This is a genomic window from Bradyrhizobium sp. CSS354, assembly GCF_029051725.1.
GTDB lineage: Bacteria > Pseudomonadota > Alphaproteobacteria > Rhizobiales > Xanthobacteraceae > Bradyrhizobium.
The window spans coordinates 1-57671 of record NZ_JAACFU010000026.1 but is presented as its reverse complement, the minus strand read 5'-3'; the positions used below and the strand labels follow the sequence as shown (position 1 = coordinate 57671).

Annotated in this window: 50 protein-coding genes and 1 tRNA gene; 26 read left to right on the top strand and 25 right to left on the bottom strand. The window is 64.4% G+C overall.

Going from position 1 to position 57671, the window contains the following annotated elements:
* Window positions 1-62 precede the first annotated feature (62 nt).
* The 3 genes from acnA (at window position 63) to GWG67_RS35115 (ending at window position 4694) form a co-directional block, all read left to right on the top strand.
* Window positions 63-2783 carry an aconitate hydratase AcnA gene (gene acnA / locus GWG67_RS35125; protein WP_275174206.1) on the top strand — a complete coding sequence of 907 codons (2721 nt, stop codon included), beginning with the start codon at window positions 63-65 and terminating at the stop codon, window positions 2781-2783.
* A gap of 234 nt (window positions 2784-3017) precedes the next feature.
* The gene (locus GWG67_RS35120) at window positions 3018-3794 is read left to right on the top strand and encodes a thioredoxin family protein (protein ID WP_275174204.1); all 777 of its coding nucleotides are present in this window, start codon (window positions 3018-3020) and stop codon (window positions 3792-3794) included.
* Window positions 3795-4325: 531 nt separating this feature from the next.
* On the top strand, window positions 4326-4694 hold the full coding sequence (locus GWG67_RS35115) for a DUF2794 domain-containing protein (RefSeq protein ID WP_275174203.1): 369 nt from the start codon (window positions 4326-4328) through the stop codon (window positions 4692-4694).
* Between the two features lie 116 nt (window positions 4695-4810).
* Here the strand turns inward: GWG67_RS35115 and GWG67_RS35110 are convergent, their stop codons facing one another.
* From GWG67_RS35110 to GWG67_RS35095, 4 genes are all read right to left on the bottom strand, one after another.
* Complete coding sequence (locus GWG67_RS35110) at window positions 4811-5341, bottom strand: GNAT family N-acetyltransferase (protein ID WP_275174202.1); 531 nt, start codon at window positions 5339-5341, stop codon at window positions 4811-4813.
* Between the two features lie 224 nt (window positions 5342-5565).
* A complete protein-coding gene (locus GWG67_RS35105; protein WP_007604312.1) occupies window positions 5566-6357 on the bottom strand; it encodes a Bax inhibitor-1/YccA family protein in 792 nt (263 codons plus the stop codon).
* Window positions 6358-6627: 270 nt separating this feature from the next.
* Complete coding sequence (locus tag GWG67_RS35100) at window positions 6628-9198, bottom strand: ABC transporter permease (RefSeq protein WP_275174201.1); 2571 nt, start codon at window positions 9196-9198, stop codon at window positions 6628-6630.
* Window positions 9195-9917 (bottom strand): ABC transporter ATP-binding protein, encoded by a 723-nt coding sequence (locus GWG67_RS35095; RefSeq protein WP_275174199.1) that lies wholly within the window; start codon window positions 9915-9917, stop codon window positions 9195-9197. Before GWG67_RS35095 ends, GWG67_RS35100 begins: the two co-directional genes overlap by 4 nt.
* A gap of 55 nt (window positions 9918-9972) precedes the next feature.
* On the opposite strand from GWG67_RS35095, the gene GWG67_RS35090 reads away from it, so the two are divergent.
* Together GWG67_RS35090 and thpR are read left to right on the top strand one after the other, a co-directional pair.
* Window positions 9973-10620, top strand: a complete 648-nt coding sequence (locus GWG67_RS35090; RefSeq protein ID WP_275174228.1) for an arylesterase — start codon at window positions 9973-9975, stop codon at window positions 10618-10620.
* A 173-nt stretch (window positions 10621-10793) separates the two neighbouring features.
* The gene (gene thpR / locus GWG67_RS35085) at window positions 10794-11330 is read left to right on the top strand and encodes an RNA 2',3'-cyclic phosphodiesterase (protein WP_007598862.1); all 537 of its coding nucleotides are present in this window, start codon (window positions 10794-10796) and stop codon (window positions 11328-11330) included.
* 53 nt (window positions 11331-11383) lie between these two features.
* On the opposite strand, the gene GWG67_RS35080 is transcribed toward thpR, so the two are convergent.
* Window positions 11384-11638 carry a type II toxin-antitoxin system VapB family antitoxin gene (locus tag GWG67_RS35080; RefSeq protein ID WP_275174198.1) on the bottom strand — a complete coding sequence of 85 codons (255 nt, stop codon included), beginning with the start codon at window positions 11636-11638 and terminating at the stop codon, window positions 11384-11386.
* Between the two features lie 139 nt (window positions 11639-11777).
* Here GWG67_RS35080 and zapE point away from each other — a divergent pair, with 139 nt between their 5' ends.
* The 10 genes from zapE to GWG67_RS35030 all read left to right on the top strand — a co-directional run bounded on the left by zapE (window position 11778) and on the right by GWG67_RS35030 (window position 24382).
* Entirely contained in the window at window positions 11778-12962 is a 1185-nt protein-coding gene (gene zapE, locus GWG67_RS35075) for a cell division protein ZapE (protein ID WP_275174197.1), read from the top strand.
* Between the two features lie 262 nt (window positions 12963-13224).
* Window positions 13225-14193, top strand: a complete 969-nt coding sequence (mdh, locus tag GWG67_RS35070) for a malate dehydrogenase (RefSeq protein ID WP_007598869.1) — start codon at window positions 13225-13227, stop codon at window positions 14191-14193.
* A 219-nt stretch (window positions 14194-14412) separates the two neighbouring features.
* Window positions 14413-15609, top strand: coding sequence for an ADP-forming succinate--CoA ligase subunit beta (gene sucC / locus GWG67_RS35065; protein WP_027566399.1), 1197 nt, complete (start codon window positions 14413-14415; stop codon window positions 15607-15609).
* A gap of 4 nt (window positions 15610-15613) precedes the next feature.
* Window positions 15614-16093 (top strand): DUF1579 family protein, encoded by a 480-nt coding sequence (locus tag GWG67_RS35060; RefSeq protein ID WP_275174195.1) that lies wholly within the window; start codon window positions 15614-15616, stop codon window positions 16091-16093.
* A gap of 34 nt (window positions 16094-16127) precedes the next feature.
* Entirely contained in the window at window positions 16128-17012 is an 885-nt protein-coding gene (sucD, locus tag GWG67_RS35055; protein WP_275174194.1) for a succinate--CoA ligase subunit alpha, read from the top strand.
* 137 nt (window positions 17013-17149) lie between these two features.
* Window positions 17150-20119 (top strand): 2-oxoglutarate dehydrogenase E1 component, encoded by a 2970-nt coding sequence (locus GWG67_RS35050; protein WP_275174193.1) that lies wholly within the window; start codon window positions 17150-17152, stop codon window positions 20117-20119.
* Window positions 20120-20302: 183 nt separating this feature from the next.
* Window positions 20303-21547 (top strand): 2-oxoglutarate dehydrogenase complex dihydrolipoyllysine-residue succinyltransferase, encoded by a 1245-nt coding sequence (gene odhB / locus GWG67_RS35045; protein ID WP_275174192.1) that lies wholly within the window; start codon window positions 20303-20305, stop codon window positions 21545-21547.
* Window positions 21548-21611: 64 nt separating this feature from the next.
* Entirely contained in the window at window positions 21612-22361 is a 750-nt protein-coding gene (locus GWG67_RS35040; protein ID WP_275174190.1) for an SDR family oxidoreductase, read from the top strand.
* Window positions 22362-22417: 56 nt separating this feature from the next.
* Window positions 22418-23818, top strand: a complete 1401-nt coding sequence (gene lpdA / locus GWG67_RS35035; protein ID WP_275174189.1) for a dihydrolipoyl dehydrogenase — start codon at window positions 22418-22420, stop codon at window positions 23816-23818.
* Window positions 23819-23851: 33 nt separating this feature from the next.
* The gene (locus GWG67_RS35030) at window positions 23852-24382 is read left to right on the top strand and encodes a hypothetical protein (protein ID WP_275174187.1); all 531 of its coding nucleotides are present in this window, start codon (window positions 23852-23854) and stop codon (window positions 24380-24382) included.
* Between the two features lie 159 nt (window positions 24383-24541).
* Here GWG67_RS35030 and GWG67_RS35025 read toward each other — a convergent pair whose 3' ends face one another.
* Both GWG67_RS35025 and GWG67_RS35020 read right to left on the bottom strand, forming a co-directional pair.
* Window positions 24542-25132 (bottom strand): DUF4337 domain-containing protein, encoded by a 591-nt coding sequence (locus tag GWG67_RS35025; RefSeq protein WP_275174185.1) that lies wholly within the window; start codon window positions 25130-25132, stop codon window positions 24542-24544.
* A gap of 100 nt (window positions 25133-25232) precedes the next feature.
* Complete coding sequence (locus tag GWG67_RS35020; protein ID WP_275174184.1) at window positions 25233-26198, bottom strand: tyrosine recombinase XerC; 966 nt, start codon at window positions 26196-26198, stop codon at window positions 25233-25235.
* A gap of 110 nt (window positions 26199-26308) precedes the next feature.
* Between GWG67_RS35020 and GWG67_RS35015 the strand changes: the two genes are divergently transcribed.
* Window positions 26309-28519 carry a primosomal protein N' gene (locus GWG67_RS35015; RefSeq protein ID WP_275174183.1) on the top strand — a complete coding sequence of 737 codons (2211 nt, stop codon included), beginning with the start codon at window positions 26309-26311 and terminating at the stop codon, window positions 28517-28519.
* Between the two features lie 161 nt (window positions 28520-28680).
* Here the strand turns inward: GWG67_RS35015 and GWG67_RS35010 are convergent, their stop codons facing one another.
* Entirely contained in the window at window positions 28681-29190 is a 510-nt protein-coding gene (locus tag GWG67_RS35010; RefSeq protein ID WP_275174182.1) for a septal ring lytic transglycosylase RlpA family protein, read from the bottom strand.
* A 646-nt stretch (window positions 29191-29836) separates the two neighbouring features.
* On the opposite strand from GWG67_RS35010, the gene GWG67_RS35005 reads away from it, so the two are divergent.
* From GWG67_RS35005 to GWG67_RS34985, 5 genes are all read left to right on the top strand, one after another.
* A complete protein-coding gene (locus GWG67_RS35005) occupies window positions 29837-30397 on the top strand; it encodes a F0F1 ATP synthase subunit delta (protein WP_007604340.1) in 561 nt (186 codons plus the stop codon).
* Entirely contained in the window at window positions 30397-31926 is a 1530-nt protein-coding gene (gene atpA / locus GWG67_RS35000) for a F0F1 ATP synthase subunit alpha (RefSeq protein WP_106945574.1), read from the top strand. The genes GWG67_RS35005 and atpA overlap by 1 nt, the downstream gene beginning before the upstream one ends.
* Window positions 31927-32077: 151 nt before the next feature.
* A complete protein-coding gene (locus GWG67_RS34995; RefSeq protein WP_275174180.1) occupies window positions 32078-32953 on the top strand; it encodes a F0F1 ATP synthase subunit gamma in 876 nt (291 codons plus the stop codon).
* Window positions 32954-33005: 52 nt separating this feature from the next.
* Entirely contained in the window at window positions 33006-34448 is a 1443-nt protein-coding gene (gene atpD, locus GWG67_RS34990) for a F0F1 ATP synthase subunit beta (protein WP_275174178.1), read from the top strand.
* Between the two features lie 86 nt (window positions 34449-34534).
* Window positions 34535-34942, top strand: coding sequence for a F0F1 ATP synthase subunit epsilon (locus tag GWG67_RS34985; protein WP_247358164.1), 408 nt, complete (start codon window positions 34535-34537; stop codon window positions 34940-34942).
* 189 nt (window positions 34943-35131) lie between these two features.
* Here the strand turns inward: GWG67_RS34985 and GWG67_RS34980 are convergent, their stop codons facing one another.
* The 10 genes from GWG67_RS34980 to proB form a co-directional block, all read right to left on the bottom strand.
* Window positions 35132-35632 carry an RNA pyrophosphohydrolase gene (locus GWG67_RS34980; RefSeq protein ID WP_275174176.1) on the bottom strand — a complete coding sequence of 167 codons (501 nt, stop codon included), beginning with the start codon at window positions 35630-35632 and terminating at the stop codon, window positions 35132-35134.
* 166 nt (window positions 35633-35798) lie between these two features.
* Window positions 35799-36302, bottom strand: coding sequence for an RNA pyrophosphohydrolase (locus tag GWG67_RS34975; RefSeq protein WP_007604352.1), 504 nt, complete (start codon window positions 36300-36302; stop codon window positions 35799-35801).
* Window positions 36303-36377: 75 nt separating this feature from the next.
* Window positions 36378-37610, bottom strand: a complete 1233-nt coding sequence (locus tag GWG67_RS34970; RefSeq protein ID WP_275174174.1) for a divergent polysaccharide deacetylase family protein — start codon at window positions 37608-37610, stop codon at window positions 36378-36380.
* A gap of 143 nt (window positions 37611-37753) precedes the next feature.
* A complete protein-coding gene (locus tag GWG67_RS34965; RefSeq protein ID WP_018459850.1) occupies window positions 37754-39109 on the bottom strand; it encodes a S41 family peptidase in 1356 nt (451 codons plus the stop codon).
* Window positions 39106-40452 carry a murein hydrolase activator EnvC gene (locus tag GWG67_RS34960; RefSeq protein ID WP_275174226.1) on the bottom strand — a complete coding sequence of 449 codons (1347 nt, stop codon included), beginning with the start codon at window positions 40450-40452 and terminating at the stop codon, window positions 39106-39108. Before GWG67_RS34960 ends, GWG67_RS34965 begins: the two co-directional genes overlap by 4 nt.
* A 33-nt stretch (window positions 40453-40485) precedes the next feature.
* Window positions 40486-40968: a 23S rRNA (pseudouridine(1915)-N(3))-methyltransferase RlmH gene (gene rlmH, locus GWG67_RS34955; RefSeq protein ID WP_007598905.1), complete on the bottom strand. Its 483-nt coding sequence runs from the start codon at window positions 40966-40968 to the stop codon at window positions 40486-40488.
* Between the two features lie 95 nt (window positions 40969-41063).
* Window positions 41064-41420 (bottom strand): ribosome silencing factor, encoded by a 357-nt coding sequence (rsfS, locus tag GWG67_RS34950; RefSeq protein ID WP_007604366.1) that lies wholly within the window; start codon window positions 41418-41420, stop codon window positions 41064-41066.
* A 238-nt stretch (window positions 41421-41658) separates the two neighbouring features.
* Window positions 41659-42303 carry a nicotinate-nucleotide adenylyltransferase gene (locus GWG67_RS34945; RefSeq protein WP_275174172.1) on the bottom strand — a complete coding sequence of 215 codons (645 nt, stop codon included), beginning with the start codon at window positions 42301-42303 and terminating at the stop codon, window positions 41659-41661.
* A 20-nt stretch (window positions 42304-42323) separates the two neighbouring features.
* Window positions 42324-43619 carry a glutamate-5-semialdehyde dehydrogenase gene (locus tag GWG67_RS34940; protein ID WP_275174171.1) on the bottom strand — a complete coding sequence of 432 codons (1296 nt, stop codon included), beginning with the start codon at window positions 43617-43619 and terminating at the stop codon, window positions 42324-42326.
* 265 nt (window positions 43620-43884) lie between these two features.
* Complete coding sequence (gene proB, locus GWG67_RS34935; protein WP_275174170.1) at window positions 43885-45006, bottom strand: glutamate 5-kinase; 1122 nt, start codon at window positions 45004-45006, stop codon at window positions 43885-43887.
* Window positions 45007-45172: 166 nt separating this feature from the next.
* Between proB and GWG67_RS34930 the strand changes: the two genes are divergently transcribed.
* Window positions 45173-46138, top strand: coding sequence for a Bug family tripartite tricarboxylate transporter substrate binding protein (locus GWG67_RS34930; protein ID WP_275174168.1), 966 nt, complete (start codon window positions 45173-45175; stop codon window positions 46136-46138).
* 137 nt (window positions 46139-46275) lie between these two features.
* Here GWG67_RS34930 and GWG67_RS34925 read toward each other — a convergent pair whose 3' ends face one another.
* The 3 genes from GWG67_RS34925 to GWG67_RS34915 all read right to left on the bottom strand — a co-directional run bounded on the left by GWG67_RS34925 (window position 46276) and on the right by GWG67_RS34915 (window position 49766).
* Window positions 46276-47910 carry an alkaline phosphatase family protein gene (locus GWG67_RS34925; RefSeq protein ID WP_275174166.1) on the bottom strand — a complete coding sequence of 545 codons (1635 nt, stop codon included), beginning with the start codon at window positions 47908-47910 and terminating at the stop codon, window positions 46276-46278.
* 234 nt (window positions 47911-48144) lie between these two features.
* Window positions 48145-49185 (bottom strand): GTPase ObgE, encoded by a 1041-nt coding sequence (gene obgE / locus GWG67_RS34920; protein WP_027515026.1) that lies wholly within the window; start codon window positions 49183-49185, stop codon window positions 48145-48147.
* Window positions 49186-49286: 101 nt separating this feature from the next.
* Window positions 49287-49766, bottom strand: coding sequence for a MaoC family dehydratase (locus GWG67_RS34915; RefSeq protein ID WP_275174164.1), 480 nt, complete (start codon window positions 49764-49766; stop codon window positions 49287-49289).
* 273 nt (window positions 49767-50039) lie between these two features.
* On the opposite strand from GWG67_RS34915, the gene GWG67_RS34910 reads away from it, so the two are divergent.
* Window positions 50040-50954 carry a DMT family transporter gene (locus GWG67_RS34910; protein WP_275174163.1) on the top strand — a complete coding sequence of 305 codons (915 nt, stop codon included), beginning with the start codon at window positions 50040-50042 and terminating at the stop codon, window positions 50952-50954.
* Between the two features lie 159 nt (window positions 50955-51113).
* Here the strand turns inward: GWG67_RS34910 and GWG67_RS34905 are convergent, their stop codons facing one another.
* From GWG67_RS34905 to rplU, 3 genes are all read right to left on the bottom strand, one after another.
* Window positions 51114-51707 carry a GNAT family N-acetyltransferase gene (locus tag GWG67_RS34905; RefSeq protein ID WP_275174161.1) on the bottom strand — a complete coding sequence of 198 codons (594 nt, stop codon included), beginning with the start codon at window positions 51705-51707 and terminating at the stop codon, window positions 51114-51116.
* 154 nt (window positions 51708-51861) lie between these two features.
* Complete coding sequence (gene rpmA, locus GWG67_RS34900; RefSeq protein WP_007598923.1) at window positions 51862-52131, bottom strand: 50S ribosomal protein L27; 270 nt, start codon at window positions 52129-52131, stop codon at window positions 51862-51864.
* Window positions 52132-52228: 97 nt separating this feature from the next.
* The gene (rplU, locus tag GWG67_RS34895; protein WP_027566432.1) at window positions 52229-52621 is read right to left on the bottom strand and encodes a 50S ribosomal protein L21; all 393 of its coding nucleotides are present in this window, start codon (window positions 52619-52621) and stop codon (window positions 52229-52231) included.
* A gap of 334 nt (window positions 52622-52955) precedes the next feature.
* Here rplU and GWG67_RS34890 point away from each other — a divergent pair, with 334 nt between their 5' ends.
* The 3 genes from GWG67_RS34890 (at window position 52956) to GWG67_RS34880 (ending at window position 56372) form a co-directional block, all read left to right on the top strand.
* Window positions 52956-54083, top strand: a complete 1128-nt coding sequence (locus tag GWG67_RS34890; protein WP_275174160.1) for an ROK family protein — start codon at window positions 52956-52958, stop codon at window positions 54081-54083.
* Window positions 54084-54608: 525 nt separating this feature from the next.
* Window positions 54609-54698, top strand: a tRNA-Ser gene (locus GWG67_RS34885).
* Window positions 54699-54800: 102 nt separating this feature from the next.
* The gene (locus GWG67_RS34880) at window positions 54801-56372 is read left to right on the top strand and encodes a site-specific integrase (RefSeq protein ID WP_342761075.1); all 1572 of its coding nucleotides are present in this window, start codon (window positions 54801-54803) and stop codon (window positions 56370-56372) included.
* Window positions 56373-56419: 47 nt separating this feature from the next.
* Here the strand turns inward: GWG67_RS34880 and GWG67_RS34875 are convergent, their stop codons facing one another.
* Window positions 56420-56842, bottom strand: a complete 423-nt coding sequence (locus GWG67_RS34875) for a hypothetical protein (RefSeq protein ID WP_275174157.1) — start codon at window positions 56840-56842, stop codon at window positions 56420-56422.
* Window positions 56843-57671 lie beyond the last annotated feature (829 nt).

Here is a 57671-nt window from a genome sequence, read left to right as displayed (position 1 = left end):
TGCTCCGCTGACGGTGTTAAAATACCCCTTGCCGGGTATAACTAACAATTGGGATTTCCTACATGACCTCGCTCGACAGCTTCAAATGCAAAAAGACCCTCAAGGTCGGCGCCAAGACCTATGTTTATTACAGCCTGCCCACGGCCGAGAAGAATGGTCTGAAGGGAATTTCGAAACTCCCCTACTCAATGAAGGTTTTGCTCGAGAACCTGCTCCGCAACGAGGACGGCCGCTCGGTCAAGAAGGCAGACATCGTCGCGGTGTCGAAGTGGCTGCGCAAGAAGTCGCTGGAGCATGAGATTGCCTTCCGCCCGGCGCGCGTGCTGATGCAGGACTTCACCGGCGTGCCCGCCGTGGTCGATCTCGCCGCGATGCGCAACGCGATGCAGAAGCTCGGCGGCGACGCCGAGAAGATCAATCCGCTGGTGCCGGTCGACCTCGTCATCGACCACTCCGTGATCGTGAACTTCTTCGGCGACAACAAGGCCTTCGGCAAGAACGTCACCGAGGAATACAAGCAGAACCAGGAGCGCTACGAGTTCCTGAAATGGGGCCAGAAGGCGTTCTCGAACTTCTCCGTCGTGCCGCCCGGCACCGGCATCTGCCACCAGGTCAATCTCGAATATCTCTCCCAGACGGTCTGGACCAAGAAGGAGAAGATGACGGTCGGCAAGAAGACCGGCACCTTCGAGGTCGCCTATCCCGACTCGCTGGTCGGCACCGATTCCCACACCACCATGGTCAACGGTCTCGCCGTGCTCGGCTGGGGCGTCGGCGGCATCGAGGCGGAAGCCTGCATGCTCGGCCAGCCGCTGTCGATGCTGCTGCCCAACGTCGTCGGCTTCAAGCTGAAGGGCGCGATGAAGGAAGGGGTCACTGCGACCGACCTCGTGCTGACGGTCACGCAGATGCTGCGCAAGCTCGGCGTCGTCGGCAAGTTCGTCGAATTCTTCGGCCCCGGGCTCGACCATCTCTCGGTCGCCGACAAGGCGACCATCGCCAACATGGCGCCCGAATATGGCGCGACCTGCGGCTTCTTCCCGGTCGATGCCGCCGCACTCGATTATCTCAAGACCTCCGGCCGCGCCTCGGCGCGCGTCGCGCTGGTGCAGGCCTATGCGAAAGCGCAAGGGCTGTTCCGCACCGCCAAGTCGCCCGATCCGGTGTTCACGGAGACGCTGACGCTCGACCTCGGCGACGTCGTGCCGTCGATGGCCGGTCCGAAGCGGCCCGAAGGCCGCATTGCGCTGCCGTCCGTGGCCGAGGGCTTCTCGCTCGCCCTCGCCAGCGAATACAAGAAGGCCGAGGAGCCGGCGAAGCGCTTCCCGGTCGAAGGCAAGAAGTTCGACATCGGCCATGGCGACGTCGTCATCGCCGCGATCACCTCCTGCACCAACACCTCGAACCCGAGCGTGCTGATCGGTGCCGGTCTGCTGGCGCGCAACGCCGCGGCGAAGGGCCTCAAGGCCAAGCCGTGGGTGAAGACCTCGCTCGCCCCGGGCAGCCAGGTGGTGGCGGCCTATCTCGCCGATTCCGGTCTGCAGGCCGATCTCGACAAGGTCGGCTTCAACCTGGTCGGCTTCGGCTGCACCACCTGCATCGGTAATTCCGGTCCGCTGCCCGAGGAGATCTCGAAGTCGATCAACGACAACGGCATCGTCGCGGCTGCCGTGCTCTCCGGTAACCGCAACTTCGAAGGCCGCGTCTCGCCAGACGTGCAGGCGAACTATCTGGCCTCGCCGCCGCTCGTGGTCGCCCACGCGCTCGCAGGCAGCGTCACCAAGAATCTCGCGGTCGAACCGCTCGGTGAAGGCAAGGACGGCAAGCCGGTCTACCTGAAGGACATCTGGCCGACGACGAAGGAGATCAACGCCTTCATGAAGAAGTTCGTGACCGCGGCGATCTTCAAGAAGAAATATGCCGACGTGTTCAAGGGCGACACCAACTGGCGCAAGATCAAGACGGTCGAAAGCGAGACCTATCGCTGGAACATGAGCTCGACCTATGTGCAGAACCCGCCCTATTTCGAAGGCATGAAGAAGGAGCCGGAGCCGGTCACCGACATCGTCGAGGCCCGCATCCTCGCCATGTTCGGCGACAAGATCACCACCGACCACATCTCGCCGGCCGGTTCGATCAAGCTCACCTCGCCCGCGGGCAAATATCTCAGCGAGCACCAGGTGCGTCCGGCCGACTTCAACCAGTACGGCACGCGGCGCGGCAACCACGAAGTCATGATGCGCGGCACCTTCGCCAATATCCGCATCAAGAACTTCATGTTGAAGGGCGCCGACGGCAATATTCCGGAAGGCGGCCTCACCAAGCACTGGCCCGACGGCGAGCAGATGTCGATTTACGACGCCGCGATGAAGTACCAGCAGGAGCAGGTGCCGCTGGTGGTGTTCGCCGGCGCCGAATACGGCAACGGCTCCTCGCGCGACTGGGCCGCGAAGGGCACGCGTCTGCTCGGCGTGCGCGCCGTGATCTGCCAGAGCTTCGAGCGCATCCACCGCTCCAACCTGGTCGGCATGGGTGTGCTGCCGCTGACCTTCGAGGACGGCACCTCCTGGTCGTCGCTCGGTCTGAAGGGCGACGAGAAGGTCACGCTGCGCGGCCTCGTCGGCGACCTCAAGCCGCGCCAGAAGCTGACCGCGGAGATCGTCTCCGGCGACGGTTCGCTGCAGCGCGTTTCGCTGCTCTGCCGCATCGATACGCTGGACGAGCTCGAATATTACCGCAACGGCGGCATCCTGCACTACGTGCTGCGCAAGCTCGCGGCGTAAGCGCGGATTTGTGAACGGTGGCTCACTGCGAAGTGAGTAGTAGGTTACACGAAGGCGGCCTATCACAGGCCGCCTTCGTGCGTTCGCGGTAGGCTTCAGATGGGCCCCGCCCTGCGGAGAAACCTCACGCTTTGGACGGTGTTTTGGCGGACGAATGTGCGAGGCCCGTAAGACTACGGTGACCATCCGGCGGTAAGATTTCCCTCTCACGAGCAATGGTGTGCGGCGTTCGACATGACAACAATGACGGCTTCTCATCTGGTTTCACGCTGGTCCGGCGCCCTCTGGTCGGGAGCTCTTGGTCTCTGTGCGATCGTCGCCGTCATTCGTCCTGCCGAGGCTGATCCCCGCGCCGTTGTCGAATTGTTTACCTCGCAGGGCTGCTCCTCCTGCCCGCCGGCCGACAAGATCATCGGCGACCTCTCCCGCGATCCCTCGATCATCGCGCTGAGCATGCCGATCGACTATTGGGATTATCTCGGCTGGAAGGACACATTGGCCGATTCGCGCTTCTCTGCACGGCAGCGTGCCTATTCGCGCATGCGCGGCGACCGCGAAGTCTACACGCCGCAGGTCGTGGTCAACGGCTCCACTCATGTCGTCGGCAGCGACCGCACCGGCATCGAAAGCGCGATCGGCAGGACCGACAAGGGCACGGGCGTGATGAGCGTGCCGGTGACGATGTCGCTCGCGGGCAAGCAGATCAACGTCTCTGTGGCCGCGAGCAAGGAGCCGACGGCGTCCCACGGCGAGGTCTGGATCTGCTCGATCGCGAAGTCGGTGCCGATCGCGATCAGCCGCGGCGAAAATCGCGGACAGCAGGTCATCTATCACAACGTGGTGCGCAACCTGCTCAAGGTCGGCGACTGGACCGGCCGTCCGGAAAGCTGGACGGTGCCGATCGAGAACCTCACGCGCGACGGCGTCGACGGTGCCGTGGTCTATGTCCAGGACGGCAGCCGGGAGAAACCGGGCCCGATGCTGGGCGCGGCGTACACGTCGCTGCACTGATTCGCAGCGCGCTCAAGATCATCTCAAGACAACTTGTCTCTCGTCATTCCGGGGCGCGCGAAGCGCGAACCCGGAATCCATCGATCCACCATCCGAGCTGAGAAATGGATTCCGGGCTCGCGCCAAGAGGCGCGCCCCGGAATGACAGCGAGTGAGAAACATCCCGACCCAACAAAAAAGGACCAACTCGCGTTGGCCCTCCTTGTATGCGAACAGACCCGATCCTGACGGCCCCGGGGGGCTGGGGGCTGAGGAATCCGGAACCGAAAGGACCGGGTCAACGCACATCCTTCTTTTCGCAATGCAGGGCGGCAGTCGCTTGGCGGAAAAGCGGCGACACTATGATTCCTGCTAACGATCCCGTGACGGTTTGCCGCGAGAGAGTTCCACCGCTGCGTGTGGGCGGATTGCTTCTGATTCGAGGGGCCTTGCAGTGGGGAACAGTTGGCGCGATCATGCAACTGTCATGATCCGCGGTTCCGGGGACGGTCTTCGCGGACGCGCTCATGCTGATGCGACAGGAGGCGGCCTATGAGTCTGTCGGAGGATGCCGATCCGAGCGACCAGCGCGCGGCGGCGCGCCCCGCCGCTACGAATGCGCAACCGACCCGCGTGACGTTCAACCGGCTCGAGCTGCACCGTATTCTCAATCTCTACGGCCGGATGGTCGCCGACGGCGAGTGGCGTGACTATGCCATCGACTTCCTCAGGGACCGCGCCATGTTCTCGGTCTTTCGCCGCGCCTCGGAAGTGCCGATCTATCGTATCGAAAAGGATCCGCGCCTCGCGCGCAAGCAGGGCATGTACAGCGTGATCTCGGCGACGGGTCTGATCCTGCGCCGTGGCCACGAGCTCGAGCGCGTGCTCCTGGTGATCGATCGCAAGCTGGCGGTGGTGTGAGCACCCCCGTCATTCCGGGGCGCGACGAAGTCGCGAACCCGGAATCTCGATATTGTTCGCCCACAACTTCTGGATTCCGGGTTCGCGCTGCGCGCGCCCCCGAATGACGGTAGCTCCTACTTCTCCGGCACCGTACTCGCGCCCTCACCAAGATCCCGCTGCATCATCACCGTGTCGAGCCAGCGGCCGAATTTCAGCCCGACGCTCGGATGCGTGCCGATCATCTTGAAGCCGGCCCTGGTGTGCACGCCGATCGAACCCGCATTGGCGGAATCGCCGATCACGGCGATCATCTGGCGGAAGCCGCGCGCCTCGCATTCGACGATCAGCCGCTTCAGCAGGAGCGCCCCGATGCCGCGACGGTGGAAGGACGGATCGAGATAGATCGAGTTTTCGACCGTGAAGCGGTAGGCCGGCCGTGGCCGGTAGGCGCCGGCATAGGCGTAGCCGGCGACGCGCCCGTCGAGAATGGCGACGAAATAGGGATAGCCGCCGTCGATCAGCGTGCGGTAGCGGCGCGTCATCTCGGCGAGGTCGGGCGGCTCCAGCTCGAACGTCGCGGTGCCCTCGCGGACGGCCTGCTGGTAGATGGCGGTGATGGCGGGAAGGTCGGCCTCAAGAGTAGGCCTGATATCGGGTGCGGACATGGGCCAAGATTAGAGCCTTCCCGGGACGGCTGGAAGAGGCGAACGGCCTTCCCACGTCGTCATTGCGAGCGAAACGAAGCAATCCAGAAATGCGTCCGTGGAGGGACTCTGGATTGCTTCGTCGCAAGAGCTCCTCGCAATGACGGTGGTTGAGGGAACATCACGGCCAAACAAAAACCCCGGCCTCTCGGCCGGGGCTGGTGTCGTTCGCTCTGGGCTGGCGCTTAGTCGCGCTGGCCGAGGAGCTGCAGGAGCAGCGTGAACAGGTTGATGAAGTTCAGGTACAGCGACAGCGCGCCGGTGATGGCCGCACGCTCTGCGATGTCACCGCCGGCCGAGGCGTAGCCGTAGATGTAGTCGTTCTTCAGCCGCTGGGTATCCCAGGCGGTGAGGCCCGCGAACACCAGCACGCCGACCACCGACACCACGAACTGCAGCACCGAGCTCGCCAGGAACAGGTTCACCAGGCTGGCGATGACGATGCCGATCAGGCCCATGAACAGGAACGAACCCATTCCGCTCATGTCACGCTTGGTGGTGTAACCGTAGAGGCTGAGCGCGCCGAAGGTCGCCGCGGTGATGAAGAACACCCGCACGATCGAGGTGTGTGTGAACACCAGGAAGATCGAGGACAGCGAGATGCCCATCAGCGCCGCGAACACCCAGAACAGGATCTGGGCGGTCGAGGGAGCGAGACGGTTGATGCCTGCCGAGATCACGAACACCATGGCGAGCGGCGCGAGCATGAACAGCCACTTCAGGGGGCTGACGAACATCGCGTAGCCGAACGGCGTCAGGAACAGCTTGCCGACGCGGACGGCTTCCGGGGTCGGAACGTCAGTCACGGCGGCCATGTAGACGCCGAGCGCGGCAAGGCCGGTGATGGCCAGGCCGATGCTCATGTAGTTGTAGATGCGCAGCATGTAAGCGCGCAGGCCGGCATCGACCGTCGCGGCGTCAACACGCCCGGCGGCCCTGCCGAAAGGAGAAGCGTAATTGCGGTCTAGGTCCGACATGGTCGAATTCCCGTTGGTTGGTCCGGTCCGGCATGAGGGTCGCCATGCCGCCGGTTCGTCAAATTCTATCTCGGATACCGACGTCTGCCGACTAAATTTTGGCTAACAATCGGGACTCCGAACCCACTCGATATGTGGGAAACTAACACATCCGCTGCAACCTTCCACGCGCGGCTGAATGTCGCCCTCGCCCGCAATCCTGGCGAGCAGACGTGGTTAATCGCTGGAATCGTGCGATTTCGCTCCCGCGCAGCCGCCCGCTACCATTTGTCACAAATTCCGCAACACCGTGGCGGGCTTTTTGTTCAACGCCAGGAGCGTGCCGGCGAGCCCGAGCCCGACCGTGACGACCAAAGCAGCCGCGACCACGCCGGCTGCGCTGCCGCCCTGCCAGACGAAAGTGAGGGTCATCAGCCGGGTCACGATCATCCAGGCCGCGACGCTGCCGGCGAAAACGCCGAACACCGCGGTGGCGAGCCCGATCAGGAGGTATTCGAGCGCATAGGCGCCGAGCAGCCGCAGTCGGGTCGCGCCCAGGGTCTTGAGGATCACCGCATCGTAGACCCTGTGCCGATGGCCGGCGGCGAGCGCGCCGCCCAACACCAGGATCGCCGAGATCAGGGTCACCGCGCTGGCGCCGCGGATCGCCAGCGCAAGGTTGGTCACGACCGAGCCGACCGTCTCCATCACCTCGCGCACGCGCACGCTCGTCACCATCGGATAGGCGTCAGCGACCTCCTTGATGATCTTGCCGTCGCCGGCCGCATCGCCTCCGGCTTCCGTCAGCGTCGCGATGTGGGTGTGCGGGGCGCCCTTGAAGGCGTTCGGCGAGAACACCAGGACGAAATTGATGCCGAGGCCCTGCCAGTCGATGGTGCGCAGATTGCTGATCTTGGCGGGGATGTCGCGGCCGAGGATATTGACCACGACCTCGTCGCCGAGCTTGAGGCCGAGTCCGTCCGCGATCTTCTTCTCCATCGAAACCAGCGGCGGGCCGGAATAATCGGCGCTCCACCACGCGCCCTCGACCACCTTGGAGCCCTTCGGCAGATCGGCGGTATAGGTCAGGCCACGGTCGCTCTGCAGCACCCACTCGGAATCGGTGCTGGGCTTGAGCTCCTCGGCGCGGACGCCACGGGCTCCGACGATCCGCCCGCGCAGCATCGGCACGTCATCGACCTTCGCGCCAGGGGCGAGCTGGCGCAGATAGGAGTCGAACTGCTCGGCCTGCGTGCTCGGAATGTCGATGAAGAAGAACGATGGCGCGTGCTCGGGCAGCGCCGCCAGGAACTGCCGGCGCAGATTGCCGTCGATCTGGGTGATGGTGACGAGCACGGCGAGTCCGAGCCCGAGCGAGAGCACGACCGAGGGCGTCAGCGCGCCCGGCCGGTGAATGTTGGCAATCGCAAGTCGCAGCATCGGCCACCGCGTGCGCGGCAGTCGCCGTGCGATCGTCATCAGCAGGGCGGCAATGCCGCGCAGCAGCGCGAACACGACCACGGAGGAGGCCACGAACACCGCGGCGATGCGCTTGTCGAAGGAGAGCCCGATCACGACCGCGATGAGCAGCGCGATCACGACGGCCATGAAGACGAGATAGCTCCAGCGTGGCCGGTGCCATTCGGAGCTGATGGTGTCGCGGAACAGCGCGGCCACCGGCATGTCGTGTACCCGCCCGAGCGGCCACAGGCCGAAGGCAAGCGCGGTGAGCAGCCCGTAGACGAACGACAGCGCAAGCTCGTCGGCATGCACCGCCGGCACCACCGGCAGCGGCAGCAGCTTGCCGAACAGGCCGACGATCGCGAAGGGCATGGCGGCGCCGAGCGCGAGCCCGATCAGCGACCCAATCGCGGCGAGCAGGAGAACCTGGGCGAGATAGATGCCGAACACGTCGCGCCCGGTGGCGCCGACCGCCTTGAAGGCCGCGATCACCTCGAGCTTGTGGTCGATATGGGCCTTGACGGCATTGGCGACGCCGACACCGCCGACCAGCAGCGCGGCGAGGCCGACCAGCGTCAGGAACTGCGTGAAGCGGTTGATGTTGCGCTCGAGCTGCGGCGAGGCATTGGAGCGGCTGCGGACCTCCCAGCCGGCCTGCGGCGCGGCGTTGCGCGAATCCGCAATGAAGGCGTCGGTGGCGCGCTCGCTATTGGCGATCTCCGGCAGCTTCACCCGGTAGACCCAGCGCACCAGGCTGCCGGGCTGGACCAGCCCGGTGGCGCGCAGGCCCGCTTCGCTGATCAGGAAGCGCGGGCCGAAGCCGATGCCGCCGGCGAGCTTGTCGGGCTCGGCTTCGACGGCGCTGCGGATCTGGAACGTCGCAGCCCCGACGGTGACGCGATCGCCGGTCTTGAGCGATAGCCGCGTCAGCAGCGTCGGATCGGCGGCTGCGCCGAACGCGCCGTCGCGCTCCGCGAGCAGGTCGGACATCGGCAGCGGTGGCGCCAGCGTCAACTGGCCCAGCATCGGATAGGTGCCGTCGACCGCCTTCATCTCGACCAGCGCCAGCTTGCCCTCGGCCGAGCGCGCCATTCCGCGCAGAGTGGCGGCGCTCGAGACAGTGCCGCGCGAACGCAGGAAGGCGACTTCCTCCGGCTTCGCCTCGCGCTGAAACAAGACGAACGATACGTCGCCGCCGAGCAGCGTACGGCCCTCGCGGGCGAGGCCGTCGCTCAGGCTCGCCGACACCGAGCCGACACCGGCGATGGCCATCACGCCGAGCGCGATGCAGGCAATGAAGACGTAGAAGCCGCGCAGGCCGCCGCGCAATTCGCGTAGCGCGTAGCGCAGCGACAGCGCGACGCCGTTGGGCTTCGCGAACGGTTCGGCAGCAATGCTCATGCCGGCGCCGACTGCGTGTCGATGCGCCCGGAGCGCAGGCGGATCACGCGATCGCAGCGATGCGCGAGCGAGGAATCGTGCGTGACCAGCACCAGCGTCATGCCGCGCTCGGCATGCTTGCTGAACAGGAGGTCGACGATCTGTTGTCCCGTGGCTTCGTCGAGATTGCCGGTCGGCTCGTCGGCAACGAGGATCGCGGGATCGGGTGCCAGCGCGCGGGCCAGCGCGACGCGCTGCTGCTCGCCGCCGGAGAGCTGCGTCGGATAATGATGCAGACGGTCGCCAAGGCCGACCGATTGCAGCTCCTGCGCCGCGCGCCTGGCGGCGTCGGGATTGCCCGCAAGCTCGAGTGGCACCGCGACGTTCTCCAGCGCGGTCATGGTCGGGATCAAATGGAAGGACTGGAAGACGATGCCGACCTGGCGGCCGCGGAAGCGAGCCAGCGCGTCTTCGTCGAGGGCATTGAAAGACGTGCCGCTGACCACCACCTCTCCGCTATCAGGACGCTCCAGCCCCGCCATCACCATCAGCAGCGTGGATTTGCCCGAGCCTGACGGGCCGATCAGGCCGATCGTTTCGCTCCGGCCGACGCGCAAGCTGATATCCTTGAGAATGTGAACGCGTGCCGCGCCCGTACCCAATGACAGATTGACGTTGGAGATGGCGATGGTGTCCGCCGAACTGTCGGCGAGCGAAGAGGAAGAGATGCGAGTGTCCATGGTCCGGTCATATGGCAACTCCGCACGCGCGGTCGAGAGGCGTTACGGATTGTTCATGCACATAGCCGTGTTGATGCTCGGTTTGATGACGGTGGCAAATCCGGCGTGGGCTCCGGCATGGGCCGAAGCGGCGAAGCCGATCAAGCTGGTGGTTCTCGGCGATTCCCTGAGCGCTGGCCTCGGCCTCCCGGCCCAGGAGGCGTTCCCCGCAAAACTTCAAAAATCTTTACAAGACAAAGGGATAGAGGTCGGCATGACCAATGCCGGGGTGTCCGGCGACACCTCCTCGGGGGGCCGTGACCGGCTCGACTGGTCGGTCCCTGACGGAACCGACGGTGTGATCATCGAGCTCGGCGCCAACGATGCGCTGCGCGGCATCGATCCCGATTTGACGCGCGCTGCGCTCACCGAGATCGTCCAGCGTCTCAAGGCGCGCAAGATCGCGGTGATGCTGTGCGGCATGCTGGCGCCGCCGAACTACGGCGCGGACTATGCCGCGCGCTTCAATTCGATTTATCCGGATTTGGCGAAAAAATACGGCGTGCCGCTCTATCCGTTTTTTCTCGACGGTGTCGCGGCCGATGCCAAGCTCAACCAGGCCGACGGCATTCATCCGACCGCGCCCGGCGTCGACATCATCGTCAGGAATATCTTGCCCACGGTTGAGGCATTCCTTGGCACCATAGCTGAGCAACGGCGTTGAAAAGCAGGCAACGCTAACCGTAATTCCCAGGGTTTTACCGGAGTAAGGCGCGCGATGCTTCGCAGAGTCACACAACTGCGATAGGAATTGAGGTACCGGTGATTCGTCGCCGGCTCTAAAATTTGGATATGATCTTTCCCTGGATCATGCCCAAGCATCGGGAGTGCGAAACGATGCCGCGTTTGTTCACTGGTCTGGAAATTCCGGCCGAGATTGGCCAGTCGCTTTCCAATTTGCGGGGCGGCCTTCCCGGCGCCCGCTGGATCGATCCCGAAAATTACCACGTCACACTGCGCTTCATCGGCAATATCGACGGCATGTCCGCCAACGAAATCGCCTCGATGCTGTTTCGCGTTGACCGCAAGCCGTTCGAGGTGAAGGTGCAGGGCTTGCAGAGTTTCGGCGGACGCAAGCCGCGCGCGGTGGTCGCCACCATCGTGCCGAGCAAGCCGCTGATGGAATTGCAAGCCGAGCTCGAGCGCCTGATGCAGCGGATCGGCCTCGATCCTGAGGGTCGCAAGTTCATCCCGCATGTCACGCTGGCCCGGCTCCACGACGCCACCGACCGTGACGTCGCCGATTATCTGTCGCTGCGCGGCTATTTTCCCAGCAAGGCGTTCACGGCCGAACGTTTCGTGCTGTTCTCGTCCCGCGCCTCCACCGGCGGCGGCCCGTATGTGGTCGAGGACGCGTACGAGCTGTGTGAGTGAGCTTGGCTAACAAGCCGAGGCCCTGGCGCGTCGACCGGTAGCGTCTATCGCGCTCAGAGTGGCAATCCGTGTTTGTCATAGGCAACGATTTCGTCTGCCGTCTGGTCGGCTATCACCGGCAGTTCGCTCCAGCGTTGGCGGATCGCAGCCATATCGTCCAATAGAGCAGTCTTGCGGTGCTGATTGTCGATACGGCTAAGCCGCTCCTCGATAGCTCGCTTCGTCGCGACCACAACGGTCTCGCCGGTGAGTTGCGCCAGCCTGCATGCGAGATGCTCGGTCTCGGGGTCTTCGATATTAAGAGCCATGTCAGGAGCCACAAAGTAGCCGCTTTACTTTACTGATATCTCAATCATCCGCCCACACCCACATGTATGAGGGTAAGCGCATACGCCCCTTGCGCCAATACGGAGTTGCAATTTCCGCTCATCTCTGGCGGTAAAGAGCATGCTCTCGACCCCCAGTTCCTCATTCCGCGAGGCCTATCAGGCCCAGATCGCGTCCGGCGCGATCGAGCCCGACGCTGCCCAGGCTGAAATCGCCGACGCCTATGCGGCGCTCGACCAGCGGCTCGCCGATTACAAGCCGGCGCGCAAGCAGGGCCTGCTCAGCCGCCTGTTCAGCAGCGACAAGGACGAGGCGCCGCACGGGCTCTACGTCCATGGCGAGGTCGGCCGCGGCAAGACCATGCTGATGGATCTGTTCTTCCAGCACTCGACCGTCGAGCACAAGCGGCGCGCGCATTTCCACGAATTCATGGCCGATGTGCACGAGCGCATCTACGATTATCGCCAGGGCATCGCGCGCGGCGAGATCGCCGACGGCGACGTCATCGCGCTGACCGCGCATGCGATCTTCGAGGAGAGTTGGCTGCTCTGTTTCGACGAATTCCACGTCACCGACATCGCGGACGCGATGATCCTCGGCCGCCTGTTCGCAAAGCTGCTGGAGCTCGGCACCGTGGTGGTGGCGACCTCCAACGTCGCGCCTGACGACCTCTACAAGGGCGGTCTGAATCGTTCGCTGTTCCTGCCCTTCATCAGGCAGATTACCGACCACATGGACGTGCTGCGGCTCGACGCGCGCACCGACTTCCGGCTGGAAAAGCTTCAGGGCGTGCCGATGTGGCTGACACCGGCAGACACCGAGGCGGACACCGCGCTCGACCGCGCCTGGTCGAGGATGTCAGGCAGCGCCAAATGCAAGTCGCGCGATATTTCGATCAAGGGCCGCATCCTGCACGTGCCGTGCTCGGCCCACGGCGTGGCGCGCTTCGCGTTCGCCGATCTCTGCGAGAAGCCGCTCGGGGCATCCGACTATCTCAGGCTGGCGCACGATTATCACACCATCCTGGTCGACCACATTCCAGTGATGGACATCTCTCAGCGCAACGCCGCCAAGCGTTTCATCACGCTGATCGACACGCTCTATGACAATGCCGTGAAGCTGATGGCCTCGGCCGATGCCAACCCGATCTCGCTCTATCTTGCCAACGAGGGCAACGAGGCCAACGAGTTCAAGCGCACCGCCTCGCGCCTGATCGAAATGAGCTCGGAATCCTATCTGGCGCTGCCCCACGGCCGCAAGGATTCCACCGCCAGCGGCTCGACCAAGGGGCTGGTGGAGACTTAAGTCCTATGCGGCCGTCATTCCGGGGCGTCGCCAAGCGACGAGCCCGGAATCCATACTCCCGATCGTCGTTATGGATTCCGGGCTCGCGACTTCGTCGCGCCCCGGAATGACCGTTGGGATAGGCTGACGGTTCGGGGGGTATTCTGGCTGCTTTCGCGGCGAGCCCGACAATTGGGCATCCACCGACTTGAACGGGGGAGGCGAAAGGGATAACCACCCGTCTCAGTTTTCCCCTCCTTACGTGTCTAAAGGACAGGTTCACATGGCGCGCGACAAGATTGCTTTGATTGGCTCCGGTCAGATCGGCGGAACGCTGGCTCATCTCATCGGCCTGAAAGAGCTGGGCGACGTGGTGATGTTCGACATCGCCGAGGGCGTGCCGCAGGGCAAGGCGCTCGACATCGCACAGTCCTCGCCGGTCGATGGCTTTGACGCGCACTATACCGGCGCGAACTCCTACGAGGCGCTGGACAATGCAAAGGTCTGCATCGTCACCGCCGGCGTGCCCCGCAAGCCCGGCATGAGCCGCGACGACCTCCTCTCCATCAACCTCAAGGTCATGGAGCAGGTCGGCGCCGGCATCAAGAAGTACGCCCCCGACGCTTTCGTCATCTGCATCACCAACCCGCTCGACGCGATGGTCTGGGCGCTGCAGAAGGCTAGCGGCCTGCCGCACAAGAAGGTCGTCGGCATGGCCGGCGTGCTGGATTCGTCGCGCTTCCGCTACTTCCTGGCCGACGAGTTCAACGTTTCGGTCGAAGACGTCACCGCCTTCGTGCTGGGCGGCCATGGCGACACGATGGTGCCGCTGGTAAAATACTCCACCGTCGCCGGCATTCCGCTGCCCGATCTCGTCAAGATGGGCTGGACCTCGCAGGCGCGCCTCGACGAGATCGTCGACCGCACCCGCAACGGCGGCGCCGAGATCGTCAATCTGCTCAAGACCGGCTCGGCCTTCTACGCGCCGGCGGCTTCCGCGATCGCGATGGCCGAGAGCTATCTGCGTGACAAGAAGCGCGTGCTGGCCTCGGCCGCCTACCTGAACGGCGAATACGGCGTGAAGGACATGTATGTCGGCGTGCCCGTCGTGATCGGCTCCAAGGGCGTCGAGCGCGTCGTCGAGATCGAGCTCGTCGGCAAGGACCGCGAAGCCTTCGACAAGTCAGTCGGCGCGGTGCAGGGTCTGGTTGACGCCTGCAAGAAGATCGCACCCGACCTTCTGGGCCGCTAAACCCAACAATCCCCGCCGAAGATCGAAAACCCGGTCTTCGGCGGTTTCACTTCCGGGCCCCCGCTGCAACTCTTGTTGAGGGCTGGCGGGTTCCGGATCGGCAGTCCAGAGATCGATGTCAGAGAATCCGGGTTGCAGTTCCTGTGGTATATGGTATGCCAGCCACAAGACTGAGGTGGGCCTACGAGGTCACCGCCCGCGGGTTCAGGGAGCGACTAAATGAATATCCATGAATATCAGGCCAAAGCGCTGCTGAACGAGTTCGGTGTCGCGATCTCGAAGGGCGTTCCGGTCCTGAAGGCGGCCGATGCGGACGCGGCGGCAAAGGCTCTCCCGGGCCCGGTCTGGGTCGTGAAGAGCCAGATCCACGCCGGCGGCCGCGGCAAGGGCAAGTTCAAGGAAGCATCCGCCGGCGACAAGGGCGGCGTCCGCATCGCCAAGTCGGCCGCGGAAGTTTCCGAATTCGCCAAGCAGATGCTCGGCGCAACGCTCGTCACCATCCAGACCGGACCCGCCGGCAAGCAGGTCAACCGCCTTTACATCGAGGACGGCTCCGACATCGACAAGGAATTCTACCTCTCGATCCTGGTCGACCGCGAGACCTCCCGCGTCTCCTTCGTGGTGTCGACCGAGGGCGGCGTCAACATCGAGGACGTCGCGCACAACACGCCTGAGAAGATCGTGACCTTCTCGATCGATCCCGCAACCGGCATCATGGGCCATCACGGCCGCACCGTCGCCAACGCGCTGAAACTCTCCGGCGATCTCGCCAAGCAGGCCGAGAAGCTCACCGCGCAGCTCTATGCGGCGTTCGTCGCCAAGGACATGTCGATGCTGGAGATCAACCCGCTGGTCGTGACCAAGCAGGGCCAGCTCCGCGTCCTCGACGCCAAGGTGTCGTTCGACGACAACGCCCTGTTCCGTCACCCCGAGGTGCTCGCGCTGCGCGACGAGACCGAGGAAGACGCCAAGGAAATCGAGGCCTCGAAATACGACCTCAACTACGTCACCCTCGACGGCAATATCGGCTGCATGGTCAACGGCGCCGGCCTCGCGATGGCGACGATGGACATCATCAAGCTCTACGGCATGGCGCCGGCGAACTTCCTCGACGTCGGCGGCAGCGCCAGCAAGGAAAAGGTGGCGGCCGCCTTCAAGATCATCACCGCGGATCCCAACGTGAAGGGCATCCTGGTCAACATCTTCGGCGGCATCATGAAGTGCGACGTGATCGCCGAGGGCGTGACGGCTGCGGTTCGTGAAGTCGGCCTCAGCGTGCCGCTGGTGGTTCGCCTCGAAGGCACCAATGTCGAGCTGGGCAAGAAGATCATCCGTGAATCCGGCCTGAACGTGGTGCCGGCCGACAATCTCGACGACGCCGCGCAGAAGATTGTGAAGGCCGTCAAGGGAGGCTGAGGCCATGACCCAGGACCATCTCGCTGCATCATCTCCGCTGCCGGAGCACGCGCGTCTTGCCGCGTTCGCCGGTGAATGGAATGGCGAAGAGGTGGTCTTTCCGTCGCGCTGGACGGACGGGGGAACGGCGACTTCTCGCGTCGTGGCCCACATGGATCTCAATGGCTTCTATCTGATCCAGGACTCGGTCCAGACCCGCGACGGCAAGCAGAGCTTCGCCACCCACGGCATCTTCACCTTCGACCGCGAAGACCGGACCTACAAATTGTTCTGGTACGACTCGCTCGGCTACACGCCGCCCTCGCCCGCCTCCGGCGGGTGGGTCGGCAAGACCCTGACGCTGGTGCGCGGCTCGCTCCGCGGCAATGCGCGCCACGTCTATGAAATCATCGACGACGATTCCTATTCGTTGAAGATCCAGTTCTCGCCGGACGCGGAAGGCTGGGCCGACGTGCTCACCGGCGTCTACCGCCGCATCCACTGACCTCTCACTCGTTAGTTTCGCGAAAGCAGACCTCATGTCCATCCTGATCGACAAGAACACCAAGGTCATCTGCCAGGGCTTTACCGGCAAGAACGGCACCTTCCATTCGGAGGCCGCGATTGCCTATGGCACCAAGATGGTCGGCGGCACTTCGCCCGGCAAAGGCGGCGCGACGCATCTGGGCCTGCCGGTGTTCGACACCGTGCGCGAGGCGCGTGAGAAGACCGGCGCGGATGCGTCGGTGATCTACGTGCCGCCGCCGGGCGCGGCCGATGCGATCTGCGAAGCCATCGACGCCGAGATCCCGCTGATCGTCTGCATCACCGAAGGTATCCCGGTCATCGACATGGTCCGGGTGAAGCGCTCGCTGGCCGGCTCCAAGTCGCGCCTGATCGGGCCGAACTGCCCGGGTGTCATGACTGCGGGCGAGTGCAAGATCGGCATCATGCCGGCCAACATCTTCAAGACCGGGAGCGTCGGCATCGTTTCCCGCTCCGGCACCCTGACCTACGAAGCCGTGTTCCAGACCACCCAGGAAGGCCTCGGCCAGACCACCGCGGTCGGCATCGGCGGCGATCCGGTCAAGGGAACCGAGTTTATCGACGTGCTGGAAATGCTGCTCGGCGATCCCCAGACCGAGTCCATCATCATGATCGGCGAGATCGGCGGTTCCGCCGAGGAGGACGCCGCCCAGTTCCTCAAGGACGAGGCCAAGCGCGGCCGCAAGAAGCCGATGGTCGGTTTCATTGCCGGTGTCACGGCCCCTCCCGGCCGCCGCATGGGCCATGCCGGTGCGATCATTTCGGGCGGCAAGGGCGACGCTGGTTCCAAGACCGACGCGATGAAATCGGCTGGAATTACAGTGTCCCCGTCTCCCGCCCGGCTCGGGCACACGCTTGCCGAAAAATTGAAAGCCTGATTCACACCTTCGCAATTTTCCGGGCGAAGTTTCGCAGCAAATAGGGTAAATGGTGCCTGTCGCGCTGGTCCTCTGCCGGGGAGCCCAGCGCCAGCGCCGTTTGTTATGCGCGAACCGAAATCGCCAGGAACTCAAGTATGTCTCGCCAAGACGCGAACGCAGCCTTTGCCCTCTCCTCTTTTTTGCAGGGCACCAACGCCACCTACATCGACGAAATCTACGCCCGCTACGAGAAGGACCCGTCCTCGGTGGATGCCGAGTGGCAGGAATTCTTCAAGAGCCTCAACGACCAGCCGGGCGACATCAGCAAGAACGCCCAAGGCCCGTCCTGGGAGCGCGCCAACTGGCCGCTGACCCCGCAGGACGATCTGACCTCCGCGCTCGACGGCAATTGGGCGGAAGTCGAGAAGACGGTCGGAGCCAAGATCGCGGCCAAGGCGCAGGCCAAGAGCGGTGACAAGGGCGGCGGCCTCTCCTCCGCCGATTTGCTCCAGGCCACGCGCGACTCGGTCCGCGCGCTGATGCTGATCCGCTCCTACCGCATGCGCGGCCACTTCCACGCCAAGCTCGATCCGCTCGGCATCGAAGCCCAGCGCAATCGCGAAGAGCTCGATCCGCGGACCTACGGCTTCAGCGAAGCCGATTTCGACCGGAAGATCTTCCTCGACCATGTGCTCGGTCTCGAATACGCCAGCTTGCGCGAAATCACCGCGATCTGTGAGCGCACGTACTGCCAGACGCTCGGCGTCGAGTTCATGCACATCACCAACGCGGCGCAGAAGGCGTGGATCCAGGAGCGGATCGAGGGGCCGGACAAGGAAATCTCCTTCACCCGCGAAGGCCGCCGCGCCATCCTGATGAAGCTGGTCGAGGCCGAAGGTTTCGAGAAATTCTGTGACACCAAGTTTACCGGCACCAAGCGCTTCGGCCTTGATGGCGCCGAGTCACTGATCCCCGCGCTCGAGCAGATCATCAAGCGCGGCGGCAATCTCGGCGTGAAGGAAGTCGTGCTGGGCATGCCGCATCGCGGCCGCCTCAACGTACTGACCCAGGTGATGGGCAAGCCGCATCGCGCGCTGTTCCACGAGTTCAAGGGCGGTTCGGCCAATCCTGATGCGGTCGAAGGCTCGGGCGACGTCAAATATCACCTCGGCGCGTCCTCGGATCGCGAGTTCGACGGCAACCGCATCCATCTGTCGCTGACCGCCAACCCCTCGCATCTCGAGATCGTCGATCCCGTGGTGCTCGGAAAAGTCCGCGCCAAGCAGGACCAGCACGGCGATCCCCCGGATATGCGCATCTCGGTGATGCCGCTGCTGATGCATGGCGACGCCGCATTTGCCGGCCAGGGCGTGGTCGCCGAATGTTTCGGCCTGTCGGACCTGAAGGGCTACCGCACCGGCGGCTCCGTCCACTTCATCGTCAACAACCAGATCGGCTTCACCACCTATCCGCGTTATTCCCGTTCGTCGCCTTACCCGTCCGACGTGGCGAAGATGATCGACGCGCCGATCTTCCACGTCAACGGCGACGATCCGGAAGCCGTCGTGTTCGCGGCCAAGGTCGCGACCGAGTTTAGGCAGAAATTCCACAAGCCCGTCGTCATCGACATGTTCTGTTACCGCAGGCATGGCCATAACGAGGGCGACGAGCCGGCTTTCACCCAGCCGGTGATGTACAAGAAGATCGCGGCCCATCCGTCGACGCTCGAGCTCTACGCCCGCCGCCTCATCAGCGAAGGCGTGCTGACCGAGGGCGAGGTCGAGAAGGCCAAGGCGGACTGGCGCGCGCGGCTTGATGCCGAGCTTGAAGCCGGCTCCGGCTACAAGCCCAACAAGGCCGACTGGCTCGACGGCAAATGGGCCGGCTTCAAGATCGCGGATCAGGAAGAAGACGCGCGGCGTGGCGTCACCGGCGTTGACATCGCGGCCCTGAAGGACATCGGCCGCAAGATCACCAAGGTGCCGGACGGTTTCCGCGTCCACCGCACCATCCAGCGCTTCCTCGAAAACCGCGCCAAGGCGATCGACGGCGGCACGGGCATCGACTGGGCGACCGGCGAGGCGCTGGCGTTCTGCACGCTGCTCAACGAGAACCACCATGTCCGCCTATCCGGACAGGATTCGGAGCGCGGCACCTTCTCGCAGCGCCACTCGGTCCTGATCGACCAGGAAGACGAGAGCCGCTACACGCCGTTCAACCATCTCGGTCACGAGCAGGGCCATTACGAGGTCATCAACTCGCTGCTGTCTGAAGAAGCCGTGCTCGGCTTCGAATACGGCTATTCGCTCGCCGAGCCGAACACGTTGACCCTGTGGGAAGCGCAGTTCGGCGACTTCGCCAACGGCGCGCAGGTCGTGTTCGACCAGTTCATCTCCTCGGGTGAACGCAAATGGCTGCGCATGTCCGGCCTCGTCTGCCTCCTGCCGCACGGCTATGAAGGCCAGGGACCGGAGCACTCCTCGGCGCGTCTGGAGCGTTATCTCCAGATGTGCGCGGAAGACAACATGCAGGTAGTCTATCCGACCACGCCGGCGAACTACTTCCACGTGCTGCGCCGCCAGCTCCATCGCGAGATTCGCAAGCCGCTGATCGTGATGACGCCGAAGTCGCTGCTGCGTCACAAGCGGGCGGTGTCGCGACTCGAGGAGCTCGCGAAGGGAACGACCTTCCACCGCATCCTCTATGACGACGCCCAGATGCTACCGAGCGAAGCGATCAAGCTCGTTCCCGACGAGAAGATCCGCCGCATCGTGCTCTGCTCGGGCAAGGTCTATTACGACCTCTACGAGGAGCGCGAGAAGCGCGGGATGGACGACATCTACCTGATGCGCGTCGAGCAGCTCTATCCGGTGCCGCTCAAGGCGCTGGTGGCCGAGCTGTCGCGCTTCAAGAAGGCCGAAGTGGTGTGGTGCCAGGAAGAGCCGCGCAACATGGGTGCCTGGCACTTCATCGAGCCCTATCTGGAATGGGTGCTGAACCAGGTGAACGGTGTGAGCCGGCGTCCGCGTTATGTCGGCCGCGCCGCCTCCGCCGCGACCGCCACGGGTCTGATGTCGAAGCATCAGGCGCAGTTAAAGGCGTTCCTGGACGAAGCATTGAGCTGAGAAGTTTTTTGGACGCTGTCATCGCCCGCCTTGTGCGCAATTGCGCCCTGGGGCGGGCGATCCAGTACGCCGTGACGGCCGTGATGACCACGAACGCCGCGGAGTACTGGATGCCCCGCCTTCGCGGGGCATGACACCTGTGAAATTCCCGACCGCATTGGCGATCTCCTTAAGGAAAAGACCATGACTGAAATTCGTGTGCCGACCCTCGGCGAATCCGTCACCGAGGCCACCATCGGCCGCTGGTTCAAGAAGGCTGGCGATCCCGTCGCCGTCGACGAGCCCTTGGTGGAGCTCGAGACCGACAAGGTCACCATTGAGGTCCCGGCGCCGTCCGCGGGCACGCTGAGCGAGATCATCGCCGCAGATGGTGCCACCGTCGCGGTCGGCGCGCTGCTTGGCCAGATTACTGAAGGTGCCGCCGGCGCTGCCAAGCCGGCGCCCGCTGCGCCCTCAAAGCCCGCGGCTGCCGCTCCTGCTGCCGCCGCTGCGGCTGCTCCCTCCGCGGCGAAGGCGCCGCCGGCCGATGCGCCGCTCGCTCCCTCCGTGCGCAAGCTCTCGGCCGAGACCGGCATCGACGCCTCGACCGTTCCGGGTTCAGGCAAGGACGGACGCGTCACCAAGGGCGACATGCTCGCCGCGATCGAGCGTGCGGCCTCGGCGCCGACCCCGGTCAACCAGCCTGCCGCCGCGGTTCAGGTCCGCGCACCCTCGCCGGCCGACGACGCCGCTCGCGAAGAGCGCGTCAAGATGACCCGGCTGCGCCAGACCATCGCGCGTCGCCTCAAGGACGTGCAGAACACCGCCGCGATGCTCACGACCTTCAACGAGGTCGACATGACCAACGTCATGGCGTTGCGCGCCCACTATAAGGATGCGTTCGAGAAGAAGCATGGCTCGAAGCTCGGCTTCATGGGCTTCTTCACCAAGGCCGTCGTGCAGGGGCTGAAGGACATCCCGGCCGTCAACGCGGAGATCGACGGCACCGACCTGATCTACAAGAACTACTATCACATCGGCGTCGCCGTCGGCACCGACAAGGGCCTCGTCGTGCCCGTGGTGCGCGACTGCGACAACAAGTCGATTGCGGACATCGAGAAGGGCATCGCCGATTTCGGCCGCCGCGCCCGTGACGGCCAGCTCAAGATCGACGAGATGCAGGGCGGCACCTTCACGATCACCAATGGCGGCATCTACGGTTCGCTGATGTCGACCCCGATCCTGAACGCGCCGCAGTCCGGCATCCTCGGCATGCACAAGATCCAGGAGCGGCCGATGGTCGTCGGCGGCAAGATCGAGGTCCGCCCGATGATGTATCTGGCGCTGTCCTACGATCACCGCGTCATCGACGGCAAGGAAGCCGTGACCTTCCTTGTTCGCGTCAAGGAGAGCCTGGAAGATCCGGCGCGCCTGGTGCTCGATCTCTGATCGCTGACGCTCTGCGAGCGCCGTCGCCTATCGCGACGGCGCGTGTCGAACCATGGAGACGCGCGTGACGGATAAAGTCGTTGTCATCACCGGCGGCAGCCGCGGCATTGGCCGCGCGACTGCGATTGCTGCGGCCGCGCGCGGCTTCCGTGTCGTGGTCGGCTATGCCAGCAACAACAAGGCCGCCGACGAGGTCGTCGCCGAGATCGCGGCCAGCAACGGCAAGGCCATCGCGGTGAAATGCGACGTCGCCGAGGAAAGCGACATCCTGGCGCTGTTCAAGGCTGCGGACGCGTTCGGCACGCTCGGCGCACTCGTCAACAATGGCGGTATTGTCGGGACCAGCGGCGTGCGCGTCGACGAGATGTCGGCCGAGCGCATCCAGCGCGTGATGGCGGTCAACGTCACCGGCTCCATCCTCTGCGCGCGCGAAGCGGTGAAACGGATGTCGACCAGGCACGGCGGCCAGGGCGGCGTCATCGTCAATCTGTCATCGGTTGCCGCCAAGCTCGGCGCGCCGAACACCTATGTCGACTATGCCGCGTCCAAGGGCGCGATCGATTCGTTCACCATCGGCCTCGGCTATGAGGTTGCCGGCGAAGGCATTCGCGTCGCAGGCATCCGCCCCGGCCTGATCGATACCGAAATCCACGCCTCCGGCGGCGAGCCCGATCGGCACCACCGTCTGGCCCATATGGTGCCGATGAAGCGCGTCGGTACTGCCGATGAAGTCGCCAATGCCATCGTCTGGCTGATGTCGGACGATGCCTCCTACGTTACATCAGCCATTCTCGATGTGTCCGGCGGACGCTGACACGCCGCGCGGACGCTGACACATCCCTCAACGCTAAACTTACGGGACTTTCTCTCATGGCATCCTACGATCTCGTCGTCATCGGCACCGGACCGGGCGGTTATGTCTGCGCGGTGCGTGCAGCGCAGCTCGGCATGAAAGTGGCCGTGGTCGAAAAGAACGCGACGCTTGGCGGCACCTGCCTCAATGTCGGCTGCATGCCGTCGAAGGCGTTGCTGCATGCCTCCGAAATGTTCGAGGAGGCGGGACATTCCTTCGCCAAGATGGGCGTCAGCGTCTCCTCGCCGAAGCTCGATCTTCCTGCGATGATGAACTTCAAGCAGCAGGGCATCGACGGCAACGTCAAGGGCGTCGAATTCCTGATGAAGAAGAACAAGATCGACGTGCTCAAGGGCGCCGGCAAGATTCTCGGCACCGGCAAGGTCGAAGTCTCCGCCGACGGCAAGTCGCAAGTCATCGAAACGAAGAGCATCGTGATCGCCACCGGCTCGGACATCGCGCGGCTCAAGGGCATCGAGATCGACGAGACCCGCATCGTGTCGTCGACCGGCGCGTTGTCGCTGGACAAGGTGCCCGGCAAGCTGCTGATCGTCGGCGCCGGTGTGATCGGCCTCGAGCTCGGCTCGGTCTGGCACCGTCTCGGTGCCGAAGTGGTCGTCGTCGAATTCCTCGACCGCATCTTGCCCGGCATGGACGGCGAGATTGCCAAGCAATTCCAGCGCATCCTGGAGAAGCAGGGCTTTACCTTCAAGCTGGGTGCCAAGGTCACGGGCGTGGACACCTCCGGCAAGACGCTGAAGGCGACGGTCGAGCCCGCCGCCGGCGGCGCTGCCGAGACGCTGGAAGCCGACGTCGTTCTCGTCTGTATCGGCCGTGTGCCGTACACGGATGGGCTGGGCCTGAAGGAAGCTGGCGTTGCGCTCGACAATCGCGGCCGCGTGCAGATCGATCCGCACTTCGCCACCAGCGTGAAGGGCGTCTATGCCATCGGCGACGTCGTCGCGGGCCCGATGCTCGCGCACAAGGCCGAGGATGAGGGCGTCGCGGTTGCCGAGATCATCGCCGGGCAGGCCGGCCACGTGAATTACGATGTTATCCCAGGCGTCGTGTATACCACGCCGGAAGTATCCTCCGTCGGCAAGACCGAGGAAGAGCTGAAGCAGGCGGGTGTGGCTTATACGGTCGGAAAGTTTCCCTTTACCGCCAACGGCCGTTCCAAGGTCAATCAGACCACTGACGGCTTTGTGAAGATTCTCGCAGATGCGAAGACCGATCGCGTGCTCGGCGTGCACATTATCGGCCGCGAAGCCGGCGAAATGATCCATGAGGCGTGCGTTCTCATGGAATTCGGTGGCAGTGCGGAGGATCTCGCGCGCACCTGCCACGCCCACCCGACGCGCTCGGAGGCCATCAAGGAAGCCGCGCTTGCAGTCGGCAAGCGGGCCATCCATATGTAGGTCGCGCCCAGCGCCGAATCGGGCGGGAAACACATGCTACGCCGCCTGCTTCAACCGCTCTGGGTCCTGCTTGCGATCATCTTCCTGATCGAAGCCTGGCTGTGGGACCATCTCGAACCGATCGTCGCGCGGGTTGTCGCAATCGTCCCGCTCGCCCGGTTCAAGCAATGGCTGTCGGACCGCGTCGATGCGCTGTCGCCGGCGATGACGCTGATCGTGTTCGCGGTGCCGATCGTTCCGCTGTTTCCGCTCAAGCTGGTCGGCCTGTGGCTGCTCACGCACGAATACTGGACCAGCGCGGTCTTCACCATCGTGTTCGCAAAGCTGCTCGGCGTCGGCGTCACCGCCTTCGTCTTCGACGTGACGCGCGACAAGCTGATGGAGATGGCTTGGTTCGAGCGGCTTTATGCTCTGGTGCTGAAGCTGCGTGCCAAGGCCGCCGAGCTGGTCGATCCGATCAAACGGCGCATCCGCGAGCTGATCGCCGGCAACGGCGAAGGCTGGTCCTCCCGCACACTCCGCCTGATCCAGCGTTTTCGCAAGAGCGTGCACGAAGCGCGCTGAAGCCTCACCGCACACTCGCTGTCATCGCTCGGCTTGACCGGGCGATCCAGTATTCCAGAGACGGCAATGGATACGGAGAAGCCGCGGCGTACTGGATGCCGCGGTCAAGCCGGGGCATGACACTGCTTGTGTGGCGTCAAACCACGCGTCTCGTTTTCGCTAATGCAAATGCAGCAGATGCGGCAACCACAGGCCGAGCCCGGTCATGACGAGCCCGCCGATCGTCAGCAGGCCAGCGACATAGGCGAGCGCGATCATGCCGGTGATGATGGTGGCTGAGGCCAGCACGATGCCGATCTGGAAGGCGGCGGACGCCAGCTCGAAGTGATGATATTTCGCAGTGGCCTCGTCGCGCTCATGCTCGGCGTGCTTGGCCTTTTCGGCCAGCTGCTCGGTGCCTTCGCCGGTCTCCGGCTCGGAGCGGTAGCGCTGCGCGGTCTTCTGCCAGTCCTCGATCTGCTTCTGCACCGCCACCTTGTTGGCCTCGTCGCTCGCCGCGCCGAGGATGAGCTTGCCCTGGTCCGCCATGCTCTGCACCATGGTGCGGCGGATGCTCTTGGCCTGGAAGAAGGCCCAGAGGTTGGAAGCTTCGACGTTCTTGCTGATCGATTCGGTCTGGGCGCCCTTGCCGAGCGTCTCGGAGATCGCCAGGAAAAGCGCCAGGACAGCGATCAGGAGCGCGATCTTCTTGTTCGAGCCGGACGCGTGTTCGGCGTGCTCGGCATGCTCCATGCTTTCATGTGCGCTCATAAGTCCCTCCTGGCTCGGTTCGCCACGATTGACCGAACCGCGGGCGCCGCGCAAGAGGCATGCGCGCCTGGAGGCTTGCTATGACAGCTTCATGTCAGCATCACCGCCGCGGATGCGCGCTGGCATAGACTTCCAGCAGCCGCTCGGCATCAATGCCGGTATAGATCTGCGTGGTCGAGAGCGAGGCATGGCCGAGCAATTCCTGGATCGCGCGCAAATCGCCGCCGCGTGACAACAGATGCGTGGCGAAGGAATGCCGGAGCGCGTGCGGCGTGGCGCTGTCGGGCAGGCCGAGCGCGCCGCGCAGCCGCTCCATCGCGAGCTGGATAATACGCGGGCTCAACGGCCCGCCGCGCGCGCCGACGAAGATCGGGCCCTCGGCTGGCAGTGGATACGGGCACATCGCGACGTACTCCTGCACGAGCGCGAGTACGTTCTGCAGCACCGGCACCATGCGGGTCTTGTTGCCTTTGCCTGTGACGATCAGCACGTCGCCTTCGCCGGGACGCGGCACCTCGCGGCGCATCAGCCCCAGCGCTTCGGAGATGCGCAGGCCCGAGCCGTAGAGGAGAGCCATCACCGCGGCGTCGCGCGCAAGGATCCAGCTCTCGCGATCCTCCCCGGCGCGCTCGTCGGCGTCCGCAAGACGTTTGGCCGAAGCCATCGGCAGCGGCTTTGGCAGGCTCTTTGCGACTTTCGGCGCGCGGATCGCCGAGAGCGCGCCGACCTTGCCCTTGCCTTCGCGCTCGAGGAAGCGGCCGAACGAACGCAGGCCCGCGAGCGCGCGCATCAGCGAGCGGCCGGCAATATCGTCGGCGCGGCGCATCGCCATGAAGGCCCTGACATCGGTGGCCTCCAGCGCGGCGAAACGCTTGAGTGTGACCCGCTCGCCCCAATGGCCGCAGAGGAAATTCAGGCACTGCCGCAAATCGCGGGCATAGGCTTCCAGCGTCTTCGGCGACAGCCGCCGCTCCGCGCCGAGATGCGACAGCCAGCGCGTCATCTCCTGCGCGATATCGGGATCGGCGCTGGCGAGCTCGATTTGTGGGGCGGCCGCTTTGCTCATGCGCTCTGGACGTGGTGATTCCACTCAGTATATCGCATCACACTCGTTTATCGTTCGCTAAGGCTGCCTCCGGGCGCTAGCCTTGAAGCCCCGGGTTCCGATTCCCCTCCATGGATCATACGTCGCGCAGCAACGTCGTCTCCGCCAACGCGACCCGCATGGTCGACGTGCTGGTGCCGGTCGCGCTCGACCAGACCTATTCCTACAAGGTGCCGCGCGGGATGGAGCTGAAGGCGGGCGATATTATCGGCGTGCCGCTCGGCCCGCGCGAGGTGCTCGCCGTGGTCTGGGCCGAAAACGCCAATCCCGATCCGCGCCTGCACAACCGCCTCAAGGAGGTCAGCGAAAAGCTCGACATCCCGCCGTTGAAGCCCGAGCTGCGTGCGGTCGTGGACTGGATCGCCAATTACACGCTGAGCCCGCGCGGCATGGTGCTGCGCATGTGCCTGCGGATGGGTGAGAACCTCGGCCCCGAGCGGGTGCGCGCCGGCGTGCGCCTGGTCGGCGATCCCCCGCGGCGGCTGACGCCGGCGCGGCAGCGCCTGATCGAGGTGCTGTCGGACCGGCTGCTGCACGGCAAATCCGAGGCGGCCAAGGAGGCCGGCGTCTCGGCCGGCGTGATCGACGGTCTCGTCGACGAAGGCACGCTCACGGTCGAGCCGATGCCGCCGCCTCCGCCGCCGCCGCCCCCCGATCCGGATTTCAGCCGGCCCGATTTTTCGCCGCTCCAGCGCGCCGGGGTCGATGCGATGCGCGCGCTCGCCGCCAACGGCAGCTTTCACGTCGCGCTGCTCGACGGTGTCACCGGCTCGGGCAAGACCGAGGTTTACTTCGAAGCCGTGGCCGAGGCGATCCGCCGCGGAAAACAGTCGCTGATCCTGATGCCGGAGATCGCGCTCACCGGCCAGTTTCTCGATCGCTTCGCGCAGCGGTTCGGCGTGCGTCCTCTGGAATGGCATTCCGAGCTGACGCCGCGTACCCGCGCGCGGAATTGGGCGGCGATCTCCGAAGGCAGCGCGCCGGTCGTGGTCGGCGCGCGCTCGGCGCTGTTTCTACCCTACGCCAATCTCGGCCTCATCGTGGTCGATGAAGAGCACGACCAGGCCTACAAGCAGGACGAGGGCGTGCATTATCACGCCCGCGACATGGCGGTGGTGCGCGCGCATCTCGCAAAGGTCCCGATCGTGCTGGCGTCGGCGACGCCGTCGGTCGAATCCGAGGTCAATGCGCGCAAGAACCGCTATCAGCGAATCGCGCTGCCGTCGCGCTTCGGCGGCCAGCACATGCCGCATATCGAGGCCATCGACATGCGCCGCGAGCCGCCGGCGCGCGGCCGCTTCATCTCGCCGCGGCTGGCCTCCGAGATCAGGACCGCGATCGAGCGGCGCGAGCAGGCGCTATTGTTCCTCAATCGCCGCGGCTATGCGCCGTTGACGCTGTGCCGCGCCTGCGGCCATCGCTTCGCCTGCACCATCTGCGATGCCTGGCTGGTCGATCACCGCTTCCGCCAGCGACTCGTCTGTCACCATTGCGGCTTCTCGATGCCGCGCCCGCAAACCTGTCCGCATTGCGCGGCGGAGGAATCGCTGGTCGCGGTCGGGCCCGGTGTCGAGCGCTTGCAGGAAGAGGCGGCCGCGCTATTCCCGGAAGCGCGCACCATGGTGCTGTCGAGCGATCTCATCACCTCGATCGAGACGATGCGCTCCGAGCTGAATGACATTGCGGAGGGCCGCGTCGACGTCATCATCGGTACCCAGCTCGTCGCCAAGGGCCACAATTTCCCGCGGCTCAATCTGGTCGGCGTGGTCGATGCGGATCTCGGCCTCTCCAATGGCGATCCGCGCGCCTCCGAGCGCACCTGGCAATTGCTCAACCAGGTGATCGGCCGCGCCGGGCGCGAGCAGGGCCGTGGCGTCGGCTATCTCCAGACCCACCAGCCCGATCATCCCGTGATGAAGGCGCTGATCGCCTGCGACCGCGAAGCCTTCTACGACAGCGAGATCGATTTGCGCGAACGCACGCTCTATCCGCCGTTCGGGCGGCTCGCGAGCCTGATCATTTCCGCCGGCGACCGGCCGAGCGCCGAAGGCTTTGGCCGCCACCTCGTCGCGCTCGCGCCGCGCGACGAGCGCGTGGTGGTGCTGGGTCCGGCGGAAGCCCCGCTCGCGGTCATCAAGGGCCGCTACCGATTCCGCATCCTGGTGAAATCGGCGCGCGGGTTCGACCTGTCGGATTATCTGCGCAACTGGCTTGCCGTATGCCCGAAGCCGAAGGGCAATCAAAAGCTCGAAGTCGACGTCGATCCGCAGAGCTTTTTATAAGGCCCTGTGCCTGTAGCCCGGATGAAGCGAAGCGCAATCCGGGACATCTCGATCCGCGCAAAGACCCCCGGATTACGCTGCGCTCCATCCGGGCTACGAAAATGCAAACAAAAAGCCCGCCGTCCCCCAAGACGGCGGGCTTGTTTCGCGCGTCGCGCGTCTTAGGAGACGACTTCCGCGGTGACGCGGCCGACGCCGGCGCCGGTGAGGCCGATGGCCCGGGCAGCGCCCGTGGAGAGGTCGAGGACACGGCCGCGAATGAACGGGCCGCGGTCGTTGATGGTGACGATGACGCTCGAGCCACCGTGGGTAACGCGCAGCTTGGTCCCGAACGGCAGCGAACGGTGCGCCGCGGTCATGGCGTTCTGGTTGAAGCGCTGGCCCGAGGCAGTCCTGCTGCCGGACTCGTTTCCGTAAAAGGAAGCCATGCCGGAGAAGGAACGTCCGGTGCCCTGCGACGGCGTCATCGACGCATTGGCGTTACGCCAATCAGAGGTCGTGTTGGCATCGTTCTGGGCCAGGTGGCGGTGATGATGGTGGGAATACCGATGGTGATGCCGGGATTTGGCGGAAGCTTCGGTGGCAGTTCCACCGATAAGGAAAGTTGCGGCAACAAAAGCGATCGCCGTACGCGGCCGGGTCACACTGCCCAGCGTCTTCAAACAAAGCATCTATTGGTCCCTAAGCTAGTATTGCCACATATGTGGCAAGTGGAGCCCCCGTAAGTTTGCGAGCGGGACCGCGTTTCGATTCCTAATGAGGCGTGAATTGGGCAGTAAATCCGTTCTGTGTCTTCATGTAATATCTTGTTACCGGCGGGGATATTCGGCCGATATTCCGTAATCTTGCATTTTAACGATTCATTAACCCCTGGATTACTTGCAAATACTGTAAAACGAAGTCATCCGTTCCTGCGTTTAGAATTGAGTAAGTATTCGGCGAGTGAAACCGGCGCGCCGGGAATCACGCCTCAGCGATCCGTGTTCATGGCCGCTATGCGCTGACGGCGGGAACTAATGGCCGACGTCGGCTCAAGGGCTGGCTTAAGCGCTGTGGCAATTCCGCGGCGTGGCAGGTCGTCGTCGCGTCGCCGTGCAGTGCGACGAACTGGCGACAGAACGCCCTGCCTTTAATTTGGCGTCATGTTGCACGTGCGCGCCTGCTATGTTAGCAAAGCCGCGATTTTAACGAGCCCGGCACTTCCGTGCGGGGTCGAAAATCGAAGTCCCGCTTGAATTCCAAGGGCTTGGATCGCTAGGCGCCGCTTCGTGGCGACGGTTTTTCCCTTGCGAGTTTGACAGCAAAAAGAGCGCGTCTGTGGCTGCAGAAGATACGTCCGTTTCCGGTGTGTCGGGCCGTTATGCAACGGCCTTGTTTGAACTGGCCCGTGACCAGAAAGTGGTCGACGAGGTCAAAGCCGATCTCGAGAAATTCGAGGGCATGCTGAACGAAAGCGCCGATCTGAAGCGCCTCGTCCGCAGCCCCGTGTTCGCGGCCGATGCCCAGTCCAGGGCCCTCTCGGCCGTGCTGGACAAGGCGGGCATCGCCGGCATCTCGGCCAATTTCCTGAAAGTGCTGACCGCCAATCGTCGCCTGTTCGCGGTGGCTGACGTCATTCGCGCCTATCGCGCCCTGGTCGCCAGGTTCAAGGGCGAGGCGACGGCCGACGTCACCGTGGCGGAGGCGCTCTCGGACAAGAATCTCGATGCCCTCAAGGTTGCCCTGAAGTCGGTGACCGGCAAGGACGTCGCGCTCAACGTGAAGGTCGATCCCTCGATCATCGGTGGCCTCGTGGTCAAGCTTGGCAGCCGGATGATCGATAGTTCGCTTCGCACCAAACTCAATTCGATCAAGCACGCGATGAAAGAGGCAGGCTGATGGACATCCGCGCCGCGGAAATTTCCGCGATCCTCAAGGACCAGATCAAGAATTTCGGCCAGGAAGCTGAAGTCTCCGAAGTCGGACAGGTGCTGTCCGTCGGCGACGGTATCGCCCGCGTTTACGGTCTGGATAACGTCCAGGCCGGTGAAATGGTCGAGTTCGAGAACGGCACCCGCGGCATGGCGCTGAACCTCGAAACCGACAATGTCGGTATCGTTATTTTCGGCGCCGACCGCGAGATCAAGGAAGGCCAGACCGTCAAGCGCACTCGCGCCATCGTGGACGCGCCGGTCGGCAAGGGCCTGCTCGGCCGCGTCGTCGACGCGCTCGGCAATCCCATCGACGGCAAGGGCCCGATCCAGGCCGACAAGCGCATGCGCGTCGACGTCAAGGCGCCCGGCATTATTCCGCGCAAATCGGTGAACGAGCCGATGGCGACCGGTCTCAAGGCGATCGACGCCCTGATCCCGATCGGCCGCGGCCAGCGCGAGCTGATCATCGGCGACCGTCAGACCGGCAAGACCGCGATCGCGCTCGACACCATCCTCAACCAGAAGCCGCTCAACGCGCAGCCGGACGAGAACATCAAGCTGTATTGCGTCTACGTCGCGATCGGCCAGAAGCGCTCGACCGTTGCCCAGTTCGTGAAGGTGCTGGAAGAGCAGGGCGCGCTCGAATATTCGATCATTGTCGCGGCCACCGCGTCCGATCCGGCGCCGATGCAGTACATCGCGCCGTTCACCGGCTGCACCATGGGCGAGTACTTCCGCGACAACGGCATGCACGCCGTCATCATCTATGACGATTTGTCCAAGCAGGCCGTCGCCTACCGCCAGATGTCTCTCCTGCTGCGCCGTCCGCCGGGCCGCGAAGCCTATCCGGGTGACGTGTTCTATCTGCATTCCCGCCTGCTCGAGCGCGCGGCGAAGCTGAACAAGGACCAGGGCTCGGGCTCGCTGACGGCGCTGCCGGTCATCGAAACCCAGGCCAACGACGTGTCGGCCTACATTCCGACCAACGTCATCTCGATCACCGACGGCCAGATCTTCCTGGAAACCGACCTGTTCTTCCAGGGCATCCGTCCCGCGGTGAACGTCGGTCTGTCGGTGTCGCGCGTCGGCTCCTCGGCGCAGACCAAGGCCACCAAGAAGGTCGCCGGCAAGATCAAGGGCGAGCTCGCGCAGTACCGCGAAATGGCGGCGTTCGCGCAGTTCGGCTCCGACCTCGACGCCTCGACCCAGCGCCTGCTCAACCGCGGCTCGCGTCTCACCGAGCTCCTGAAGCAGCCGCAGTTCGCGCCGTTGAAGATGGAAGAGCAGGTCTGCGTGATCTGGGCCGGCACCAACGGCTATCTCGACCCGCTTCCGGTCAACAAGGTGCGTGCGTTCGAGGACGGTCTGTTGTCGCTGCTGCGCGGCAAGAATGTCGAGATCCTCAACGCGATCCGCGACAGCCGCGATCTCTCCGACGACAGCGCCGCCAAACTGAAGTCGGTGGTCGAAGGTTTCGCCAAGAGCTTCGCATAAGAGAACGCGCAAAGGCCGGGCTTCTTCTCCCGGCCTTCCGTGCCTCACTGCATGGAAACGAAGACGTGGATGCCCGGGACACGCCCGGGCATGACGACTGGGATAGGCTAGCGGCTTGATCCAAGGGGTCAACCGCCGGGGTGAACGAAGAATGGCGTCACTTAAAGACATGCGCGTCCGCATCGCCTCCACCAAGGCGACGCAGAAGATCACCAAGGCCATGCAGATGGTCGCGGCGTCCCGATTGCGCCGTGCCCAGCAAGCGGCCGAGGCGGCGCGGCCCTATGCCGACAAGATGAGCGCGGTGATCTCCAACATCGCCAGCGCTGCCGCCGGTTCGCCCGGCGCGCCCGTGCTGCTGGGCGGCACCGGCAGGGATCAGGTTCACCTGCTGCTGGTCTGCACCGGCGAGCGCGGCCTGTCCGGCGCCTTCAACTCCTCGATCGTGCGCCTCGCGCGCGAGCGCGCCCAGGCGCTGATGGCGCAGGGCAAGGAAGTCAAATTCTTCTGCGTCGGCCGCAAGGGCTACGAGCAGCTCCGCCGCCTGTACGACAAGCAGATCGTCGAGCACCTCGACCTGCGCGGCGTTCGTCAGCTCGGCTTTCTCAACGCCGAGGACATCGCCAAGAAGGTTCTGGCCCGCTTCGACAACGGCGAATTCGACGTCTGCACGCTATTCTACGCACAGTTCAAGTCGGTGATCGCCCAGGTCCCGACCGCGCAGCAGATCATTCCGCTGACCGTGGAAGAAAAAGCGGCGAACGCGCCGTCGACGTCCTACGACTACGAGCCGGAGGAAGACGAACTCCTCTCCGGCCTGTTGCCGCGGAACATCGCGGTGCAGATCTTCCGCGCGCTGCTGGAAAACAACGCCTCGTTCTATGGCGCCCAGATGAGCTCGATGGACAACGCCACCCGCAACGCCGGCGAAATGATCCGCAAGCAAACCCAGATCTACAACCGAACCCGTCAAGCCCAGATCACCAAGGAGCTGATCGAGATCATCTCCGGCGCCGAGGCGGTCTGACGCACGAACCAAACGACGGTCGTTCAAGTAAAGAATTTCGAAGGAGAGCTTCATGGCTACAGCAGCTACCCAGGTCGGTCGTGTCACCCAGGTCATGGGCGCCGTCGTCGACGTTCAGTTCGAGGGCCATCTGCCGGCGATTCTGAATTCGTTGGAAACCAAGAACGGCAACATCCGCCTCGTGCTGGAAGTTGCGCAGCATCTCGGTGAATCCACCGTGCGCACGATCGCGATGGACGTGACCGAAGGTCTGGTCCGCGGCCAGGAAGTGACCGACACCGGTCAGCCGATCTCGGTCCCCGTCGGCGCCGGCACGCTCGGGCGCATCATGAACGTGATCGGTGAGCCGATCGACGAAGCCGGCCCGATTCAGTCGGAAGGCATGCGCGCCATCCACCAGGAAGCGCCGACCTACACCGACCAGTCGACCGAAGCTGAAATTCTCGTCACCGGCATCAAGGTCGTCGACCTGCTCGCGCCCTACGCCAAGGGCGGCAAGATCGGCCTGTTCGGTGGCGCCGGCGTCGGCAAGACCGTGCTGATTCAGGAGCTGATCAACAACGTCGCGAAGGCGCACGGTGGTTACTCCGTGTTCGCCGGCGTCGGCGAGCGTACCCGCGAGGGCAACGACCTCTATCACGAGTTCATCGAGTCCAAGGTCAACGCCGATCCGCACAATCCGGATCCGAGCGTCAAGTCGAAGTGCGCGCTGGTGTTCGGCCAGATGAACGAGCCGCCCGGCGCCCGCGCCCGCGTCGGCCTCACCGGTCTGACCGTCGCCGAGCACTTCCGTGACCAGGGCCAGGACGTGCTGTTCTTCGTCGACAACATCTTCCGCTTCACCCAGGCCGGTTCTGAAGTGTCGGCGCTGCTCGGTCGTATCCCGAGCGCAGTGGGTTACCAGCCGACGCTCGCCACCGACATGGGCGCGCTGCAGGAGCGCATCACCACCACGCAGAAGGGCTCGATCACCTCGGTGCAGGCCATTTACGTTCCGGCCGACGACTTGACCGACCCGGCGCCCGCGACCTCGTTCGCGCATTTGGACGCCACCACGGTGCTGAACCGCGCGATCTCGGAAAAGGGCATCTATCCGGCGGTGGATCCGCTCGACTCGACCTCGCGCATGCTCTCGCCGCTCGTCGTCGGCCAGGAGCATTACGACACCGCGCGTCAGGTCCAGCAGGTTCTGCAGCGCTACAAGTCGCTGCAGGACATCATCGCCATTCTCGGCATGGACGAACTTTCGGAAGAGGACAAGCTGACGGTGGCCCGCGCCCGCAAGATCGAGCGCTTCCTGTCGCAGCCGTTCCACGTCGCCGAAATCTTCACCGGCTCGCCCGGCAAGTTCGTCGACCTCGCGGACACCATTAAGGGCTTCCGCGGCCTCTGCGAAGGCAAGTATGACCACCTGCCGGAAGCCGCCTTCTACATGGTCGGCACCATCGAAGAGGCGATCGAGAAGGGCAAGAAGCTGGCGGCCGAGGCGGCCTAAGCTGCGAAGGGCGAGCAGGGAGTAGCGAATAGTCGCGCTGCTCCCGCTCCATTCGCAATTCGCTACTCACCATTCGCAGGTTTCCAATGGCCACCTTCCACTTCGATCTCGTCTCGCCGGAAAAGCTCGCCTTCTCGGGCGAGGTCGACCAGGTCGATATCCCCGGCGTCGAAGGTGACTTCGGCGTGCTGGCGGGACATGCGCCGGTCGTGGCCGCGATCCGGCCCGGCATTCTCACTGTGACCAGCGGCGGCAAGCACGAGAAGATCATCGTGCTCGGCGGTATCGCCGAAGTCTCCGACAAGGGCCTCACCGTGCTCGCCGACGTCGCGACCTCGCTGGCCGAGCTCGACCGCGCCCAGTTCGCCGCGACCGTCTCGGAGATGGAAGAGGGATTGAAGGAGCACGAAGGCAACGAGCTCGATCAAGCCATTGCGCGGCTCGACCACTTCAAGAGCATCCAGCAGCAGCTCAACAGCACGGCAATGCACTAAGCCCCGGTGCACCGCGCCGGGGCTCGACTGAAAATTCCTGGATAAGTTCAGCGCTCGTCACGGAAGTGGCGGGCGCTGAAACTTTGTTGCACCACGCCGACCTCTCCCGCAAGCGGGAGAGGCTGAGCGAGCCCGCGGCTGGTTGTGCGGTCACCCATGCCCGTCCTAAGCGGTGAAAGGCCTCTGCGTTCAGTTTGCGAACGGCGCAAACTGCTGTGCCACCGCGCTGTAGACGTGGCGGCGGAACGGCACCACGACATCGGGGACACGATCGAGCCGCTCCCAGCGCCAAGCGTCGAACTCGGCGGGCTGCCCGTTGCGTGGCGTCAGCGGATCGATCTCGTCGTCCTTGCCGGTGAAGCGTAGGGCGAACCACTTCTGGCGCTGGCCGCGGAATTTCGCCAGCCGATGCGTCTGCGGCCCGTCATAGGGCGGGAATTCGTAAGTCAGCCAGTCGGTCTCGCCGAGATAAATTGCGCTCTTGACGCTGGTCTCTTCCCACAGCTCGCGGAGCGCGGCATCGCGCAAATCCTCGCCCTCGTCGACGCCGCCCTGCGGCATCTGCCAGTCCAGACCCGGCAGAATGATCTCGGGTCCGTCGCCCTTGAAGCGGTGCCCGATCAGCACGCGGCCATCGGCATTGAACAGCGCGATTCCGACATTGGGACGGTAGGGTTTTTCAGTGCTCACGCGTCGATCTCTCGTCGTCATTCCAGGCTGTGCATTAGAGCGTTTTCGAGCGAAGTGGATACCGGTTCGCGTCAAGAAAACGCGTCAAAAAAAACTAGAGCCAGTTCCGTTCCGATTCCATCGGAACGGAACTGGCTCTAGCATCAACCTGGAATGGCGCCTTGAACTAATCCTGCGCCAGCGCGGAAAATTCCTTCACCACGCGCTCGTAGACCGGGCGCTTGAACGGGATGATCAGCCCGGTCAGGTTCTTCATCGGCTCCCAGCGCCAGCTCACGAACTCGGCCTTGTGGCCGCCGCCGGGCTTTTCGACATTGATCTCGCTGTCCTTGCCGGTGAAGCGGACCGCGAACCATTTCTGGCGCTGGCCGCGGTAGCGGCCCTTCCAGGCGCGCCCGGCGACCGTGCGCGGAATGTCGTAAGTGAGCCAGTCCGGAACCTCGCCGAGCCGCTCGACGGAACGCACGCTGGTCTCCTCATAGAGTTCGCGCTTGGCGGCCTCCCAATTGTCCTCGCCGGGATCGACGCCGCCCTGCGGCATCTGCCAGACATGGGTGTCGTCGACATGCTCGATGCCGCCGGCACGCCGGCCGATAAACACCAGTCCGTCCTTGTTGAGCAACATCACGCCGACGCAGGTCCGGTAGGGCAGATCCTCGTAACGCGCCATTCCGCCAGACCTCTCGCATGCCGTCGGTAAGGCTGAAGCAGGCCCCGCGGGCCTGTGCCGTACCAATCCGTTGATTTAGCTGGATTTTGATTTCAGCATCGCGGTTGTCAATGGCACCAAAAGGATACCTCTGTCGCCCAATGTCTTGGTCCAGGCGCCGATGCGCTCGATCGAGACCGGGAGGGCCGAGGCGGTGCCAACGGCAACGCCGCGCTCGCGCGCCGCCGCTTCGAGCTTGGTCAGGGCGCGGTCGATCTCGGCCGGGGTCGGCACCGCGTCGATCGCGATATCGCCCTTGCCGAATGGCATCGCCTGGCTGCCGGCGGCCTGTGGCGCGATGCTGCGCGGCGAGGAGCCGTCGTCGAAGAAGCCGAGGCCGCGCTTGGCCGCCTCGCGGATGATCGGCTGCATCGCGGGCTCCGTTGCGATGAAGCGGGCGCCCATGAAATTGGTGAGGCCGGCATAGCCCTGCATCCGGCTCAGATGCCAGTACAGCCGGTCCATGTTCTGGTCGGCACTCAGCGAGGTCAGCAGCGTCTGCGGTCCCGGATCGTTGTCGGGGAAATCATAGGGCTCCATCGGGATCTGGAGGAAGATCTCGTGGCGTTGGGCGCGGGCGCGCTCGGCGAGTTTTCCTGGATCGGACCCATAAGGTGTGAAGGCCAGCGTCACCGCCGGCGGCAACCGCATAATGGCATCGGTGGTCTTGGCGGCGCCGACGCCGAGGCCGCCGATCAGGATCGCGACCACCGGCATCTTGGCGGCCTTGGCGCGGTCGGCATCCGCCGCATAGACGTTGAACGGCTTCAGATCCCCGGACATCGCGGGGATCATGCCATAGCGCGATTTCTCAAGAAGCTTTGGGTCGATTCCGGCCATGACGGGCGGCGGTGCGGAGGCCGAGGCCGCCTCGCTCTTGCCGGCGGCATCGCCGCCGATCACCACGTCGTGGCGCGTGCCGGTGGAGCCGTCGATCATGGTGACGGTCTTCTGCTCGCCCGCCTGCTTCGGTGCGTCCCTGGTCTCGTGCTTGCTTTCCTGCTTGCTGTCCTGGCCGTGGCCGGCCGCGGCCGGCTTGTCGTCGCCGGCCTTGTCTGCGGCATTGGGCTCGCGGATCGCGAGCCGCGTCATCGGCTCGCCGCCGAGCGGATCCTTGTTGAAGATGGCGAAGCCGGCAAAGGTCACCAGGAACAGGCCGAGCAGGACTGCAAGCAGCTGCATGGCCGTGAACGGCAGCCGCAGCCGGCGTTTCCGGCGCGGCTTGTCCCGTCCGAGCGGGGCGCTCAGATCATCGGCCGTTTCAGTCATGCGCGATCCCGAATCACTCGAGACGACGATACCACGCCGAGGTCAAGCGGCGGCAGGCCGGGATAGGCCGGGGATATCAGGGGTTCCAAGCAAAAAGGGCGGCTCCGGGAGCCGCCCTTTTCGTCAGATCGCGATGCGCCGACTTAGTTCGCCGCCTTGGGCTTGTCGGTCGTGGCCTTGTCGCCGCCCGGGGTGGGCGCCGCCGAGGCGCTGTTCTTGATGCCGTGGAGCAGATCGTCGGCGAGCTTGAGCGCCTTGTCGTCCTTGGCGTCCGGCGGAACGTAGGACTGCGAGCCGGTCTTCTCGTCGCCGTCGTTCTTGAGATGGCCGCGCAGCGAAGCTTCGCCCTTGGTGTCGGTGCGCGACTTCAGCTCGTCGGGCACGTCCTGCAGCACTTCGATGTCGGGCACGATGCCCTTGGCCTGGATCGACTTGCCCGACGGCGTGTAGTAGCGCGCCGTGGTCAGACGCAGCGCGCCGTTGCCGGAGCCGAGCGGAATGATGGTCTGCACCGAGCCCTTGCCGAACGAGCGCGTGCCGACGATGGTCGCGCGCTTGTGGTCCTGCAGCGCGCCGGCGACGATCTCCGACGCCGAAGCCGAGCCGCCGTTGACCAGCACGATGACCGGCTTGCCCTTGGTGAGGTCGCCCGTATGCGCGGTACGGCGCTGGGTCTCCTCGGCATTGCGGCCGCGGGTCGAGACGATCTCGCCCTTCTCCAGGAAAGAGTCGGAGACGGTGACCGCTTCCTCGAGCAGGCCGCCTGGGTTGTTGCGGAGGTCGATGACGTAGCCCTTCAGCTTGTCGCCGATCTGATTCGAGAGGTTGGCGACCTCGCGCTTCAGGCCTTCGGTGGTCTGCTCGTTGAAGGTCGTGATGCGGATATAGGCGATGTCGTCTGCCTCGACGCGAGCGCGCACCGAGCGGACGCGGATGTTGTCGCGCACCAGCGTGACGTCGATCGGATTGTCCTGGCCCTTGCGGATGATCTTGAGCTTGATCTTGGTGTTGACCGGACCGCGCATCTTCTCGACCGCCTGGTTCAGGGTCAGGCCCTGCACAGCTTCGTCGTCGAGATTGGTGATGATGTCGTTCGCCATGACGCCGGCGCGCGAGGCCGGGGTGTCATCGATCGGCGAGACCACCTTGATCAGGCCGTCTTCCATCGTGACTTCGATGCCGAGGCCGCCGAACTCACCGCGGGTCTGCACCTGCATGTCGCGGAAACTCTTGGCGTCCATATAGCTCGAATGCGGATCGAGGCCGGTGAGCATGCCACTGATCGCGGATTCGATCAGCTTGGTGTCGTCGGGCTTCTCGACATAGTCCGAGCGCACGCGCTCGAAGACGTCGCCGAACAAATTGAGCTGGCGATAGGTGTCCGCGGTGGCGGCTCGCGCGCTGGAGCCCATGAAGACTGCGCGCGGTTGGGTCACGAACAGCGTCAGCGCCGCACCGGTGGCCGCGCTGAGGAGGATAACTGAAGTCTTGCGCATCATCCGCGAACCTTCTCGCCTTCATTTGCGGCCCACCATGGGCCTGGATCGATTGGAGTGCCGTCTTTGCGGAACTCGACATAGAGCACAGGTTGACTCGCGTTCGTGGCGAGAATGGAGGCGACTTGAGAAGTCGATCCCATGGTCGCGACAGGCTCCCCCGTGAGCACAAACTGACCGATGTTGACCGAAATGCGCTCCATCCCGGCGATCAGCACATGATACCCGCCCCCGGCATTGAGGATCAAGAGTTGTCCATAGCTGCGGAACGGGCCGGCATAGACAACCCAGCCATCACACGGCGTCGTGACCTGGGAGCCGGGCCTGGTCGCCAGCGAAATGCCCTTCTGGACCCCGCCGAGACCGTCGGAACCGCCGAAATCCCTGATCTTGTTACCGTTAACCGGCAGAGGCAGGAGACCCTTGGCCGCGGCGAAGGCCATCGCAGGGGTGGTCCGGGAGCGATCCTTGAAAGCGCCGGGACCGGTCTTGGCGCTGGCGGCCGCGTTTGCAGCGGCCTTGGCCTCGGCCTGCTTGGCGGCCTCAGCCGCCTTCTCGGCCGCCTTGGCTGCGCTTTGCAGATCCTGCTCCATCTTGGCGATCAGCCCCTGGAGATCGCCGACCTGTCGCGAGAGCGCGACGGCGCGCGCGTTCTCGGCGTCGAGGTCCTTTTCACGCGACGCCTGCTGGCGCTGCCGCTCGTCGACCAGAGCCGCGAGCCGAGTCTGGTCGTTGCGCACCTTGTCGCGGTCGGAGGCGAGCTGGTCGCGCTCGGTCGCGATGGTCTTGCGCAAGGCCACGAGCTCGCCGAGCTCGCCCGCGATCTTCTCGGCGCGGCCGCGCAATTCCGGCACCACCGCACCGAGCAGCATCGCCGTGCGCAGCGATTGCAGGGCATCCTCGGGCCGTACCAGAAGCGCCGGCGGCGTCCGCCTTCCGGCGCGCTGCAAGGCCGCCAGCACCTCGACGATGTCGGCGCGGCGTAAATCGAGCGAGCTGCGCATCGCCTGCTCGCGGCCGTTCAGCGATCGCAGCCGCGCTTCGGCCTCGTCGATCTTGGTCTCGACGCTGCGCACATTGGCAGCGGTGTCGATCAACTGTTGATTGAGCTGGGTGCGGTCCTGGCCGAGCGAGGTGATCTCGGCCTTGAGCTTGGCCTGCGCCTCCTCCGCGCTCTTCTTGCTGGCGCGCGCGGCCTCGAGCTCCTGCTCGCGCTGCTTGATCGCATCGGGCGCGACGGCCGCAGTCTGCGGTGCAGGCGTCTGAGCTTGCGCGAGGCTTGCGCCCAAAATACTTGAGCCCATAACGCCGGCGATCAGCAGCAGGTTGAGGAAGGGCGCTCGCATCGCTTTAGACAAAGGTGCTCGTTGTGGCGCGGATCACGCGCGGTGATAGGGGTGGCCGGCCAGAATGGTGGCGGCCCGATAAAGCTGTTCCAGAAGCATGACGCGGACCATTTGATGCGGCCAGGTCGCAGAGCCGAACGCGATCGCGAGCTTGGCCTTACGGCGCAATTCGGGCGAAAGTCCGTCCGCCCCTCCGATCATGAAGATAGTATGACCGGCACCCTCGTCGCGCCAGCGCCCGAGATGCCGTGCGAATACGGTCGAATCCAGATTCTGGCCGCGCTCGTCCAGCGCCACCAGCACCGATTTTTCGGGAATATGCGCGGAGATCGCCGCGGCCTCTTCGGCCATCCGCGTCGCGGTATCGCGCGCGCGGCTTTCGGGCAATTCGTGGATGGCGAGCTCGCGGAAACCGAGCTTGCGGCCGGCCTCGTCGAACCGCTCGAAATAGCGGTCGGCAAGCTCCCGTTCGGGGCCTTGCTTCAGCCGGCCCACCGCAATGACGGCTATGCGCATGATATATTCAGAGTCGCGTTTTCTGGACCGCGCGCGATCTGCGCGCGCACGACGCTAGCATGCGCGTCAGCCGATTCGAAATCGGCCAGCAGCCTTTAGATCGCCTTCGCCGCCCCTGGGCCCTGCGTGTACAGTCTCTCGAGACTGTAGAACTCGCGGACCTCGGGTCTGAACACGTGCACGATCACATCGCCGGAATCGATCAGCACCCAGTCGCAATTGGGCAAGCCCTCGACGTGGATGTTCTTGATGCCGTTTTCCTTGAGGCCTTTGGCGACGTTCTCCGCGATCGCGCCAACGTGCCGGTTGGCCCGGCCGGTGGTGACGATCATGTAGTCGGAGTAGGCCGATTTGCCGCGAAGGTCGATGGTGACCGTCTCTTCCGCCTTCATGTCGTCGAGGCGGGAGAGGATCAGGCTCAGCGTCTTGTCGGCGTCAGGTTGCGCCTTCAAGGCCGCAGCTTTGGTCGATGTTTTACGCGTAGGCTTGGCAACCTTGGGTAAAACAGACTTCGGTGAAGCCGTCTTGGGTGAGGCTGTCTTGGACAATACAGATGTGGTCAGGGACCATTCCTTTCACTGTATCGCGAACGCCGAATCCGGCGCCCACTGGTTACACTACATCATGTGGGGTTAAGGGTTTCAATATGCCAGAGAGCCCGAAGGCCGCATGGCGTTCGCACAATCTGACTCACTTCGTACCTTTCCAGCTTCCGTCCGGGTTCCGTAAGCCGGTCGACGAGAGATTCAGCTTCATACCGGTCAGGAACACCCAGGCTGGCGCGGCCCGATCCGCAAGCAATGGCGCCTCATTCTCCGGCAAGCGGTAGCGTCTGAGCGCCTGGGCGGCGGGAGAGGCGAGGGCGCGAAAACTCTGTGGCGGGCGGTCGATGACCGCGATCGGCACCTGATCGGCGATGCGCCGCCAGTGCTGCCAACGATGGAATTGAGCGAGATTGTCGGCGCCCATGATCCAGACAAAGCGCAAGCCCGAGAGGCGGCGGCGCAAGGTGTTGATCGTGTCGATGGTATAGCGCGTGCGAATGACGGATTCGAGACAGCTCACCTCGATCCTGGGATCGTCGGCCACGTCGCGCGCCGCCTGCATGCGCTCGCCGAGCTCGTGCAGCGCGCCGTTCTCCTTCAGCGGATTGCCTGGCGTCACCAGCCACCACACCCGATCGAGCTGGAGGCGTTTCAGCGCGAACTGGCTGATCGCGCGATGGGCCTGGTGCGGCGGATTGAACGAGCCGCCGAGCAGGCCGATGCGCATGCCTGAAGTGTGGCTTGGTATGGCCTGCGCGAAGAAACGTGGCGCGACGAAATTGTTGCTCAATGCCCCGCGCCCTGCGTCGTCTACGGCCGCGTCTGCCCGGTGCCGTGAACGCGATATTTGAAGCTCGTCAGCTGCTCGGCGCCAACCGGGCCGCGGGCATGGAATCTGCCGGTGGCGATACCGATCTCGGCGCCGAAGCCGAACTCGCCGCCGTCGGCGAACTGCGTCGAGGCGTTGTGCAGCACGATCGCGGAATCGACCTCGCTCAGGAATTTCTTCGCAGCGCTCTCATCGGCGCTCACGATCGCATCGGTATGGTGCGAGCCGTGATTCTGGATATGCGCGATCGCGCCGTCGACGCCGTCCACCACCTTCGCCGCGATGACCGCATCGAGATATTCGGTGTCCCAATCGTCCGCGCTGGCAGGTCTGACGCGCGGATCGGTCTTTTGCACGGCGTCGTCGCCGCGCACTTCGCAGCCGGCCTCGATCAGCATCTCGATCAGCGGCTTCAGGTTTTTACCGGCAGCGGCCCGATCGACCAGCAGCGTCTCGGCGGCGCCGCAGACGCCGGTGCGGCGCATCTTGGCGTTGAGCACGATCGACTTCGCCATGGCGAGGTCGGCGCTGCCGTCGATATAGACATGATTGACGCCTTCAAGATGTGCGAACACCGGCACGCGCGCTTCCTGCTCGACGCGCGCAACGAGGCTCTTGCCTCCGCGCGGCACGATCACGTCGACGGCGCCGTTCAATCCCGACAGCATCTGGCCTACCGCCGCGCGGTCGCGCGTCGGCACCAGCGTGATCGCGGCCTCGGGGAGACCCGCTTCGCGCAGGCCCTGCACCAGGCAGTCATGGATCGCGCGGCAGGAGCGGAAACTGTCGGAGCCGCCGCGCAGGATCACGGCATTGCCCGACCTCAGGCACAAAACGCCGGCGTCCGCCGCAACGTTCGGCCGGCTCTCGAAGATCACGCCGACGACGCCGAGCGGCACGCGCACGCGCTCGATGGTCATGCCGTTCGGCCGTTGCCAGCTCTCGGTGACGATGCCGACCGGATCGGCAATGCCGCGCACGATGCCGATGCCCTCGGCCATGCCCTCGACCCGCGCCGGCGTGAGCGTCAGACGGTCGATGAAGGAGGAGGTGGCGTTGCCGGAGGCGCGGGCATCAGCGACGTCCTCGGCATTGGCGGCAAGGATCGCAGCTGCATTGTTGCGGATCGCCCGCTCCATGGCCTCGAGCGCCCGGTTCTTCTGCTCCGGCGGCGCCAGCGCCAGCACGCGCGCGGCAGCGCGGGCACGGGTACCGAGATCGGTCATCAGCGCCTGAAGATCGGCATTGCCGTCGACGGCTTTGAGGGGGGCGGCCATGGGAGTTTCAACCTTCTGCTAAGGCGGTGTCCTAGCACGGAAATCCCGCTTTTGCGAAGGGTCGGGAGGGTATGGCAGGGGTTCACTTGCTGGTTCGGCTGGGCCAATGACCCATCTACGGCGTCATGGCCGGGCTTGTCCCGGCCATCCACGGATTGCCACGCGGTCCAAACAACGTGATGCCCGGGCCTTCGCCTCGCCGAAGCGGCTTCGGCCGCGCAGGCGGGACAAGCCCGGGCATGACGGTTTGGGCGGCTGCCGGGCGCTACCCGCCCACCACGAGATCATCCCGGTGGATCATCTCCGAGCGGCCGCTGATGCCGAGGATGGCCATGACGTCCGGGGAGGAGCGGCCCTTGATCCGCTCGGCATCGTCGGCGTCATAGGCGATCAGGCCGCGGCCGACCTCGCTGCTGTCGGGGCCGCGCACGATCACGGCATCGCCGCGGGCGAACTGGCCCTCGACCTTGGTCACGCCGGCCGGCAACAGGCTGGCGCCGGCGCGCAGCGCCGTGACGGCGCCGGCGTCGATCGTCAACGTGCCCTTCGGCTCCAGCGAGCCCGCAATCCAGCGTTTTCGCGACGTGATGGGATTGGCGGGCGTCAGGAACCAGGTGCAGCGGCCGCCGTCGGCGATCGCCTGCAAGGGATGCTCGATCTTGCCGGAGGCGATCAGCATATGCGTGCCGCCGGTGGTCGCGATTTTTGCGGCTTCGACCTTGGTGCGCATGCCGCCGCGGGAGAGTTCGGACTCGGCGTCGCCTGCGACGGCCTCGATTTCCGAGGAGATGCTGTCGACGACCGGAATGAGCTTGGCGTTCGGGTTGTTCTTCGGCGGGGCGTCGTAAAGTCCGTCGATGTCGGACAGCAGCACCAGCAGGTCGGCGCTCGCCATGGTGGCGACGCGCGCGGCGAGGCGGTCATTGTCGCCGTAGCGGATCTCGTTGGTCGCGACCGTGTCGTTCTCGTTGATCACGGGGATCGCGCGCCACTCCAGCAGCTTGCCGATGGTGGAGCGCGCGTTGAGATAGCGGCGGCGCTCCTCGGTGTCCTGCAGCGTCACCAGGATCTGGCCGGCGCCGATGCCGTGGGCGCCAAGGACCTCCGACCAGATCCGCGCCAGCGCGATCTGACCGACGGCGGCGGCCGCCTGGCTCTCCTCCAGCTTCAGCGGGCCGCGCGGCAATTTCAGGCGGCTGCGGCCGAGCGCGATCGAGCCGGAAGAGACGACGAGAACGTCCCGCCCCTCGCGATGCAGCTTAGCCATGTCGTCGGCGAGCGCGGCAAGCCAGGACGCGCGCACCTCGCCCTTGTCGGAATCGACCAGCAGCGCGGAGCCGACCTTGACGACGATGCGGCGGAATTGACTGAGTTCGGGGCTGGCCATCTGTGTATGTGGTGTGTGTATGTGCTGGAGAGCGGCGCCGGTAAGGCCTGCTTTTGCAGCAGGACGATGGCCGGCGCAAGGCGGCAGGCCCGGTAAACGGCGCTTGTCCGGAACGCTCGTCTGGCTCTAACTGTCGCCAACCATAATAGACTCAACGAGGAAACCAATGGATCGCCGCAACTTCATCGCCGGATGCCTCGGGTTGCCGCTGTTGGCGCAAGCGGGCGCGGCGCAAGCTCAGGTCGGGCTGACAAAAATGATCTTCCCGTTCGCGGCCGGAGCGGGCGGCGACACGTTGTGCCGGCTGATCGCGCAGGAGATGGCGCCGGCGCTGCAGCGGACCATCGTGGTCGAGAACCGCACCGGTGGTGACGGTCTGATCGGCATCAAGGCGGTGAAGGGGGGCAGCCCCGACGGCAGCATGGTGCTGGTGACGACCGGGCCGACGATGTACCTGCTGCCGATGGTGGAGACGACCCCGAGCTTCGATACCGCAAAGGATTTCGTGCCGGTGTCGCTGCTGGCGCGGTTTGAGTTCGCCGTCGTGATCAATCCGACGATCGACGCCGCGGATTTCAAGGGATTTGTTGCCTGGCTGAAAGCGCATCCGGACAAGGCGTCGTTCGGCGTGCCGAGCAACGGCACCATCCCGCATTTCATGGGCTCCAAGCTCGAGAAAGACCTCGGCACTCCCATGACGCGCGTGCCCTATCGGGGCAGCGCGCCCATCCTCAACGACATCATCGGCGGTCACATCTCCTTCGGCATCGTCACGTTGGCCGATGCGCTGCCGCAGCATCGCGCCAAGGGCGTGAAGATCATCGCGGTCGCAAGCGCCGAACGTTCGCCGTTCGCACCGGAAGTCTCGACCTTGAAGGAGAGCGGCATCGATCTCGTCGCGGACGCCTGGTACGGCATGTGGCTTCCCGCCGGCAGCCCGCCGGAATTCGCAAGCAAGCTCGGCGCGGCCGCAAGCGCCGCGCTCGCCAAGCCCGAGGTGAAGGAAAAACTCACCGCGATCGGGCTCATTCCGGTGGGCAGCAGTGCGGATGGCTTGACGAAGGAGCTCGCCGCCAACACCGCGTTCTGGCAGCCGATCGTGAAGGCGACGGGATACAAGATCGAGAATTAGTTTCTGTTTCCGCTCCGCTCTCCGCCGTCATGGCCGGGCTTGTCCCGGCCATCCACGTGCACCGCCACTTGACGCAAGACGTGGATGCCCGGGTCAAGCCCGGGCATGACGAGCTGAGACAGCCTCGTTCCGCTCACCTACATCTTCGCGCGCTGCGCGATGCCGTCCTTGATCGACGCCAGCTCTGCTTCATCCCAGATGCCGATCAGGATGCCGCCCTTCACCTGGAGCTGGTTGTCGGCGTAGGCGGCGATCTTCTCGCGCGGTGTCGTGATGTGGTCGTTGGGATGCAGCGCCCAGTCGAACAATTCCGCCTGCAATCGCGCGATGATGCCGGCGCACTCAGGATCGTCGCCGCGATCCAGAAACTCTTCCGGATCGGTTTCGAGGTCATACAGCATCGGACGGAAGCCGGAGGCGTGGATGTATTTCCAGCGGCCGTCGAACACCATGAACAGGCGGCAGCGCTCGATCGGCTGGTTCAGCTTCAGCCGCACGTCCTGCATGACATAGTCGTATTCGGAGAACGCCACCTTGCGCCAATCCGGCGGGCTCTCGCCGCGCAGCAGCGGCAGCAACGAGCGCCCTTCGAGGATGTGGCCCGGCACCTTGCCGCCGAAATAGTCGACGAAGGTCGGCGCGAGATCGATGGCTTCGACCAGCGCATCGTTGCACGTGCCGCGCGTCGCATCCGCCTCCTTCGAGGGATCAATGACAATCAACGGAATCTTCGCCGACTGCTCGTGGAACAGGTCCTTCTCGCCCATCCAGTGATCGCCGAGATAATCGCCGTGATCGGAGGTGAACACGATCATGGTGGTGTCCGAGAGGCCGCGCTCCTCCAGGAACTTCATCAGCACGCCCATCTGGTCGTCGATCTGGGTGATCAGGCCCATATAGGTCGGGATCACCTTCTCGCGGGCATCGTCGCGCGCCATGTTGCGGGAGTAGCGCATGTCCATATAGGCACCGAACACCGGATGCGGATTCTGCCGCTCGCGCTCGGAGCGGATCACCGGGATCATGTCTGATGTCGAATACATGCTGGCGTAGGGTTCGGGCGCGATGTAGGGCCAGTGCGGCTTGATGTAGGACAGATGCAGGCACCATGGCCTGCCGTCGGTCTCGGCCTCGCTGATGAAGTCCATGGCGCGTCGCGTCATGTAGGGCGTCTCGGAATGCTCGTCCGGCACGCGCGCGGCCTTGTCGGCATGCACGAGCAGCCAGCCGTTCTGGAGCGAGCCGTCCTCGGCCGCGCCGGAATTGGCCCAATGCTCCCAGGGGTTGGGCGCATCAAAACCCTGCTGGCGCAGATATTCGTCGTATTTCGGACGCGGCCGTCCCGTTGGATGCAGGCCGTCGTCGCGCTCATAGGGCTCGAACCCGCATTCGGCGACGTGTACGCCGATCATCGATTCCGGCGGGATGCCGAGCGCCTTCATGCCTTCGAGATCGGGCGCCATGTGGGTCTTGCCGACCAGCACGTTGCGCACGCCGAGCTTCTTGAGGTGATCGCCGAGGGTGGGCTCGCCGACGCGCAACGGCCAGCCGTTCCAGTGCGAGCCGTGCGAGCGCATGTAGCGCCCGGTGTAGAACGACATCCGCGACGGGCCGCAGATTGGCGACTGCACATAGGCCTTGCTGAACAGCACGCCGCGCTTCGCCATGGCGTCGATGTTCGGCGTCTTAAGCCGGGGATGGCCGGTGCAGCCGAGATAGTCATAGCGAAGCTGGTCGCACATGATCCAGAGAACGTTCTTCGCGCGCGCCATGAATCATCCCTGCCGTATCTTGATTGCCGATGCTGCGCTATCGAAGGCGCGAAGACAAGAAGGGGGTGATGCGCCTTCTCGCAACTTCACATTCCAACGTCGTCCCGGCGAAGGCCGGGACCCATACCGCGTGATTTATCAATCGTGGTCGGCGGGAGTACCGAGCCACGAGTCTTCGCCAAAACTCTGCCTGTGGCTATGGGTCCCGGCATTCGCCGGGACGACGGCGAGAGATCAAACCGACCAAGGCTCCGCTTCCGCCGCGCTCTTTGCCTTGGCGGAGACCGGGCTCTCGCCGATCACATCCGCCAATGCGCGCAACGCTTCCTGCACGCCGTCGCCGGTGGCGGCGGAGAGCAGCAGCGGCGTCTTCTTGGCGGCGCGCTTCAGCCGCTCCTTCTGCTTCTTCAACTCGTCCGGTTCGACCGCGTCGATCTTGTTCAGCGCGACGATCTCGATCTTGTCGGTGAGCTGTCCGGCATAGGCGTCCAGCTCGGTTCGCACCGTCTTGTAGGCCTTGCCGGCGTGCTCGCAGGTCGCATCGATGAGATGCAGCAGCACGCGGCAGCGCTCGACATGGGCAAGGAAGCGGTCGCCGAGACCGACGCCTTCATGCGCGCCTTCGATCAGGCCGGGGATGTCGGCCAGCACGAATTCGCGGCCGTCGGCATTCACGACGCCGAGCTGCGGATGCAGCGTGGTGAAGGGATAGTCGGCGATCTTCGGCTTGGCCGCGCTGACCTTGGCGAGAAAGGTCGACTTGCCGGCATTGGGCAGGCCGACGAGGCCGGCATCCGCGATCAGCTTCAGCCGCAGCCAGATCCAGCGCTCCTCGCCGGGCTGGCCGGGATTGGCATTGCGCGGGGCGCGGTTGGTCGAGGTCTTGAAATGGGCGTTGCCGAAGCCGCCATTGCCACCTTCGGCCAGCACGAACTTTTCGCCGACCGTGGTGAAGTCGTGGATCATGGTCTCGCGATCTTCATCGAAGATCTGCGTGCCCAGGGGGACCTTCAGCACGATCGACTTGCCATTGGCACCATGGCGGTCCGAGCCCGAGCCGTTCTCGCCCTTCTGGGCCTTGAAGTGCTGCTGGTAGCGATAGTCGATCAGCGTGTTCAGGCCGTCTGCGACCTCGATGATGACATTGCCGCCGCGGCCGCCATTGCCGCCGGAGGGGCCGCCGAATTCAATGAATTTTTCGCGGCGGAACGCCACGCAGCCGTTTCCGCCGTCGCCGGAGCGGATATAGACCTTTGCTTCGTCAAGGAATTTCATGGGCCATAGGTAGGCCAGCCGGTCCCGCGCGGCAACCCGGATAGACCCGCAAATCGGCTGAATTTCCGCGATTTTGGGGCGTGCTTAACCCCGGCACAACGTTAGTTGGGCCGGCGCCGGATCAGGAATTTCTGCGTGCCCTCCAGCACCAGCTCCTTGCGCTGGTTGAACACGGTGCTTTTGAGCGTCACCGCGCCGGTCGAGCGTCCCGGCACCAGCTCGATGACCTCGAGCGCGGGATAGATTGTGTCATCGGCGAACACAGGTTTGAGGAACCGGCTGGATTGCTCGAGGAAGCCGACCAGGGAGTCCTCGACCATGAACGGAAACAGGCCCGCGCCGGGTGCGGTGTGGATCAGCGTCTGGAATCCGTGGGCGAGCAGATGCGGCATGCCGCGGCTGCGGCAATACTCCACATCGTAATGCACCGGATGGGTGTCGCCGCTCGCGGTCTGGAACGCCGCGAACACGGCCGTCGTCTGCGTGCGGCTCGGCAGCACGAAGCGCTCGCCGACCACGAAATCCTCAAACCAGCGTTGCGCGGGGATCATGCGATGCCGGGCCGGGTCGAAGTCGGTCATGGCGAGGCTCTTTCCTGGCTCTTTCGTTCGGGTGACGCCTATCGCTACCGCGACGCGAAGACTGCGGCAATCCGTTCAATTCGGCTGGCGCGGGCTTGTCGCGGGCGCTCACGTCATTAAAACGACCCCAAGCGACTCCGGTCGCCATCCCGACGCTCTCTCCGCTCGTCATTGCGAGCGAAGCGAAGCGATCCAGACTGTCTCCATGGAAACAGTCTGGATTGCTTCGCCGCAAGAGCTCCTCGCAATGACGCGTTTCCACGAACGACAGCAATGCCTCTCTTCAAGAATCTCTCGGCCTATGACGAACGCTCGGCGCGGCTCGCCGGGATTGCGCTCATGGTGCTGTCGATCTTCATGTTCTCGTTCGGCGATGCCATGGGCAAGTTCCTGGTCGGGACTTATTCGGTGGGGCAGCTGCTGTTCCTGCGCGCCTGCGCCGCACTGCTGCTGCTGTCGCCGCTGGTCTGGCGGCAGCGTCACCAGTTCCTGCATCTGGAGCGGCCGGGCCTCCAGCTCTTTCGCGTCGTGTTGTCGACGCTGGAAGTGGCGGCCTTCTTCCTTGCGACGGTCTACCTGCCGCTCGCCGACGTCATCACCTACTATCTCGCCGGGCCCATTTTCGTCACCGCGATGTCGGCGATCTTTCTCGGCGAGAAGGTCGGCTGGCGGCGCTGGACGGCGATCCTGATCGGCTTCTGCGGCGTGCTGATCGCGCTACGGCCGTCGGCACAGACCGTGAGCCTGCCGGCGCTGATCGCGCTTGGCGGGAGTCTTTCCTTCGCAACGCTGATGCTGATCACGCGCAGCCTGCGCAAGACGCCCGATATCGTGATGGCGTCGTCGCAATTCGTCGGCACGTTCCTGCTGGGCGCGGTGCTGTCGGCGTTCCACTGGGTGCCGCCGACATCAGGCAGCCTCGTGATCTTCGCGCTGGCGGGATGCGTCTCGGTCACGGCGCTGTTCTGCGTCAACCGCTCGCTCAAGCTGGCACCGGCCAGCGTCGTCGTGCCCTATCAATATTCGATGATCGTCTGGGCGGTGATCTTCGGCTTCGTCGTGTTCGGCGACGTGCCCGAAATCGCCACCATCGTCGGCGCCGCCATCATCATCGGCGCCGGGTTCTATATTTACTTGCGTGAACGCGATCTCGGGCGGGGGGACGCGGATGTGAATCCGCCCGCGTAACCACAACTACGGTGTCGTCCCGGCGAAGGCCGGGACCCATACCCACAGGGTGCAGTTTGGCGAAGACTCGGGTGGGAGCCTTCGCCCCACACTCCTCCCTGGGGTTATGGGTCCCGGCCTTCGCCGGGACGACAGTGTGAATGTAGCGCCGCCCCCGCCCTACCTCACCCGCCTCGCACTGCTCCAGCTCTTCAGCGACGCCCACACGCCGCGTGACAGGCGGAAGCAGTCGACCGGCGTGGACGAGCCCAGCGCCAGGAAACGATGCAGTTGGACGCCGCTCCACTGGAAGCCGCACTTCTCCAGCACGTTGCGCGAGGCCGGGTTGGTGACGCGCGCACCTGCATAGAGATGATCGTCGTCGAACTCCTCGAAGAAGAAGTCGATCGCGCCGCGCGCGGCCTCGGTGGCAAAGCCCCGGCCCCAATGCTCGACGCCGAGCCAATAGCCGAGCTCGGCATTGTCGGGCGTGGAGCAGTCGATGCCGACCATGCCGACGGGCCCGCTGTCATGCTCGATCAGGAACACCGTCTCGCTGCCGGGCGCGGCGGTGGCGCGGATGAAGGCGACGGCGTCGTCCTGCGAATAGGGATGCGGGAGGCGCCTTGTGTTTTCGGCGACACGACGGTCATTGGCGAGGAGGGCGATGGTCCTGACGTCGGCGAGGGTCGGCCGCCGCAAGGTCAGCCGCTCGGTGGCGACGACGCTCGGTCTCGCCTCCCGCAAGGTCACGCTCGAGAAATCCTGCAACATGTCCGGCTCCGTCGAAGTCACTAAGTGAAAAGTGAGCACGCAAACGAAAGGGGAGGCCGGTTTCCCGCCTCCCCTGGAGCCTTCGATCTCTAGGATCTCAAGGACTCCGCCGGTTCGGTCTGGGACCCGGCGGACTCCAAATTTGATCCACCGTCTATTCAGCCGCCTCTGCGAGCGGGAGCACCGAGATGAAGGTGCGGCCGTTTGCTTTGGCCTGGAACGTTACGCGGCCCTCGACCTTGGCGAACAAGGTGTGGTCCGTGCCCATGCCGACATTAAGGCCGGGATGCCAGGTGGTGCCGCGCTGACGCGCAATGATGTTGCCGGGAATCACGACTTCCCCGCCGAACGCCTTGATACCGAGGCGCTTGCCTTTGGAATCGCGACCGTTGCGCGATGAACCGCCTGCTTTTTTGTGAGCCATGGCTCGTCTCCGAAATTCTACGTATTTCTAGATCAATTCCTTGACGGAATCATTTCACAATTTCTCACGCATCACTTCGTGATGGCGCGTGATCAAATTATGCGGCGGCCTCTTCGGTCGTGGTCTCTGGCTTGACGACCTTCTCCCGCTTCGGACGCGGCCCCTTGGTGGGCTTGGCGCCGTCCGTCAGGATCTCCGAGATGCGCAGCACGGTGATCTCGTCGCGATAGCCGCGCTTGCGGCGCGAGTTCTTGCGGCGGCGCTTCTTGAAAGCGATGACCTTGGGACCGCGCTTGTGGTCGAGCACCTCGACCGCAACGGACGCGCCTGCGACCGTGGGCAGACCCAGGATCGGCGTGTCGCCGCCGACCAGGAGAACTTCATTGAGTTGCACGATCGAGCCGACTTCGCCTTCGATCTTGCCTACTTCCAGGACATCATCCGGAACGACGCGGTACTGCCGGCCGCCGGTTTTGATGACTGCGAACATCGTTGTTTTCCTTCGTGTTCATTCCCGGCCTCGCGACATATTGTCGGGGCCGGCTTTTTGTCAGTCGTTATGGGTTTATGCGAGTTTTGTGCGGGCGGGAGTTATCCCTTTGAAAACCCACGCAAAAACAAGCGGCGCGAGAAACGCCCCGCGCCGGTTGCGGGATTTATAGCCGCTGATCCCGCGGAGTCAAGGAAAAGCCGGCGAAAACGGCCCGGATTTGAAGCATTTGAGCCCGATCCGGCCCCGCGGGCGAATTTCGGACCGCGCCGCAACCAACAGGTTCCCCCGCCGTTGTCCCGGCGAATTAGGTCACACGGGCAAGGGGCTTACCATGGCTACAGACGAGCTGGTCAAGACGACGACGGGCATCGCCCATCACGGCGCGGAGCGGTTGCCGTCGGTGGATATCGACAGCTTCAACATCGAGATGAAGGACGAGGACGGCTTCATCGGCGACCGCGCCAGCAAAGGCGCGTTCAGGGAGATCCTCGAGCGCTGGCGCAAGCCGCTGCGCAAGTCCGGCGAGGACCCGTTCGGCAAGGAGCCGTCGGACGAGATCAGCAAGAAGACGCTGGATGCCATCCTGGTCGGCGACGACACCGAGGCCTGGGCGGTGGTGCATAGCGCCATCGAGGACTTCGCCCAGGAGCTCGCCTATGTCACGCGGCGTTTCCTCAAGTCGAAGGCCTGGGCCAAGACCGAGCGCATCGTGGTCGGCGGCGGCTTTCGCGATTCAAGACTCGGCGAGCTCGCGATCGCGCGCACCGAGATCATCCTCATGGCCGAGGGTTTCAAGATGGACATGGTGCCGATCCGCCATCATCCCGATGAGGCCGGCCTGATCGGCGCGCTGCATCTGGCGCCGTCATGGATCTTCGAAGCCCATGACAGCATTCTCGCCGTCGACATCGGCGGCACCAACATCCGCTGCGGCCTGGTGGAGACCAGCTGGAAAAAGGCAAAAGACCTGTCGAAAGCCAAGGTCGTGAAGTCCGAGCTGTGGCGTCATGCCGACGACGAGCCGACGCGCGAAGGCGCGGTGAAGCGGCTCACCAAGATGCTGAAAGGGCTGATCACCGAGGCGGAGAAGGAAGGCTTCAAGCTGGCGCCGTTCATCGGCATCGCCTGCCCCGGCGTGATCAACGCGGACGGCTCGATCGAGAAAGGCGCGCAGAACCTGCCGGGCAATTGGGAGAGCAGCAAGTTCAACCTGCCGGCGAGCCTGCTCGAGGGCATTCCGCAGATCGGCGAGCACGACACCGCGATCCTGATGCACAATGACGGCGTGGTTCAGGGCCTCTCCGAGGTGCCGTTCATGCAGGACGTCGACCGCTGGGGCGTGCTCACCATCGGCACCGGGCTCGGCAATGCCCGCTTCACCAACCGCCGCAAGGACAACGGCAAAGACAAAGACGGGGATTCCACGGGCAACGGGAAGAAAAAAGCCAAGAGCGACTGAGGCGTTTTCGAGCGAAGTGAACACCGGTTCGCGTGAAGAAAACGCGTCAAAAAAAGGAATCTGGAGCCGTTTCCGATCCCATCGGAACGGAAACGGCTCCAGAGTAACCTTGACTGGTTAGGTTAAGGACCGGATTGCGTTGCGGTGCACGGGCCGCACGCTACGGTCGGAACCGTCGCCTCACCTGGCCGGCGAAGCCGCCCTTCCCAGCCAGTATTTCAATGAGCGGCACGGGACCGCCAGTGTTTACCGCGTCTGGCGGTCCCACCCCGCCTTTTCAGGCACCAGTGATTCGAGCCTCGATGCTACCGGCTCGACCTCGCGCCGGGTCATTAGCGAACGGTCCAGACCAAATTCCGCGCAAACCGCCGCCGAAATCCGCGGTCGTCCCCATCACCACCGCGACATCACGGGGCCCAGCCGCAAAACCGGCCCGATTTTCGTCCTCCCAGCCTTGTCTGGCCCGCCATCCTCGCCTATTAACGCCCGAACCACAGGGGCCCTGCTCCTTACTTGGCGCCTTCAGGAGAGGTGGCAGAGTGGTCGAATGCACCGCACTCGAAATGCGGCATAGGTGCAAGCCTATCGGGGGTTCGAATCCCTCCCTCTCCGCCACGGACCCTCCGAAACCGCTGAAACTCCCGCTTAACCTACAAAATAAGGCTTTCCGAAAAAGTCCGGTGGTACACGCAGGTGGTCACCGTGAGCCGTTTTCGCATGATCGAGCCGTGGGTAAATCCGCGTTCAGAGTTCTTCTGGTTTCGCCGCCGCGTACCCGCGAAGTACCGCGGTTTCGGCATGCCGGCCGAGATCAAATTTTCCCTCAAGACCAAGGATCGGGACGAGGCCCTCCTGCTGTGCAACGAGCACAATCTGAGGCTCGAGCGGGAATGGCGCTCCACTGTCGTCGGCAGGCCCGCTGACGAACTCTCGCATCGGCAGATCGTGGCGCTGGCCGGAGCGTTTTACTCGGAGACCGTCGGGACGCACGCGGATCAGCCGGGCGCACTCCTCCAGTGGCGGCAGGAGCTGGCGAAAATCGGCCGAAGCAAGGGCTTCCGCGGTGCGCTCGCGCGATCCGCCTACTGGGGCGAGGCGCGGGCATTCCTGCAGAGGAAAAGCATCCATCTCGTCGGGGAGCGTCTGGAGAATTTCATCCGTGCGTATGTTGAGGCGAAGGAACGCGCCTCGCAAACATTGGCGGGTGCCGCGATTGGTCAGTACGCCACGGTGGACCAGCCTCCCTATTATTATCCGAAGCTCGAACTGCCCAATCCGCCGCAGCAGTTCGAGACGCTCTGGGCGGAGTTCTGCGAGGCCCGAAAGATCTCGCCGGCAACCCGCAAGAAGTGGCGCCCCTATTTCGAGGAGATCATCCGGAGAGTCGGCACCGAAGACATGAGCCGCGTCACCGAGCTACATCTGCTCGAATGGCGCGACGCGCTGCTCAAGAGGGTGCCTTCTGCAATTACCGTCCGGGACGGATATATCGCAGCCGCCAAGAGCTTTTTTGGCTGGTCGAAGCGCATGCGAAAAATTCCGACCAACCCCGCCGTCGAGGTGCATGTTGACATCGGCGGGAAGCACGGGCGCGACATGCGCGGCTTCACCGATCGGGAAGCGGCAATCATTCTGTCGGCGGCCCTCGCGCCGATGGGCGAACTCATGACGGCGGAGAATGCGGCCGCACGGAAATGGGTGCCGTGGCTCTGTGCGTACACGGGCGCCCGCGTAAACGAGCTCACGCAGCTCCGCAGATCGGACGTCAAGACGATCGAGGGCGTGCCCTGCATCCTCATCACGCCCGAGGCCGGCACGGTCAAAACGGTCAAGGAACGCACCGTCCCGCTACACCCGCATCTGATCGAGATGGGCTTTCTCGAATGGGCGCGGCGCCTGAAGGGAAAGGCGCCGCTGTTCTATTCGCTCGCACGGCAACGCAATCCCGACCGGAAGACGCGGACCAGCGCGTCCGTCGGCAACAAGTTGGCCGAATGGGTCAGAAGTCTTGGCATCAAGGACAAGAACGTGGCTCCGAATCACGGCTGGCGGCATAGATTCAAGACGGCCGGGCGCAAGGCGAAGATGGATCCGGAGGTCCGCGACGCGATCCAGGGACACAAGCCGCGAACCGAAGGCGAGGAGTACGGCGAGTTTCCGCCGGGGGTGATGTTGCGCGAGATCAAGAAGCTGCCGCGCTACCGGGTCACGGCGGGCGAGCGCAGCGATCGACGCCGCGGCGGCCAGAGGCGGGTGGACCTAGCTGCCTCGACGCGAGAAACAACCTGACCCCAATGGGTGCAGATTGAGGAAGGCGTGGTTCGTGTCCCCGCCGTCTACTTCGCGATCGGTTCGCCCCAGAACTTGCAGTGATATCTGTACTGATCGTGCTTGAGGTCCAAGAGCCCCTGCGAGATGACGCGGTGTTCCTCGGCCGATTGCAGCACCTGCATCCTGACCGCGTATCCGGGGTTCTGCTTCTCGTGGACCTGCCGGACCGGTTCGCAAACGGCGTTGCCGTTCGTGCCGCCGTCCAACCAGTCGGAGGCGTAGTCGGGCAATCGGAGGGTCGGCGGAGCCGGTGAGGCGCAAAGCCCGACGGTCTCGCAGGCCCCGTGCGCCTGTTCTCCGAACCTTTGCATCGCGACGAACAGCCCGACGAACGCAAGCAGGATGGCAGTCAAAACGCTCAGCGCCAGGATGACGCGCCTCGCCCATTGGGGGGAATCCTTCGGCGGCTGGACGATCGTGTCACTCATAACGGCACCTCATCGAACTGGACAACGCCCACCCGGGGAGCGCTGTTCCGGCCCATCGCCCCTCCCAAGGATTCGTGGGCTGGGGGCCGATATGGCCGGGCTGGGCCCGAGAGGCGGACCGGCGGGCTCGTTTCCTAGGACTCGAATATCGGGGGTCGGGTGCCAGACCGAGGCCGAGCGCGGACCGGTCCCACAAGGATCCGGTTTTCAGCCTCTCAAGGATTCAAATCCCCGGCCCATTCTGTGGGAGGGCCGCGAGGGCCGTGGGGAACCGGAGCCCTCCGGCCGGCCCCGGATCCGGCGCCCACCGGTTTGCACGTCGTGAGTGCGCCGCCGCTCTCCCCGGGTGGAGCCCCGGATACGCTCGATGTGCGCGGTCGGGCGGTTTCTGGACCGATGGATCTGCGGATTTTGTAACCAGATCGTGAACGGATTGAGCGGCTTGGTAACCGAACCGTGAGCGGATTTAGCGGCGGTTTGCACAGGTGAGGGTGACCTGCGCGGGCGCGGAAGCGGTCGCCGCGGCGCGGGTCGGGCGTTGCCGGCCGAGGTCCACGCCGTGCTCCAGTCACCGCCCTCGTACCTTCTGCGGCCACGGTGCGGCGACGAACGGGTACATCGGAGTGAACCCCACGTGCCCCGAAACGCATCCGAGTGCGCCCGGGCGCCGTGAATACACTTGCGTTTTCAAGGATGGCGAACCTTGCGCCTTGCCGAAGAAAAGGCTCAAGCCGCGCGAATTCCAGGGGATTCCGGGCACTTTCCGGGAACGAAGCGGGATCGCGGCGATGGCGCGGCGATGGAGGCGCCGGCATCCCCCGTCCCCGGC

Coding starts and splice junctions, on each gene's coding strand:
- sucD (WP_275174194.1), top strand. CDS start 16,128: ATGTCCATCCTGATCGACAAGAACACCAAGGTCATCTGCCAGGGCTTT.
- lpdA (WP_275174189.1), top strand. CDS start 22,418: ATGGCATCCTACGATCTCGTCGTCATCGGCACCGGACCGGGCGGTTAT.
- GWG67_RS35060 (WP_275174195.1), top strand. CDS start 15,614: ATGACCCAGGACCATCTCGCTGCATCATCTCCGCTGCCGGAGCACGCG.
- GWG67_RS35080 (WP_275174198.1), bottom strand. CDS start 11,638: ATGGCTCTTAATATCGAAGACCCCGAGACCGAGCATCTCGCATGCAGG.
- GWG67_RS35050 (WP_275174193.1), top strand. CDS start 17,150: ATGTCTCGCCAAGACGCGAACGCAGCCTTTGCCCTCTCCTCTTTTTTG.
- GWG67_RS35095 (WP_275174199.1), bottom strand. CDS start 9,917: ATGGACACTCGCATCTCTTCCTCTTCGCTCGCCGACAGTTCGGCGGAC.
- GWG67_RS34880 (WP_342761075.1), top strand. CDS start 54,801: ATGATCGAGCCGTGGGTAAATCCGCGTTCAGAGTTCTTCTGGTTTCGC.
- GWG67_RS34965 (WP_018459850.1), bottom strand. CDS start 39,109: ATGATGCGCAAGACTTCAGTTATCCTCCTCAGCGCGGCCACCGGTGCG.
- sucC (WP_027566399.1), top strand. CDS start 14,413: ATGAATATCCATGAATATCAGGCCAAAGCGCTGCTGAACGAGTTCGGT.
- GWG67_RS35010 (WP_275174182.1), bottom strand. CDS start 29,190: ATGCTTTGTTTGAAGACGCTGGGCAGTGTGACCCGGCCGCGTACGGCG.
- GWG67_RS35120 (WP_275174204.1), top strand. CDS start 3,018: ATGACAACAATGACGGCTTCTCATCTGGTTTCACGCTGGTCCGGCGCC.
- GWG67_RS34930 (WP_275174168.1), top strand. CDS start 45,173: ATGGATCGCCGCAACTTCATCGCCGGATGCCTCGGGTTGCCGCTGTTG.
- GWG67_RS34940 (WP_275174171.1), bottom strand. CDS start 43,619: ATGGCCGCCCCCCTCAAAGCCGTCGACGGCAATGCCGATCTTCAGGCG.
- GWG67_RS35030 (WP_275174187.1), top strand. CDS start 23,852: ATGCTACGCCGCCTGCTTCAACCGCTCTGGGTCCTGCTTGCGATCATC.
- GWG67_RS35110 (WP_275174202.1), bottom strand. CDS start 5,341: ATGTCCGCACCCGATATCAGGCCTACTCTTGAGGCCGACCTTCCCGCC.
- atpD (WP_275174178.1), top strand. CDS start 33,006: ATGGCTACAGCAGCTACCCAGGTCGGTCGTGTCACCCAGGTCATGGGC.
- rlmH (WP_007598905.1), bottom strand. CDS start 40,968: ATGCGCATAGCCGTCATTGCGGTGGGCCGGCTGAAGCAAGGCCCCGAA.
- proB (WP_275174170.1), bottom strand. CDS start 45,006: ATGGCCAGCCCCGAACTCAGTCAATTCCGCCGCATCGTCGTCAAGGTC.
- GWG67_RS35115 (WP_275174203.1), top strand. CDS start 4,326: ATGAGTCTGTCGGAGGATGCCGATCCGAGCGACCAGCGCGCGGCGGCG.
- GWG67_RS34995 (WP_275174180.1), top strand. CDS start 32,078: ATGGCGTCACTTAAAGACATGCGCGTCCGCATCGCCTCCACCAAGGCG.
- GWG67_RS35015 (WP_275174183.1), top strand. CDS start 26,309: ATGGATCATACGTCGCGCAGCAACGTCGTCTCCGCCAACGCGACCCGC.
- GWG67_RS34970 (WP_275174174.1), bottom strand. CDS start 37,610: ATGACTGAAACGGCCGATGATCTGAGCGCCCCGCTCGGACGGGACAAG.
- atpA (WP_106945574.1), top strand. CDS start 30,397: ATGGACATCCGCGCCGCGGAAATTTCCGCGATCCTCAAGGACCAGATC.
- GWG67_RS34960 (WP_275174226.1), bottom strand. CDS start 40,452: ATGCGAGCGCCCTTCCTCAACCTGCTGCTGATCGCCGGCGTTATGGGC.
- rplU (WP_027566432.1), bottom strand. CDS start 52,621: ATGTTCGCAGTCATCAAAACCGGCGGCCGGCAGTACCGCGTCGTTCCG.
- GWG67_RS34905 (WP_275174161.1), bottom strand. CDS start 51,707: ATGTTGCAGGATTTCTCGAGCGTGACCTTGCGGGAGGCGAGACCGAGC.
- GWG67_RS34985 (WP_247358164.1), top strand. CDS start 34,535: ATGGCCACCTTCCACTTCGATCTCGTCTCGCCGGAAAAGCTCGCCTTC.
- thpR (WP_007598862.1), top strand. CDS start 10,794: ATGCCGCGTTTGTTCACTGGTCTGGAAATTCCGGCCGAGATTGGCCAG.
- GWG67_RS35100 (WP_275174201.1), bottom strand. CDS start 9,198: ATGAGCATTGCTGCCGAACCGTTCGCGAAGCCCAACGGCGTCGCGCTG.
- GWG67_RS34925 (WP_275174166.1), bottom strand. CDS start 47,910: ATGGCGCGCGCGAAGAACGTTCTCTGGATCATGTGCGACCAGCTTCGC.
- rpmA (WP_007598923.1), bottom strand. CDS start 52,131: ATGGCTCACAAAAAAGCAGGCGGTTCATCGCGCAACGGTCGCGATTCC.
- GWG67_RS35020 (WP_275174184.1), bottom strand. CDS start 26,198: ATGAGCAAAGCGGCCGCCCCACAAATCGAGCTCGCCAGCGCCGATCCC.
- acnA (WP_275174206.1), top strand. CDS start 63: ATGACCTCGCTCGACAGCTTCAAATGCAAAAAGACCCTCAAGGTCGGC.
- mdh (WP_007598869.1), top strand. CDS start 13,225: ATGGCGCGCGACAAGATTGCTTTGATTGGCTCCGGTCAGATCGGCGGA.
- GWG67_RS34910 (WP_275174163.1), top strand. CDS start 50,040: ATGCCTCTCTTCAAGAATCTCTCGGCCTATGACGAACGCTCGGCGCGG.
- GWG67_RS34890 (WP_275174160.1), top strand. CDS start 52,956: ATGGCTACAGACGAGCTGGTCAAGACGACGACGGGCATCGCCCATCAC.
- obgE (WP_027515026.1), bottom strand. CDS start 49,185: ATGAAATTCCTTGACGAAGCAAAGGTCTATATCCGCTCCGGCGACGGC.
- GWG67_RS34875 (WP_275174157.1), bottom strand. CDS start 56,842: ATGAGTGACACGATCGTCCAGCCGCCGAAGGATTCCCCCCAATGGGCG.
- zapE (WP_275174197.1), top strand. CDS start 11,778: ATGCTCTCGACCCCCAGTTCCTCATTCCGCGAGGCCTATCAGGCCCAG.
- GWG67_RS35105 (WP_007604312.1), bottom strand. CDS start 6,357: ATGTCGGACCTAGACCGCAATTACGCTTCTCCTTTCGGCAGGGCCGCC.
- GWG67_RS35025 (WP_275174185.1), bottom strand. CDS start 25,132: ATGAGCGCACATGAAAGCATGGAGCATGCCGAGCACGCCGAACACGCG.
- odhB (WP_275174192.1), top strand. CDS start 20,303: ATGACTGAAATTCGTGTGCCGACCCTCGGCGAATCCGTCACCGAGGCC.
- GWG67_RS34915 (WP_275174164.1), bottom strand. CDS start 49,766: ATGACCGACTTCGACCCGGCCCGGCATCGCATGATCCCCGCGCAACGC.
- GWG67_RS34975 (WP_007604352.1), bottom strand. CDS start 36,302: ATGGCGCGTTACGAGGATCTGCCCTACCGGACCTGCGTCGGCGTGATG.
- GWG67_RS35090 (WP_275174228.1), top strand. CDS start 9,973: ATGCACATAGCCGTGTTGATGCTCGGTTTGATGACGGTGGCAAATCCG.